The organism is Pseudomonas sp. PDM30 (genome assembly GCF_019218985.1).
Classification (GTDB): Bacteria; Pseudomonadota; Gammaproteobacteria; order Pseudomonadales; family Pseudomonadaceae; genus Aquipseudomonas; species Aquipseudomonas jessenii.
Genome location: NZ_JAHUWM010000012.1, coordinates 173,015 through 225,029 on the forward strand (window position 1 = coordinate 173,015; position 52,015 = coordinate 225,029).

At 61.1% G+C, this 52,015-nt stretch carries 54 protein-coding genes and 3 pseudogenes (1 of these 57 only partly in view); 34 read left to right on the forward strand and 23 right to left on the reverse strand.

Annotated features, from left to right (window positions below):
• Positions 1–100, reverse strand: partial view of a methyl-accepting chemotaxis protein gene (locus tag KW840_RS29080; protein ID WP_371318489.1) — the 5' end (the start) only. The gene continues 656 nt to the left of window position 1, outside the view; only the first 100 of its 756 coding nucleotides appear in the window; it begins with the start codon at positions 98–100; its stop codon lies beyond the left edge, outside the window.
• Positions 101–202: 102 nt separating this feature from the next.
• Positions 203–1,669 (reverse strand): annotated as a pseudogene (locus KW840_RS29085) (HAMP domain-containing protein); the annotation flags it as partial.
• Between the two features lie 184 nt (positions 1,670–1,853).
• On the opposite strand from KW840_RS29085, the gene KW840_RS24830 reads away from it, so the two are divergent.
• The 5 genes and pseudogenes from KW840_RS24830 (at position 1,854) to KW840_RS24845 (ending at position 6,237) form a co-directional block, all read left to right on the forward strand.
• Positions 1,854–3,170, forward strand: coding sequence for a Na+/H+ antiporter family protein (locus KW840_RS24830; protein WP_056722503.1), 1,317 nt, complete (start codon positions 1,854–1,856; stop codon positions 3,168–3,170).
• Positions 3,171–3,393: 223 nt separating this feature from the next.
• Positions 3,394–4,164 (forward strand): annotated as a pseudogene (locus KW840_RS29090) (cache domain-containing protein); the annotation flags it as partial.
• 315 nt (positions 4,165–4,479) lie between these two features.
• Positions 4,480–5,070, forward strand: a pseudogene (locus KW840_RS29095) (methyl-accepting chemotaxis protein); the annotation flags it as partial.
• Between the two features lie 154 nt (positions 5,071–5,224).
• The gene (locus KW840_RS24840) at positions 5,225–5,977 is read left to right on the forward strand and encodes a C1 family peptidase (protein ID WP_218498111.1); all 753 of its coding nucleotides are present in this window, start codon (positions 5,225–5,227) and stop codon (positions 5,975–5,977) included.
• A 104-nt stretch (positions 5,978–6,081) separates the two neighbouring features.
• Positions 6,082–6,237 carry a metallothionein gene (locus KW840_RS24845; RefSeq protein ID WP_079246731.1) on the forward strand — a complete coding sequence of 52 codons (156 nt, stop codon included), beginning with the start codon at positions 6,082–6,084 and terminating at the stop codon, positions 6,235–6,237.
• 27 nt (positions 6,238–6,264) lie between these two features.
• Here KW840_RS24845 and KW840_RS24850 read toward each other — a convergent pair whose 3' ends face one another.
• Positions 6,265–6,543 carry a hypothetical protein gene (locus KW840_RS24850; RefSeq protein ID WP_218498112.1) on the reverse strand — a complete coding sequence of 93 codons (279 nt, stop codon included), beginning with the start codon at positions 6,541–6,543 and terminating at the stop codon, positions 6,265–6,267.
• Positions 6,544–6,576: 33 nt separating this feature from the next.
• Positions 6,577–6,804 (reverse strand): DUF6555 family protein, encoded by a 228-nt coding sequence (locus tag KW840_RS24855; RefSeq protein WP_057714008.1) that lies wholly within the window; start codon positions 6,802–6,804, stop codon positions 6,577–6,579.
• A gap of 145 nt (positions 6,805–6,949) precedes the next feature.
• Here KW840_RS24855 and KW840_RS24860 point away from each other — a divergent pair, with 145 nt between their 5' ends.
• The 5 genes from KW840_RS24860 (at position 6,950) to mnmH (ending at position 11,306) form a co-directional block, all read left to right on the forward strand.
• Positions 6,950–7,729, forward strand: a complete 780-nt coding sequence (locus tag KW840_RS24860) for a helix-turn-helix domain-containing protein (RefSeq protein ID WP_057714009.1) — start codon at positions 6,950–6,952, stop codon at positions 7,727–7,729.
• 105 nt (positions 7,730–7,834) lie between these two features.
• Complete coding sequence (locus KW840_RS24865; RefSeq protein ID WP_079246732.1) at positions 7,835–8,008, forward strand: DUF1427 family protein; 174 nt, start codon at positions 7,835–7,837, stop codon at positions 8,006–8,008.
• Positions 8,009–8,035: 27 nt separating this feature from the next.
• The gene (locus tag KW840_RS24870) at positions 8,036–8,992 is read left to right on the forward strand and encodes a zinc-binding alcohol dehydrogenase family protein (RefSeq protein ID WP_218498113.1); all 957 of its coding nucleotides are present in this window, start codon (positions 8,036–8,038) and stop codon (positions 8,990–8,992) included.
• A 176-nt stretch (positions 8,993–9,168) separates the two neighbouring features.
• On the forward strand, positions 9,169–10,203 hold the full coding sequence (gene selD, locus KW840_RS24875; RefSeq protein WP_057714011.1) for a selenide, water dikinase SelD: 1,035 nt from the start codon (positions 9,169–9,171) through the stop codon (positions 10,201–10,203).
• Positions 10,203–11,306 (forward strand): tRNA 2-selenouridine(34) synthase MnmH, encoded by a 1,104-nt coding sequence (gene mnmH / locus KW840_RS24880; RefSeq protein WP_057714012.1) that lies wholly within the window; start codon positions 10,203–10,205, stop codon positions 11,304–11,306. Before selD ends, mnmH begins: the two co-directional genes overlap by 1 nt.
• Positions 11,307–11,443: 137 nt before the next feature.
• Here mnmH and KW840_RS24885 read toward each other — a convergent pair whose 3' ends face one another.
• Positions 11,444–12,115, reverse strand: coding sequence for a histidine phosphatase family protein (locus KW840_RS24885; protein WP_218498114.1), 672 nt, complete (start codon positions 12,113–12,115; stop codon positions 11,444–11,446).
• A gap of 367 nt (positions 12,116–12,482) precedes the next feature.
• Between KW840_RS24885 and KW840_RS24890 the strand changes: the two genes are divergently transcribed.
• Together KW840_RS24890 and hemB are read left to right on the forward strand one after the other, a co-directional pair.
• A complete protein-coding gene (locus tag KW840_RS24890) occupies positions 12,483–13,193 on the forward strand; it encodes a glutathione S-transferase family protein (protein WP_218498115.1) in 711 nt (236 codons plus the stop codon).
• Between the two features lie 156 nt (positions 13,194–13,349).
• Positions 13,350–14,324, forward strand: coding sequence for a porphobilinogen synthase (gene hemB / locus KW840_RS24895; RefSeq protein WP_090456805.1), 975 nt, complete (start codon positions 13,350–13,352; stop codon positions 14,322–14,324).
• 136 nt (positions 14,325–14,460) lie between these two features.
• Here hemB and KW840_RS24900 read toward each other — a convergent pair whose 3' ends face one another.
• On the reverse strand, positions 14,461–15,996 hold the full coding sequence (locus tag KW840_RS24900; RefSeq protein ID WP_218498116.1) for an FAD-dependent oxidoreductase: 1,536 nt from the start codon (positions 15,994–15,996) through the stop codon (positions 14,461–14,463).
• Between the two features lie 137 nt (positions 15,997–16,133).
• Here KW840_RS24900 and KW840_RS24905 point away from each other — a divergent pair, with 137 nt between their 5' ends.
• On the forward strand, positions 16,134–17,225 hold the full coding sequence (locus KW840_RS24905) for a DUF1615 domain-containing protein (RefSeq protein WP_218498117.1): 1,092 nt from the start codon (positions 16,134–16,136) through the stop codon (positions 17,223–17,225).
• Positions 17,226–17,302: 77 nt separating this feature from the next.
• Here the strand turns inward: KW840_RS24905 and KW840_RS24910 are convergent, their stop codons facing one another.
• On the reverse strand, positions 17,303–17,782 hold the full coding sequence (locus KW840_RS24910; RefSeq protein ID WP_057714018.1) for a hypothetical protein: 480 nt from the start codon (positions 17,780–17,782) through the stop codon (positions 17,303–17,305).
• Positions 17,783–18,043: 261 nt separating this feature from the next.
• Here KW840_RS24910 and KW840_RS24915 point away from each other — a divergent pair, with 261 nt between their 5' ends.
• Entirely contained in the window at positions 18,044–18,667 is a 624-nt protein-coding gene (locus tag KW840_RS24915; protein ID WP_057714019.1) for a glutathione S-transferase family protein, read from the forward strand.
• A gap of 135 nt (positions 18,668–18,802) precedes the next feature.
• Here KW840_RS24915 and KW840_RS24920 read toward each other — a convergent pair whose 3' ends face one another.
• The gene (locus KW840_RS24920) at positions 18,803–19,243 is read right to left on the reverse strand and encodes a CBS domain-containing protein (RefSeq protein WP_007976812.1); all 441 of its coding nucleotides are present in this window, start codon (positions 19,241–19,243) and stop codon (positions 18,803–18,805) included.
• Positions 19,244–19,573: 330 nt separating this feature from the next.
• On the opposite strand from KW840_RS24920, the gene KW840_RS24925 reads away from it, so the two are divergent.
• Positions 19,574–21,934 (forward strand): DNA polymerase II, encoded by a 2,361-nt coding sequence (locus tag KW840_RS24925; protein ID WP_218498118.1) that lies wholly within the window; start codon positions 19,574–19,576, stop codon positions 21,932–21,934.
• Here KW840_RS24925 and KW840_RS24930 read toward each other — a convergent pair.
• Together KW840_RS24930 and KW840_RS24935 are read right to left on the reverse strand one after the other, a co-directional pair.
• On the reverse strand, positions 21,899–22,369 hold the full coding sequence (locus KW840_RS24930) for a DUF1810 domain-containing protein (protein ID WP_057714021.1): 471 nt from the start codon (positions 22,367–22,369) through the stop codon (positions 21,899–21,901). The two genes, KW840_RS24925 and KW840_RS24930, sit on opposite strands and share 36 nt — an antisense overlap.
• A 29-nt stretch (positions 22,370–22,398) precedes the next feature.
• A complete protein-coding gene (locus KW840_RS24935) occupies positions 22,399–23,220 on the reverse strand; it encodes an aldo/keto reductase (RefSeq protein WP_057714022.1) in 822 nt (273 codons plus the stop codon).
• A 207-nt stretch (positions 23,221–23,427) separates the two neighbouring features.
• Between KW840_RS24935 and KW840_RS24940 the strand changes: the two genes are divergently transcribed.
• On the forward strand, positions 23,428–24,177 hold the full coding sequence (locus KW840_RS24940) for a hypothetical protein (protein WP_218498119.1): 750 nt from the start codon (positions 23,428–23,430) through the stop codon (positions 24,175–24,177).
• Positions 24,178–24,393: 216 nt separating this feature from the next.
• Positions 24,394–25,179, forward strand: coding sequence for a sulfite exporter TauE/SafE family protein (locus tag KW840_RS24945; protein WP_090456794.1), 786 nt, complete (start codon positions 24,394–24,396; stop codon positions 25,177–25,179).
• A gap of 20 nt (positions 25,180–25,199) precedes the next feature.
• On the opposite strand, the gene KW840_RS24950 is transcribed toward KW840_RS24945, so the two are convergent.
• Positions 25,200–25,568 (reverse strand): VOC family protein, encoded by a 369-nt coding sequence (locus KW840_RS24950; protein ID WP_057714024.1) that lies wholly within the window; start codon positions 25,566–25,568, stop codon positions 25,200–25,202.
• A gap of 180 nt (positions 25,569–25,748) precedes the next feature.
• Between KW840_RS24950 and KW840_RS24955 the strand changes: the two genes are divergently transcribed.
• Positions 25,749–26,300, forward strand: coding sequence for a DUF4174 domain-containing protein (locus KW840_RS24955; RefSeq protein WP_057714025.1), 552 nt, complete (start codon positions 25,749–25,751; stop codon positions 26,298–26,300).
• 148 nt (positions 26,301–26,448) lie between these two features.
• Here KW840_RS24955 and ampC read toward each other — a convergent pair whose 3' ends face one another.
• The 3 genes from ampC to KW840_RS24970 form a co-directional block, all read right to left on the reverse strand.
• Complete coding sequence (gene ampC / locus KW840_RS24960) at positions 26,449–27,558, reverse strand: class C beta-lactamase (protein WP_371318490.1); 1,110 nt, start codon at positions 27,556–27,558, stop codon at positions 26,449–26,451.
• Between the two features lie 160 nt (positions 27,559–27,718).
• On the reverse strand, positions 27,719–29,062 hold the full coding sequence (gene gudD / locus KW840_RS24965) for a glucarate dehydratase (RefSeq protein WP_057714027.1): 1,344 nt from the start codon (positions 29,060–29,062) through the stop codon (positions 27,719–27,721).
• Positions 29,063–29,086: 24 nt separating this feature from the next.
• Entirely contained in the window at positions 29,087–30,433 is a 1,347-nt protein-coding gene (locus tag KW840_RS24970) for an MFS transporter (RefSeq protein WP_218498121.1), read from the reverse strand.
• A 278-nt stretch (positions 30,434–30,711) separates the two neighbouring features.
• Here KW840_RS24970 and KW840_RS24975 point away from each other — a divergent pair, with 278 nt between their 5' ends.
• On the forward strand, positions 30,712–31,422 hold the full coding sequence (locus KW840_RS24975; RefSeq protein WP_090456787.1) for a FadR/GntR family transcriptional regulator: 711 nt from the start codon (positions 30,712–30,714) through the stop codon (positions 31,420–31,422).
• Between the two features lie 132 nt (positions 31,423–31,554).
• On the opposite strand, the gene KW840_RS24980 is transcribed toward KW840_RS24975, so the two are convergent.
• Positions 31,555–32,466: a DMT family transporter gene (locus KW840_RS24980; protein WP_057714030.1), complete on the reverse strand. Its 912-nt coding sequence runs from the start codon at positions 32,464–32,466 to the stop codon at positions 31,555–31,557.
• Positions 32,467–32,562: 96 nt separating this feature from the next.
• Here KW840_RS24980 and KW840_RS24985 point away from each other — a divergent pair, with 96 nt between their 5' ends.
• Positions 32,563–33,426 (forward strand): LysR family transcriptional regulator, encoded by an 864-nt coding sequence (locus KW840_RS24985; protein ID WP_150814226.1) that lies wholly within the window; start codon positions 32,563–32,565, stop codon positions 33,424–33,426.
• Positions 33,427–33,529: 103 nt separating this feature from the next.
• Here the strand turns inward: KW840_RS24985 and yegQ are convergent, their stop codons facing one another.
• Complete coding sequence (yegQ, locus tag KW840_RS24990; RefSeq protein ID WP_218498122.1) at positions 33,530–34,855, reverse strand: tRNA 5-hydroxyuridine modification protein YegQ; 1,326 nt, start codon at positions 34,853–34,855, stop codon at positions 33,530–33,532.
• A 164-nt stretch (positions 34,856–35,019) separates the two neighbouring features.
• Here yegQ and KW840_RS24995 point away from each other — a divergent pair, with 164 nt between their 5' ends.
• Positions 35,020–36,081 (forward strand): AI-2E family transporter, encoded by a 1,062-nt coding sequence (locus tag KW840_RS24995; protein WP_218498123.1) that lies wholly within the window; start codon positions 35,020–35,022, stop codon positions 36,079–36,081.
• Here the strand turns inward: KW840_RS24995 and KW840_RS25000 are convergent.
• The 3 genes from KW840_RS25000 to KW840_RS25010 all read right to left on the reverse strand — a co-directional run bounded on the left by KW840_RS25000 (position 36,078) and on the right by KW840_RS25010 (position 37,168).
• On the reverse strand, positions 36,078–36,269 hold the full coding sequence (locus tag KW840_RS25000; RefSeq protein WP_057714034.1) for a hypothetical protein: 192 nt from the start codon (positions 36,267–36,269) through the stop codon (positions 36,078–36,080). The genes KW840_RS24995 and KW840_RS25000 overlap by 4 nt on opposite strands.
• 115 nt (positions 36,270–36,384) lie before the next feature.
• Complete coding sequence (locus tag KW840_RS25005) at positions 36,385–36,579, reverse strand: hypothetical protein (RefSeq protein WP_008052996.1); 195 nt, start codon at positions 36,577–36,579, stop codon at positions 36,385–36,387.
• A gap of 235 nt (positions 36,580–36,814) precedes the next feature.
• On the reverse strand, positions 36,815–37,168 hold the full coding sequence (locus tag KW840_RS25010) for a hypothetical protein (protein WP_150814223.1): 354 nt from the start codon (positions 37,166–37,168) through the stop codon (positions 36,815–36,817).
• A 246-nt stretch (positions 37,169–37,414) separates the two neighbouring features.
• On the opposite strand from KW840_RS25010, the gene KW840_RS25015 reads away from it, so the two are divergent.
• Together KW840_RS25015 and KW840_RS25020 are read left to right on the forward strand one after the other, a co-directional pair.
• Positions 37,415–38,233 carry a shikimate 5-dehydrogenase gene (locus KW840_RS25015; RefSeq protein WP_218498124.1) on the forward strand — a complete coding sequence of 273 codons (819 nt, stop codon included), beginning with the start codon at positions 37,415–37,417 and terminating at the stop codon, positions 38,231–38,233.
• A 9-nt stretch (positions 38,234–38,242) separates the two neighbouring features.
• The gene (locus KW840_RS25020) at positions 38,243–38,761 is read left to right on the forward strand and encodes a cupin domain-containing protein (RefSeq protein WP_218498125.1); all 519 of its coding nucleotides are present in this window, start codon (positions 38,243–38,245) and stop codon (positions 38,759–38,761) included.
• Between the two features lie 195 nt (positions 38,762–38,956).
• Here the strand turns inward: KW840_RS25020 and KW840_RS25025 are convergent, their stop codons facing one another.
• A complete protein-coding gene (locus tag KW840_RS25025) occupies positions 38,957–39,601 on the reverse strand; it encodes a YceH family protein (RefSeq protein WP_218498126.1) in 645 nt (214 codons plus the stop codon).
• 172 nt (positions 39,602–39,773) lie between these two features.
• Here KW840_RS25025 and KW840_RS25030 point away from each other — a divergent pair, with 172 nt between their 5' ends.
• Genes KW840_RS25030 through KW840_RS25060 form a run of 7 tightly spaced genes read left to right on the forward strand, consistent with a single transcriptional unit; the run spans position 39,774 to position 45,446 of the window.
• Complete coding sequence (locus KW840_RS25030) at positions 39,774–40,946, forward strand: acyl-CoA dehydrogenase family protein (RefSeq protein WP_218498127.1); 1,173 nt, start codon at positions 39,774–39,776, stop codon at positions 40,944–40,946.
• On the forward strand, positions 40,943–42,136 hold the full coding sequence (locus KW840_RS25035; protein ID WP_218498128.1) for an acyl-CoA dehydrogenase family protein: 1,194 nt from the start codon (positions 40,943–40,945) through the stop codon (positions 42,134–42,136). The genes KW840_RS25030 and KW840_RS25035 overlap by 4 nt, the downstream gene beginning before the upstream one ends.
• Positions 42,137–42,149: 13 nt before the next feature.
• A complete protein-coding gene (locus tag KW840_RS25040) occupies positions 42,150–42,932 on the forward strand; it encodes an SDR family oxidoreductase (protein ID WP_218498129.1) in 783 nt (260 codons plus the stop codon).
• A 2-nt stretch (positions 42,933–42,934) separates the two neighbouring features.
• Complete coding sequence (locus tag KW840_RS25045) at positions 42,935–43,393, forward strand: MaoC family dehydratase (protein ID WP_057714042.1); 459 nt, start codon at positions 42,935–42,937, stop codon at positions 43,391–43,393.
• A gap of 29 nt (positions 43,394–43,422) precedes the next feature.
• Positions 43,423–44,625, forward strand: coding sequence for an acetyl-CoA C-acyltransferase (locus tag KW840_RS25050; RefSeq protein ID WP_218498130.1), 1,203 nt, complete (start codon positions 43,423–43,425; stop codon positions 44,623–44,625).
• Positions 44,626–45,015, forward strand: coding sequence for a steroid Delta-isomerase (locus KW840_RS25055; RefSeq protein WP_218498131.1), 390 nt, complete (start codon positions 44,626–44,628; stop codon positions 45,013–45,015). It begins immediately after the preceding gene.
• Positions 45,012–45,446, forward strand: coding sequence for a nuclear transport factor 2 family protein (locus KW840_RS25060; RefSeq protein ID WP_218498132.1), 435 nt, complete (start codon positions 45,012–45,014; stop codon positions 45,444–45,446). The genes KW840_RS25055 and KW840_RS25060 overlap by 4 nt, the downstream gene beginning before the upstream one ends.
• A gap of 722 nt (positions 45,447–46,168) precedes the next feature.
• On the opposite strand, the gene KW840_RS25065 is transcribed toward KW840_RS25060, so the two are convergent.
• Positions 46,169–46,663 (reverse strand): SRPBCC family protein, encoded by a 495-nt coding sequence (locus tag KW840_RS25065; RefSeq protein ID WP_218498133.1) that lies wholly within the window; start codon positions 46,661–46,663, stop codon positions 46,169–46,171.
• Between the two features lie 13 nt (positions 46,664–46,676).
• Positions 46,677–47,453, reverse strand: coding sequence for an SDR family oxidoreductase (locus tag KW840_RS25070; RefSeq protein ID WP_218498134.1), 777 nt, complete (start codon positions 47,451–47,453; stop codon positions 46,677–46,679).
• Positions 47,454–47,730: 277 nt separating this feature from the next.
• Between KW840_RS25070 and KW840_RS25075 the strand changes: the two genes are divergently transcribed.
• From KW840_RS25075 to dmpG, 4 genes are read left to right on the forward strand one after another with little or no spacing between them, the layout of a single operon-like run.
• Positions 47,731–48,558, forward strand: coding sequence for an alpha/beta fold hydrolase (locus tag KW840_RS25075; RefSeq protein WP_102671864.1), 828 nt, complete (start codon positions 47,731–47,733; stop codon positions 48,556–48,558).
• Positions 48,555–49,346, forward strand: coding sequence for a fumarylacetoacetate hydrolase family protein (locus KW840_RS25080; RefSeq protein WP_057714049.1), 792 nt, complete (start codon positions 48,555–48,557; stop codon positions 49,344–49,346). Before KW840_RS25075 ends, KW840_RS25080 begins: the two co-directional genes overlap by 4 nt.
• A gap of 18 nt (positions 49,347–49,364) precedes the next feature.
• Positions 49,365–50,273: an acetaldehyde dehydrogenase (acetylating) gene (locus tag KW840_RS25085; RefSeq protein ID WP_090456759.1), complete on the forward strand. Its 909-nt coding sequence runs from the start codon at positions 49,365–49,367 to the stop codon at positions 50,271–50,273.
• Positions 50,274–50,286: 13 nt separating this feature from the next.
• Positions 50,287–51,321, forward strand: a complete 1,035-nt coding sequence (gene dmpG, locus KW840_RS25090) for a 4-hydroxy-2-oxovalerate aldolase (protein WP_057714051.1) — start codon at positions 50,287–50,289, stop codon at positions 51,319–51,321.
• 62 nt (positions 51,322–51,383) lie between these two features.
• On the opposite strand, the gene KW840_RS25095 is transcribed toward dmpG, so the two are convergent.
• Positions 51,384–51,551: a hypothetical protein gene (locus KW840_RS25095; protein ID WP_167362873.1), complete on the reverse strand. Its 168-nt coding sequence runs from the start codon at positions 51,549–51,551 to the stop codon at positions 51,384–51,386.
• Between the last annotated feature and the right edge of the window lie 464 nt (positions 51,552–52,015).

Here is a 52,015-nt window from a genome sequence, read left to right on the forward strand (position 1 = left end):
GGGCCGCTTGCGCGGCGCTGCGGGCGACGTCCTGGGCGGTGGCGCTCATTTCGTGGGAGGCGGTCGCCACCTGGTCCACCTGGCGGTACTGCTGCTCCATGCCGGCGCTGGTCTGTGCGGCGATGGCGGACGACTGATCCGCTGTGCTGCGGGCGTCCTGCACCGAGCGCTTCACTTCGGCAATGATCGGTTGCAGCTTGTCGAGGAAACGGTTGAACCAGCCGGCCAATTGGCCCAGTTCATCCTGCTTGTCGTAGGCCAGGCGGCGGGTGAGGTCACCTTCGCCGCTGGCGATGTCTTCGAGCATGTGCGCCACGCCGAGGATCGGTCGGGTGACGCTGCGGGCCATCAGCCACACCAGCAGCAGGCCGAGCAGCGCGGCGAGCACCCCCAGGCCGAGTTCGACCAGGGTACCGGCGGTGTTGCTGTCATCGAGTTGCTTTTTCAGGGCTTCGGCGGGGCCGACCAGGACTTTCTCCGGCACGTCGAGCAGCACGCCCCAGGATTTACCGTCGGGAATCGGCTGGAAGGGTGCCAGCACTTTCAGTTGCTGATGGCTGTGCAGGCTGGCGGTTTTGCTGCTGGCGGCGAGCATGCGCAGCAGTTCGGCGCCATTGGCCTTATCCACGGCGTCCAGGCGCTGGCTGAGTTTGCCGGCGTCCGGGCTGTAGCCGGCGAGCAGGCCGGCCGGGCTGATGATGCTGACGCTGGTCTGGCCGTCATAGAGCTTCTTGCTCGCGCCCAGGCTGACCGCTTGCAGGCTGTTGAGGTTGATGTCCACGGACAGCGAGGCGATCACCTTGCCGTTGACCATCAGTGGGAAAACGATGCTGGTCATCAGCACGTTCTGACCGTCGATCTCATAGAAGTAAGGTTCGATCACGCACGGCTTGAGCGTGGTGCGCGGGCAGGTGAACCAGGCGTTGGCCGCTTCGCCGCTGGGGCCGGTGCTGGTGTCGGCCATGTCCTTTTCCGGCAGCGCCATGGACGTTACCTTGCCCGGCGTCGGCTGCGACCAGTAGAGGGCGAAACGACCCTTGTCGTTGCTGCCAAGCTCGGCCTGACCGGTGAACAGTTCGTCCTTGCCGTCCAGCCCATTGGGCTCGAACACCAGGGACAGGCCGAGCAGGTCCGGGTTGGCTTGCAGGGCTGACTTGACCTGGCGGGTCAGGTCTTCGCGCAGGTCGAAGGCATCGAGAAAGCGCTTCTCGGCCTGGTCACGCAGGAACAGCACCTGCCGGGAGAAGCCGTGGCCGTACTGATAGGCGTCCATGAACTGCTGGCGTATCCCCAGCGCCTGGTTTTCGCCCTGGGACTCGATCCGGGCCTGGGCCGCCTCTGTCAGCATCTCCATGCTCGAGGCTTTCACCAGCTCGGAGCTGTGCTCCATGCGGTACAGCGAAAGACCCACCAGCAGGGTCACGATGCCCGCCAGGCACAGCCCGGCCAGCAGGGTGATTTTCCATTGAATGGAAAGTTGTCTGAGCGACATGGAGACGTCCTTATTCGATAAATATCTGAGACTTTGCACTGTAACGGCCGCGATTTTGGTTTCTTTATCCCGTCTATCGGCTATCAAACACTTCCCCCTTGTAGGAGCGAGCATGCTCGCGATGGTCGTCAACGATGACGATGGAAACCTGATCCCCCCCGGTGCTCTCAGGTGCATCGCGAGCTCGCTCGCTCCTACAGGTCATGACATGTCGTTACATATCGACAGCGTCGAGGTGCTTTGACAAGGAGGTGACGCTGCGGCACAGTGCGCGCCCTCTAATAAAACCCATTCCTTAATCCGCTGGTGGCTCTTCGCAGACTGCCGGACGGAGTCTTTTCGTTTGTATCGAGGTAATGAAATGAATGCAGTAATTGCCGCGGTCGGCATCATGCTGATCCTCAGCCTGTCCCGCGTGCATGTGGTGATCGCCTTGATCGTCGGTGCGCTGGTCGGTGGCTTGACCGGTGGCCTGGGAATCGAGGCGACGCTCAAGGCTTTCAACAGCGGCCTCGGTGGCGGGGCGACGGTGGCGTTGTCCTACGCCTTGCTCGGCGCTTTCGCCGTGGCCATTGCCAAGTCCGGCATGGCCCATGCGCTGGCCGACAAGGCCCTGGCCATGGTCGATCGCCAGCACGCCAGCGGCGGTGGCCAGGTCAAGTGGCTGCTGATTGGCCTGCTCTGGGTCGTGGCCATCGCCTCGCAGAACATCTTGCCGATACATATCGCGTTTATTCCGTTGCTGGTGCCGCCGCTTCTTTATGTGCTGACCAAGCTGCAACTGGACCGTCGACTGATCGCCTGCGTCATGACCTTCGGCCTGATCACGCCCTACATGTTCCTGCCGGTGGGCTTCGGCAACATCTTCCTCAATGAGATCCTGCTGGCCAACGTCGCCCGCAGCGGCGTGGACATCAGCGGCATCAACGTGACCCACGCCATGGGCATTCCGGCCCTGGGCATGGTGGCGGGCCTGCTGATCGCGTTTGTCAGCTACCGCAAGAAGCGTGTCTACGACCTGGCGAAGATCGAACAGGTCGAGCAAGTGGCGGTGCAATACAACCCGCTGAGCCTGATGGTGGCCGGCGTGGCCATCGCGGCGGCGTTCATCATTCAGTTGTTGCTCGATTCGATGATCATCGGTGCGCTGGTCGGCTTCCTGATCTTCTCGGTGTCGGGCATTGTCAAATGGCGTGACACCGACGACCTGTTCACCGAAGGCATGAAAATGATGGCGATGATCGGCTTCATCATGATCGCCGCCTCGGGGTTTGCCGAAGTGATGAAGGCCACCGGTGAGGTGCAGACGCTGGTCGAGTCGTCGGCGTCGTACATCGATCACAGCAAAGGCATTGGCGCCTTGCTGATGTTGCTGGTGGGGTTGCTGGTGACCATGGGCATCGGCTCATCGTTCTCCACCGTGCCGATCCTGGCGGCGATCTTCGTGCCGCTGTGCGTGCAACTGGGCTTCAGCCCGTTGGCGATCGTGTGCATCGTCGGCACGGCCGGTGCCCTGGGCGACGCCGGTTCACCGGCTTCCGACTCGACCCTGGGCCCGACTTCCGGCCTGAACATCGATGGCCAGCACCATCACATCTGGGACACCGTGGTCCCGACCTTCCTGCATTACAACCTGCCGTTGCTGGCGTTCGGCTGGGTGGCTGCGATGGTCCTGTAACCAATTCCCTTCTGATTACCCTGGATCAAAATGTGGGAGCGAGCTTGCTTGCGATGGCGGTGAAACAGTCAACATCTATTTGGCTGACAGTCCGCTATCGCGAGCAAGCTCGCTCCCACAGGGGGCTCTACTGTTCCGATTGACTGCGTTCAACTTTTGCCCTGGCGTGCCGTTAAAGCTTTTAACCACGCCAACAAAAATCAAAAGAGTGAACGTCATGCGCATGAGCCTCAAGGCAAAAGTCCTGTCCCTTGCCGTCCTCCCGGTGTTGCTGTTTGCGCTGGTCATCAGCCTGACCACGCTGTTCATTCTTCAGGATCAGGCGCGCAAGGAAGTCGAGCAGACCCGCGAGCGCCTGCTCAGCGATGCCAAGGCAACCTTGCAAAGCTACGTGGCCGTGGCCATGACCACGATCAAACCGCTCTACGACGCCGCCGCCCCCGGCGATGAGGCGGCGCGGGCCCAAGTGATCAAGCTGCTGTCGAGCATCACCTACGGCAAGGACGGTTACTTCTTCGGTTACGACTCCAACACCGTGCGCCTGTTCAAGGCCAACAGCCCCGAGGGCGTGGGCCAGAGCTTCAAGGACAACCGCGACCCGAACGGTGTCTACGTCAACCGCGACCTGGTGAAAGTCGCCAAGGACGGTACGCACTACCTGCAATACAGCTCGCCATTGCCTGGCAACACCCAGGTGCTGGTGCCCAAGCTCGGCTACACCGAATACCTGCCGAAGTGGGACATGGCAGTCGGCACCGCGGTCAACCTCGACGGCATCGAAGCACAAGTGGCCGTGGTCGAAGCCAAGGTCCAGGAGCGGATGCAAGGCATGGTGCTGAGTATCGTTGGCGTAGCAGTCGTGGTGCTGTTGGTGATCGCTGCCGCGGGGATGCTGCTGGCCAACACCATTCTGCGTCCGCTGCATCTGATGAAAGCCAACCTCGACGACATCGCGGCGGGCGAGGGCGATCTGACCCGCCGCCTGACCATCACCAGTCAGGACGAACTCGGTGCACTGGCCGGCTCGTTCAACCGTTTCGTCGACAAGATCCACGGCCTGGTACGGCAGATCACCGAAATGACCTCGCAACTGACCGGGCTGGTGAACCAGGTGTCCGACCAGGCCAGCCGTTCGGACCAGGCCATGGAACGCCAGCGTCACGAAACCGATCAGGTGGCCACAGCGATCAACGAAATGTCGGCGGCGGCCCAGGAAGTGGCCAAGAGCGCGCAGAACGCCGCGGTAGCAGCCCAGCAGACCGACGAAGAAGGGCAGGCGGCCAAGCGTGTTGTGGCCGGCAGCATCGAGAAGATCCATGCCCTGGTGGACGACATCCGCAGCAGCGGCGTGTCCCTGGACAGCCTGCAAAAAGACGTGTCGTCGATTGTCAGCGTGCTCGGGGTGATCCGCTCGATTGCCGAGCAGACCAACCTGCTGGCGCTCAACGCGGCCATCGAAGCCGCCCGCGCCGGCGAGGCCGGGCGCGGCTTTGCGGTGGTGGCCGATGAAGTGCGGGCGCTGGCTAGCCGCACGCAAATCAGCACCCAGGAAATCCAGGGCATGATCGACCGTTTGCAGGCCGGCACCCAGTCGGCGGTGGAGGCGATGCGTCGCTCCAGCGAGGCCGGCGACGGCACCTCGGCCCAGGCCAACGAGGCGGGGGCTTCGCTGGACACCATGGCTCAGCTGATCGCGACCATCAACTCGATGAACGCACAGATTGCCAGTGCCGCCGAAGAACAGACCGCCGTGGCCGAAGAGATCAATCGCAGCGTGCACCAGATTGCCGTGGCGGTGGACAGCGTCGCCGACGAAACCCAACTCGGCGCGCAAACCTCTCGCAGCCTGGCCGACCTCGGTCAGCGCCTGGGTAGCCTGGTCGGGCAGTTCCGTATTTGACAGTTATGGTTAACAACGCGAAATGGTGTGGTTTTTATAACTAAACAGTATTGAACAACTGTCATATTTGACAGTTGTTGCCGTTGGCTTATTGGTCTTTCATTTCAATGACATAGCGAGGTAACTGCAAACCATATAGAAACAGGGGCTAAGTATGAGGTTTTGGCAACTCTCATGTTTCATCCTGGTTGGCGGCTGTGCCGTTACCGTGACGGCACAGGCTCTGGATATACCAAGCTCAGTGGACTGGCGTACCCAGGGAGCTGTTACCAGAGTCAAGCAATTGGGGACTTGTGGCTCCGGTTATGCTTTTTCAGCGGTGGGTGCCCTGGAGGGCGCATTGTTTTTGCAAACCGAAAGACTGGTCGAGCTTTCCGAGCAGCAGATTCTTGATTGCAGCAGTGAGCAAGGTAATCAAGGATGTGATGGCGGGCTGATGGATTACACCTATGACTACGTCAAACAAAACGGTATTCAGTCAGAAGAATATTACCCTTACACAGGCGGCGGGGGACGCTGTGATGCAGGCATGATCAAGGCTGTCGCCGCCAATACGGTGACCTATACGAATATTCCTCGTGGCGACGAGGAGGCACTGCGCCAGGCCGTAGCCAAAGGGCCGGTATCGGCGGCGATTGACGCTTCCGACAACTTTAAAAAATACTCCGGCGGGGTATTGAATGATGAAGATTGCGATGAAAATGATTTGAATTACGCCGTGCTTATTGTTGGTTATGGCACCGAAGATGGCGAGGATTATTGGCTGGTGAAAAATAGCAGGGGGCCGGAGTGGGGGGAGGCCGGGTATATAAGGATGTCCAGAAACAAAGATAATCAGTGTGGCATCGCCTCTTACGCGTCATTCCCTGTCCTCGCGAAACGGATAATTCATCAAGGACTCAAGTAGTGCGCGATACGCGCTGTTGCGGTGTTGCAGTCGACCCCTACACTGAAAAGCACGGGTTGTTTTCATCTCCCCCCCGACGACCACTACCCACAGGAGTCAAACCCATGACTGAGCGTATATGCGATTGTCCGAAGTGTTCCTGCAAACTCGGCGAGCACCCGATCGTGCGTCACGGCAAGCACTATTGCTGTGAAGCCTGTGCCAAGCATCACGAGCATGGCGAGGAGTGCGCCTCCCAAGGCTGCAAGTGTGCCCACTGAAAACCACGGCATACGCAAAAGTGGAGCCTAGTCCGGCTCCACTTCCAGCCTGAGGCTGCCATCTTCCAGGCGTTCGCTGTGGCGGACGGTGCCTTGCAAGCGCCGCCCTTCGACCCGCAGCACCAGGGTCTTGGCTTGCTCCAGATCTTCCGGCAGAGGCACCGGGACGCGTATGGCGAAGCAGAATGGGTCATTTTCGACCTGTTCCAGTCCGATTCGGCACTCGGTGCTCCTGGTGATGCGGCCGCTCGGCGTGTCCAGATCGTAGTCCAGTTGCACAGGGCTGTTGACGGGTGTTGCGCTCATATCCCTTCCCCCGAACCTGATGGTTACCGGATATTAGTTCGCCGGCCGCCACTTGACGTTTTCCACGCCGAATTTTTCAGCCATCGGCTTGCTGGTCTTTTGCACCTTCTCGCGTCCGAATCGGGGGATTCGCCCCACCCCCGCGTCACAACTCGCCCAATGCCAGGCTTCTGCGTTATCCATTTTTTCCAGTCGGATGATGAATGATTTCGGAGCACCATGGAGGGTGTACTCGATGACGAATAATTTTGCACTGTTCATAAAGCCCCGGTTCCTCCCTGTTGTACATAAAAGGATCGCGCGCCATCAGAAAAATTCACTCGGATTGTCAGATACCGGCGGTTGCTGGCGACACGTTCGGCGCCTCGTTACCATGAAGCCTTCCCGTACCCAATGAACATAGACCATGGCCCTCGCCGCACCACCTGACCTGAGTGACACCGATGTGCCTGTGCAACCGCTGGCCCGCACCTATCCGCGCGGGTTGTACATCGAGCCCCATGAGCACGTCTGGGGCCAGTTGCTGTATGCGATGAGCGGGGTGATGTGGGTCGAGACGCCGCATGAGGCGCTGGTGGTGCCTCCGCAACGGGCGGTGTGGTTGCCGCCCGGCGTGCCGCATGGCATCCGTGTGGTATCGGACCTGCAAATGCGCAATATCTACCTGCGGCCGTCCCTGGCGGCGACCCTGGATGACAGCGTTCAGGTGATCGAGGTCGGCGGTTTGCTGCGCGAGCTGATCGTCGGGCTGGTGGAGCAGGGTAACGACGGGGCGCCCGAGTATTACGACGCGCTGGTGGGCCTGGCGCTGCTGGAACTCAAGCGGGCCAGGCGTTCGCTGCTGAAAATTCCGCTGCCGGACGATTCCGACCGACGGCTGATGAACCTGTGTCAGGCGGTCATGGCCGCGCCATCACTGGACATTCCTTTCGAACAACATGCGGATAATGCCGGAGCCAGCGTGCGCACCCTCGCGCGGCTGTTCAAGGACGGTTTGGGCATGGGCTTCGCCGAGTGGCGGCGTCAGGTGCAATTGGCGACGGCGGTGGCCGAGCTGATCCAGGGCGTACCGGTCAGCGCGATTGCCCGGGAGCTGGGATATTCGCCGAGCAGCTTCAGCGACATGTTTCGTCGTGAGCTGGGCGTTGCCCCTTCGCAGTTTCCTGCGGCGCAACGCCAGGACTGATTTCGTCGAAGCCAGGCTTTGGCCGAAATTCAGAAGCACTTGACCGATGGTCAAAGGCGTCGCCCCCTAGACTTGGCGCATACCTCAATTGCCCCGGAGTCTGCCATGAACTACCTCGTGTCATTGGCCATCGGTCTGGGCGTCGGTCTGCTCTACGGCGCCCTGGATTTTCGTTCCCCCGCACCCCCGGCCATCGCCCTGGTGGGCCTGCTCGGCATGCTCGCCGGCGAAAAACTCTGGCCGATGGGGCGAGGGCTGGTGGCTGGCTGGATCTCCTGAACCCTTTTCGACTCGATGGATACGCCCATGAAAGCTCTGCAATTCGATAAAACCGGTGATCTCTCGGCCCTGCGCTACGTTGAGGTGCCTACCCCCGTTCCCGGCGCCGATGAAGTGCTGGTCGAGATCAAGGCCGCGGGCCTCAACCCCAGCGATGTGAAGAACGTGCTGGGCCGTTTTCCCTACACCACCTTGCCGCGGATTCCCGGTCGTGACTTTGCCGGTGTTGTCGTGGCCGGCCCGCAGGCGATGATCGGTCGGGAAGTCTGGGGCACGGGCAAGGAACTGGGCTTTTTCGCCGACGGTTCCCACGCGCAGTTCGTCAAGCTGCCGGCCAACGGCGTGGCGCTCAAACCTACGCATCTGAGCTTTGCCCAGGCCGCCAGCCTTGGCGTGCCGTACACCACGGCGTGGGATGCGCTGGAGCGCAGCCTGGTGACGGCCGAAACCCGATTGCTGGTCATCGGTGGCGGGGCAGTCGGCAGTGCCGCGCTGGCCTTGGCCAAGGTGCGCGGTGCCCAGGTGTTGGCGGCCGCGCGGCGTCCGGAGCAGGTCAAGGATTTGCAGGACCAGGGCTACCAGACCCTGCAACTGGATAAACCCGAAGACTTGGGCGCACAGGTCAACGCGGTGTATGCCGGCGGTGCCGACGTGATTTTCGACACCACCGGTTTCTGGCTGCCGGCCTCGGTAGCGGCCCTGGCCACGTTCGGCCGCATCGCGATCATCGCGGCACCCGTGGACGGTCACGTGCAGTTGCCGGCCCTGGCGTTGTATCGCAAGGGTGGCTCGGTTGTGGGGATCAACTCGTTGCTGTACGGGGTGCAGGCGTGTGCGGCGATGCTCGAACAGTTCGGCCGGTTCTTCGATCAAGACCTGTTGCCGTTGCCCCAGGGCTTGTTCGAGTCGCCATTGGCCGAAGGCCTGGAGCGTTATGCCGAGGTGAATCAGGGCAGTGGTGACAAAGTGATTTTGCTGCCGTAACCGCAATCAATGTGGGAGCGAACTTGCTCGCGATGGCGGAGTATCAGCCGGCATGGATGTCGGCTGTGAAGGCCTCTTCGCGAGCAAGCCCGCTCCCACAAAGTCCGAGGCTGTGCAACGCCTTGCGCATGCCTCGCTCTGCTAGAATCGGCCCATTGACCCAATGAGGTACCCCTATGAGCGAGCCGATTCGCCTGACTCAGTACAGCCACGGCGCTGGATGCGGTTGCAAGATTTCTCCCCAGGTGCTGGAAGTGATCCTGGCCGGCAGTGGGGCGCAGAACCTCGACCCGAAACTTTGGGTCGGCAATGCCTCGCGCGATGATGCGGCGGTGTATGCAATCGATGATGAACGCGGCGTGGTCTCGACCACCGACTTTTTCATGCCGATCGTCGACGATCCCTTCGATTTCGGTCGAATTGCCGCCACCAATGCCATCAGCGACATCTATGCGATGGGCGGCGATCCGTTGATGGCGATTGCGATTCTGGGCTGGCCGGTGAACGTGCTGGCCCCGGAAGTTGCCCGGGAAGTGATACGCGGCGGTCGTTCAGTGTGTGACGCGGCGGGCATCCCGTTGGCAGGTGGGCACTCCATCGACGCGCCAGAACCGATCTTTGGCCTGGCCGTCACCGGTCTGGTGGAAAAGCGCCACATGAAGCGCAACGACACCGCCACCGCCGGTTGCCTGCTCTACCTCACCAAGCCCTTGGGGATCGGCATCCTTACCACGGCCGAGAAAAAGGGCAAATTGCGCAACGCCGACATCGGCCTGGCCCGGGACTGGATGTGCACCCTGAACAAACCCGGCAGCCGTTTCGGCAAGCTCGACGGTGTGACCGCAATGACTGACGTCACCGGTTTCGGCCTGCTCGGGCACCTGGTGGAAATGGCCGACGGCAGCCAGCTCACGGCGCGCATTGAGTATGACCGCGTACCGCGCCTGCCGGGAGTGGAGTATTACCTGGAACAAGGCTGCGTACCAGGCGGGACTCTGCGCAATTTCGACAGCTACGCCAGCAAGCTCGGACGCCTTCAGGAGCTGCACAAACGTGTGCTTTGCGACCCGCAGACCAGCGGTGGCCTGCTGATTGCCGTGACGCCTCAAGGCAACGAGCAATTCCTCTCGGTGGCCGCCGAACTGGGCCTGAGCCTGGAACCGATCGGTGAACTGGTCGAGCGACAGAGCAACGCAGTCGAGGTGTTTTGATGTTCGTCGACTGCACTGATTACCGCGACATCTTCCTCAACGACCGTCCCATGATGGATGCCCGCGCGCCGGTCGAATTCAACAAGGGTGCGTTTCCCGGCGTGATCAACCTGCCGTTGATGAATGACCATGAACGCCAGCGGGTCGGCACCTGCTACAAGCAGCACGGCCAGCAAGCGGCTATCGTGCTGGGGCATCAACTGGTGTCGGGCGCGGTCAAGGCCGAACGCATCCAGGCTTGGGCCGATTTTGCCCGGGCGCATCCGGATGGCCTGCTGTATTGCTTTCGCGGCGGCCTGCGCTCGCAGATTGTCCAGCAATGGCTCAAGGACGAGGCGGGCATCGACTATCCACGGGTGGGCGGTGGCTACAAGGCCATGCGCACCTTCCTGCTGGACACCCTCGATCAAGCCGTGACCCAGTGCAATTTCGTCTTGCTGGGCGGGATGACCGGCACCGGCAAAACCGAGGTGCTCACGCAACTCGACAATGCCGTGGACCTTGAAGGTCATGCCAACCATCGCGGCTCCAGTTTCGGCAAGCGCGCCACGGGCCAACCCTCGAATATCGACTTCGAAAACCGCTTGGCCGTAGACGTACTGAAAAAACGCGCCCGTGGCATCGAGCAGTTCGTACTGGAAGACGAAAGCCGTGCGGTGGGCAGTTGTGCCTTGCCGTTGCCGCTTTACCAGGGCATGCAGCAGTTTCCGATGGTGTGGCTTGAAGACAGCCTGGAAGGGCGGGTCGAGCGGATCCTGCGCGATTACGTGGTGGATCTGTGCGCCGAATTCATCGACGTGCATGGCGAGGAGGGCTTTGCGCTGTTTTCCGAACGCTTGCTGGCAAGCCTGAACAATGTGCAGAAGCGCCTGGGTGGTGAACGTCATCGGCGCATGCTGGTTTTGATGGAGGATGCGTTGGCCGAGCAGGCCCGCAGTGGCGCGGTGGATCTGCACCGGGGCTGGATCGAAGGCCTGCTGTGCGAGTATTACGATCCGATGTATGCGTTTCAGCGGGAGAAGAAAGACGCGCGGATCGAGTTTGTCGGGGAGCGGGGGGCGGTTCTCGAGTATCTGCGTGAGCGAGTGAATCAACGAAAGTGATGTAGGTTTAACTGGCCCTATCGCGAGCAAGCTCGCTCCCACAGGGTTCAGTAGTGCTCATGCCTTCGTGATCACACTGCAAATCCAATGTGGGAGCGAGCTTGCTCGCGATGAGGCCGGATCAGGCATTACAGGTTTCAGGTCGGACAGGTTTCGGCACCATTATCCAGGCCTTGCTTGTACACATGGCTCTGCAAGCTGGCCTTGCCGTTGTGCCAGGTCAAGGTGAGTACATACAGCGAGTCGTAGTCGCTGGACTCCCAGTCATCCGTGATGGTCATTTTCTTGCCGGTGGCGTCGCCGGCTACCTTGTTGATCAGCTCCGGCAGATAGCCGTGGGACCAGGCCGTGTAGATGACCGCATTGTGGTACTTGTCGTGGAGCAGTTCATCGGCCAGGTCACTGGTGTCATTGGCGGAAAAGTTGATGTTCACCGGCAGGCCAAGCTTGATGGCGCTGGGGCTGATGGTCATCAGTGGGCGGATGTAACTGTAGGAATTGTCGAACTCGCCTTCCTCGACGTTACGCGTCGGGTTCGCCGCAAACACATAGTTGGCCTTGCCGAACTTTTCCGGCAGCAGCGTGGCCAGGTCGATGGCGCGGTTCAGTCCCTGGCAATTGAGCTGGCCCAGGCCTCCGGCGGGTTTTTCCCCGTGGCGCAGGAAGACCAGCGTCTGGGTGCCATCCATCGGTTGGGCGCGACTCAGGCCGGACTCCAGCGTCAGGCACACCGCGCTAACCACCAATAAGGCGGGCAACAAAAGGTAAGCGCGATGTTTGAAGCGTTTGGCAAAATTAAACAGATTCATGTGTAAAGGGTCTTCAGCGTAATTCGGTTAAGGCTGACAAACCTCTACACCACGATTGTCCTGCGTCGGGTGTTTTCCATGTCATTGAAGCCGGTCCGTCATCAAAGGGGTGGTTCTCAGAGTCCCCTGAGCCCGTTTGGTTCGATTCCGGCCGAGTGGGCGGCAATGTACCGGTAACCTTCACGGGTTTGCAGCGAAGGTTATCGACAGGATGTTGCACAATTGTGGACACGCTACACCGGATGGCGTTGAAACCGTCGTGATTTCTTTTGATCTCGCCTATCAGCGAGATCGATGGCTTCAAGGGCTCGCTGAGCCGATATCTACATTATGATCGTCACTCTCAATGTCTTCGTGGATCGTGCCCATGACCGATTTGTCCGCATTCCCCATCACCCGCAAATGGCCTGCCCAGTATCCGGAGTGGATTCAGCTGTACTCCTTGCCGACCCCCAACGGCGTCAAGGTCTCGATCATGCTCGAAGAGATCGGCCTGCCGTATGAACCTCACCGGGTAGGCTTCGACACCAACGACCAGATGTCCCCGGAATTTCTTTCCCTGAATCCCAACAACAAGATTCCGGCGATCCTCGACCCCCACGGTCCGGACGACCGGCCGCTGGCGCTGTTCGAGTCGGGCGCGATTCTGATCTACCTGGCCGACAAGAGCGGGCAACTGCTGGCACAGGAATCGGCACCGCGCTACGAGACGATTCAGTGGCTGATGTTCCAGATGGGCGGTATTGGTCCGATGTTCGGCCAGCTCGGGTTTTTCAACAAATTCGCCGGCAAGGACTACGAAGACAAGCGTCCCCGTGACCGCTACGTCGAGGAAAACAGGCGCCTGCTCAAGGTGCTGGACGATCGTCTGCAGGGGCGCGACTGGATCATGGGCGAGCGCTACACCATCGCGGACATCGCCATTTTCCCGTGGGTGCGCAACCTGATCGGCTTCTATGAAGCCGGCGATCTGGTGGGCATCCAGAACTTCCCTAACGTCACGCGGGTGCTGGAACGCTTCCTGGCGCGACCGGCGGTGGTGCGCGGGTTGCAGATTCCAAGCCCCGTCTCCAGCTGATCCACCGCATTACCTGTGGGAGCGAGCTTGCTCGCGAAAAACGTAAGGGCAACGCGAGCATTCAGACAATGCGCGTTATCGTTTACGACCATCGTCGGAACGCCGCCCGGAGCAGGCTCGCTCCTACATCTTGTCCTCTGAAATTCAGGAAAACCCATGTCCAGTCAGTTCCCCGAAGCACGCCCACGCCGTCTGCGCCGCAATGCGAGCCTGCGCAGCCTGTTCCAGGAGACCGAGTTCAGCCTCAACGACCTGGTACTACCGATTTTCGTCGAAGAAGAAATCGACGACTTCGTGCCGATCAACAGCATGCCCGGCGTGATGCGCATTCCCGAGTCGAAGCTGGCCGGCGAGATCGAGCGCTACGCCCGTGCCGGGATCAAGTCAGTGATGACCTTCGGCGTCTCCCACCACCTGGACAGCAGCGGCAGCGACACCTGGCGCGAGGACGGCCTGGTTTCGCGCATGTCGCGCATCGCCAAGGACGCGGTGCCGGAAATGATCGTAATGTCAGACACCTGCTTTTGCGAGTACACCGACCACGGTCATTGCGGCGTGCTGCACAACCATGAAGTCGACAACGACCAGACCCTGATCAACCTCGGCAGGCAAGCCGTCGCGGCGGCCCGGGCCGGTGCCGACGTGATCGCACCCTCGGCGGCCATGGACGGGCAAGTCCAGGCGATTCGCCGGGCGCTCGATGATGCCGGGTTTACCCAGACGGCGATCATGGCCTATTCGACCAAATTTGCTTCGGCGCTCTATGGCCCGTTCCGCGAGGCCGGCGGCAGTGCGCTCAAGGGCGACCGTAAAAGCTACCAGATGAACCCGATGAACCGCCGCGAAGCGATACGCGAATCGTTGCTCGACGAACAGGAAGGCGCCGATGCGCTGATGGTCAAACCGGCCGGTGCATATCTGGACATCATCCGCGACATCCGCGAAGCCTCGCGCCTGCCGCTGTCGGCCTATCAGGTGAGTGGTGAGTACGCGATGATCAAGTTTGCCGCCCAGGCCGGGGCCATCGATGAAGACCGTGTGGTGCGCGAGAGCCTGGGGGCGATCAAACGCGCCGGGGCAGACCTGATCTTTACGTACTTTGCGATGGACCTGGCGCTGGCGGGGATCTAGGCACCAGCGCATATCCCCTTGTAGGAGCGAGCTTGCTCGCGATGGTCGTTTACGATGACGCGTGTTTACTGACTAAACGCGGCGCCCTTGAGTCCATCGCGAGCAGGCTCGCTCCTACAGGGGGGATGTGGTGTTCTCAGGGCGCGCCAAAAAACGGCCGGATCCCGTGATCACGGAAATACCGTTCGATCACTTTCGGGTCCGCACAAGTTTCGGCAATCGCCACATAGGTATCGGGCCGCAACAGATAAAAGCCGTTGCGCCCCAGGCCCGCGGTTTCGAACGCCGGTCGCCAGTCGAACACATGCAGTGGCAAATGGTGCTCGTGGCACCAGGCGATCATCTCGTCGCTGGTGTCGCCATAGACATGTACCTGCCAGGTCAGGCACTTGAGCGACTCAAAATTATCCCCCTCGCCGTCATGGGCCCAGGGCAGGCGATCGCCACCATGCACGTGCCCGGCAACGCCCGTGCTCAGCGGCATTCCACGATAATTCAGAGTGATCTGCGACACCGTGCGAAACATGAATTCGCGAGAGGTTTCGAACGAGGTTATTTTCGGTATCAAGAACGGGGCCAGGCGTGTACGCAGCAAGTCGGCAATTCGCCCATCGGCGGTGACGAAGTTAAATACCCGGTCGGTGGTGGCCACCAGTTTGCGGGCAAACGCGATGCGCTCGGTTTCATAGGTGTCGAGCAGTCTGGCCTCTGCGCCGCCGCTCAACACGGCCGCCAGTTTCCAGGCCAGGTTGATGGCATCGCCAATCCCGGTGTTCATGCCTTGGCCGCCGGCCGGGCTGTGCACGTGGGCGGCATCCCCCAGTAAAAACGCCCGGTCTTTGCGGAAGTGATCCGCCACCCGATGATGTACGCGATAGGTCGAAAACCAGTTCAGTTGCTCGATCTTCACCTTCATGTGCTCGATGGCCCTGCTGCTGACATCCTCGAAGCGCAGGGTCTCGGCGTGTTCGGCGCGTTCGTCGCGTACCGTGCCGATCAAGCGCGCGCGACCACTGCCGGCCAGCGGGAACACGGCGAGGAAGTCTGCCTCGTCGAGGTCCACATGCAGTTCGCCGTTGAATGTCGGGCCGCTGCCCTGTACGTCGGCGACGTAGAAAATCTGCTGGTAAGTCCCGCCGGGAAACCCGGTCTCCAGGGTTTTGCGCACAATCGACCGGGCACCATCGCATCCGGCCAGGTAACAGGCCTGGCAGATTTCCTGCTGACCGTCGGGTAAGTGCAGCGTGGCCGTGATGCCGTCTGCGGTTTGCTCGAAGTCCGCCAGTTCGGTGTTGCGTTCCACTGTGATACCGAAAGCGTTCAGGCGCTCGATCAGCAGCCGTTCGTGTTCGTCCTGGGGGAAAATCTCGAGAAACGAGTAGGGCGTCAGGCCTTCACCGATCTGAGACAGGGGCAGGCGCGCCACGGGCTCACCCTTTACCCAGAAATTGCCGGCCGTTACTTGATGTCCGTTTTGCACCACGGCGTCGTCCAGTCCGAGCTGGCGATACAACTCCAGCGTCCGTGCCTGGACGGCCAGCGCCCGGGACGTGGTGCCGGGGGCGGAGGTTTTGTCGACGATCCGCACGCGCACGCCGAGTTTGCTCAGCCACAACGCCAGGACCAGCCCGGTGGGGCCGGCACCGATGATCAACACGTCGCTGCGGTGCATGAACCTGTCCTCCTCGCTGTGTGAATCAAGTATGGTTCAGTCGGGGAGGGCGGCAACCGTCGGACTGCCACGGACGTAGCCGCAGACCTGCCATTGGTCGTATGGTTGGCCCGGACCAACGGATTAGATGGAACGACATGCAAATCAGATTGATCACAAGCGTCGCCGTGTTGCTGGTATTGGCCGGTTGCGGCAGCCAACGGACCCAGGAGCCGGTGGCGCGCAGCCCGGCCGAAGTGAAAGCCGAGATTGTGCGTTTGCTGCCGGCCAAGGCTGCCGATCGCCAGGGTTGGGCCACCGACATCCAGGTGGCGTTTACCGCGCAAGACATCTCACCGACCACGCAAAACCTGTGCTCGGTGCTGGCGGTGACTGAACAGGAATCGACCTTTCAGGTCGATCCGAGCGTACCGGGCCTGGGCAAGATCGCCCGCGACGAGATCGACCGCCGTGCCGCCAAGGCACATATTCCCGGCCTGTTGGTGAGCGGTGCGTTAATGCTCGACTCGCCCAACGGCAAAAGCTACAGCAGCCGCCTGAATGCCGCGCGCAGTGAAAAGGAACTGAGCGCTGTTTTCGATGACTTCATCGGCATGGTGCCGATGGGCAAGACCCTGTTCGGCGGCTTCAACCCGGTGCATACCGGCGGGCCGATGCAGGTCAGCATTGATTTTGCCGAACAGCAGGCCAAGGGCTATCCATACCCGGTGAAGGGCTCGATTCGTCGTGAAGTGTTCACCCGGCGCGGCGGCATGTATTTCGGCATTGCGCATCTGCTCGGGTATCCAGTGAGCTACCCACAGCCGTTGTACCGCTTTGCGGACTTCAACGCGGGTTGGTACGCCAGCCGTAACGCCGCGTTCCAGAACGCGGTGAGCCGGGCTTCCGGTATCTCGTTGGCGCTGGATGGCGACCTGGTGCGCTACGGTTCGATCATGCCCGGCACCACGGAACTGGCCGTGCGTACCCTCGGCAAGCAACTGGACATGCGCAATCCGACGATCCGGGCACAACTGGAAGAGGGGAACACCCTGGCGTTCGAAGACAGCAAACTCTATCGGCGGGTTTTCGAACTGGCCGAACGGGCCGAGGGCCGGCCGTTACCCCGTCAAGTGTTGCCCGGGATCGTGCTGCAAAGCCCGAAAATCACCCGCAAACTCACCACCGCGTGGTTCGCCAAGCGAGTCGATGAACGCTACCAGCGCTGCATGGCGCGGGCAGGGCAGTAATCGCGGCGCAAAAAAAGCATAAAAAACCCGGCGGGTGAGGCCGGGTTTTCATTGAGTCCTGCGGTCAGGCACTGCATTCAGACAGCGCGGCTTTCGATCAAACGATCCGAACCACCTTCGGCGACACGGTTTTGCAAGAGCTTGTCGGAGCCACCTTCGGCGACACGGTTTTGCAAGAGCTTGTCGGAGCCACCTTCGGCGACACGGTTTTGCAAGAGCTTGTCGGAGCCACCTTCGGCGACGCGGTTTTGCAGGAGCTTGTCGGAACCACCTTCAGCGACGCGGTTTTGCAGGAGCTTGTCGGAACCGCCTTCAGCGACGCGGTTTTGCAGGAGCTTGTCGGAACCGCCTTCAGCGACGCGGTTTTGCAGGAGCTTGTCGGAGCCGCCTTCGGCGACGCGGTTTTCGATCAGGCGATCCGAACCACCCTCGGCCACACGGCTTTCAATCAGACGATCCGAGCCGCCTTCAGCGACTACAGGTTGAGCAGAGTTTGCGGCGAAAGCGTTAACTGCGAAAACCGAGAAAGCGATGCTGAGGAGGGTTTGGCGTTTCATGATGGTGTGCTCCGGGGTGCTTATGGGTTGGTATGGAGCAGATGTTACGCCGGGGAATTTTTAAGAGAACTTCATTGAGGTGATGGTGAACATCGACGGCAATGATAGGAGCGATGCCACACCCCAAGTGAACGTGATGGTGCGATCGTCGGATGGTCGTGGTGTGGCGGGTGGTGGCTTCTACACTGGTTAGCTGGCGCGTTCCTCTGCCGCGACGCTTGATGCGGCACTGCAGAGGTTACGGTATGCAAGGAGACGTTTATGTACCAGCTCTATGGCCATCAGAACTCCGGGGCGGCGGCCATCGAAGCCGCCCTTGAGCTCTGTGATGTTCCTTATCGCTTCATCGATGTCGAGACGTCCGCGGAGGCGGCCCAGGCGCTGGAGAAGCTCAACCCGCTCAAACAGATTCCGACCTTGCAGCTACCCGATGGCGCTGTCCTGACCGAGAGCGCGGCGATCCTGATCCACCTCGGGCTCACCTTTCCCGCATCGGGATTGTTGCCGCAGGATCCGGCCGAGCGGGACCAGGCCATTCGCGGCATGGCGTACATCGTCAGCAATTGCTATGCGGCCATCGGCATCATCGATTACCCCGAACGCTGGCTGGCCGAGGCGGATGAGTTGTCCAGGCAGAACCTCATGGAGGGCGCCCGCCGGCGCCTGCACTGGAGTTGGGAGGTGTTTGCCGATCAGTTTTCGGGTGAGTTGTATCTGGGCAGCGAAAAACCAGGAGGCCTGGATGTGCTGGCGGCGGTGATCTCGCGATGGGCGGGCAGCCGGGAACATTTGCGCAACGCCCGGCCGGGGTTTTTCGCCTGGCTGGAACGCATCGACCGCCACCCGGCACTGGCACCGGTGTTCGCCCGGCATTGGCCGGCTTGAAAACACCACTTACCCTGTGGGAGCGAGCTTGCTCGCGATGACGGCCTGACATTCAACATAGATGTCGACCGATATGGCCCCATCGCGAGCAAGCTCGCTCCCACAGGTTTTTGGGGTGAATGTTTTGTCTGGGTCTCACTCCCCGCGAATGTACTGTTCCAGCTGGCGAATCAGTTCAGCCTGTTCGGCAATGGCTTCCTTGACCAGGTCACCGATCGACAGCAGGCCGATCAATTTGCCGCCTTCGACCACCGGCAAGTGACGCAGGCGTCTATCGGACATGATGCCCAGGCAGGTATCCACGGTTTGATGGGTGTCGACGGTAATCACCGGTGACACCATGATGTCGCGCACCGGCGTGCCCACCGAAGAGCGGCCGTGCAACACCAGTTTGCGCGCGTAATCCCGTTCGCTGATGATGCCCAGCACTTCATCATTTTCCACCACCAGCAAGGCGCCGACGTTTTTCTCGGCCATCTTCATCAGCGCCTCGAGCACCATGTGGTCGGGTTTGATCTGGTGCACTTCCTGATTCTTCTGATCTTTGAGCTTGAGCAGTTGGGCGACGGTTTTCATGGTGGTTACTCGGGTGTTGTCGTTGTTCTTGAAGAATCGTAGACGCAAGCGTTCAGGGCAAGGGCGAAAGCGGCAGATAACACGCAAAAAACGTCATTTGGCGGTTTTTCTTTGGTAAACCCCACATTCCGGCTAACGAACCACCTGTGGGAGCGAACTTGCTCGCGATAGCGGTGGGCCAGTCAACACCAACGCTGAATGTAATGCCGCCATCGCGAGCAAGCTCGCTCCCACAGGATCGGTGTCTGCCTGACAGGTCTGCGGCAAACGCGCTATCGCAACTGATGACGGGTAGAATCACCCTCTGAATCAGTTTCGAGGTTTGCAGTGGTGGATCTACAGCAGGGCTTCGTCCTGACCCGGCATTGGCGCGACACCCCGACCGGTACGGAAGTCGAATTCTGGCTGGCGACCGACAGCGGTCCCCGGCGTATCCGCCTGCCTCATCAACCGTCGGTGGCGTTCATCCCGGCTGCGCACCGTCAGCCCGCCGAAAGTGTTTTGCATGACGAGAAAAACGTCGAGCTCAAGCCCCTGGCCCTGCAGGATTTCGAACATCGCCCGGTCCTCGGTCTCTATTGCCAGCAACATGGCCAGTTGATGCGCCTGGAAACCGCGCTGCGCCGGGCCGGTGTCGAGGTGTTCGAAGCCGACGTGCGCCCGCCGGAACGCTACATGATGGAACGCTTCATCACCGCGCCGGTGCGTTTCAGTGGTACGCCGAATGCCGAGGGCCTGCTGCTCGACGCGCAGATGAAACCCGACCCCGATTACCGGCCGAGCCTGAAACTGGTGTCCCTGGACATCGAGACCACGGCCCAGGGCGAGTTGTACTCCATCGCCCTGGAAGGCTGCGGCGAGCGCCAGGTGTACATGCTCGGTCCGCCTAATGGCGATGCCAGCCAGGTGGATTTCCAGCTCGAATACTGCGATTCGCGCACCCTGTTGCTGAAAAAGCTCAACGACTGGTTTGCCCGGTTCGACCCCGACGCGATCATCGGCTGGAACGTCGTGCAGTTCGACTTGCGGGTGCTCCACGAACACGCCCGGCGCCTGGCGGTGCCGTTGAAACTGGGGCGTGGCGGCGAGGAAATGCAGTGGCGCGAACACGGCAGCGGTAATCACTACTTCGCATCTGCGGCTGGCCGCCTGATCATCGACGGTATCGAGGCCCTGCGTTCGGCGACCTGGAGTTTCCCCTCGTTCAGCCTGGAAAACGTCGCGCAAACCTTGCTCGGCGAGGGCAAGTCCATCGACAACCCGTACCAGCGCATGGACGAAATCAATCGCATGTTCGCCGAGGACAAACCGGCGCTGGCCAAATACAACCTCAAGGACTGCGAACTGGTCACGCGGATTTTTGCCAGGACCGAGTTGCTCACCTTCCTGCTGGAGCGAGCCAGCGTCACCGGTTTGCCGGCCGATCGCATGGGCGGTTCGGTGGCGGCGTTCACGCACCTGTACATGCCGCTGATGCACCGTCAGGGTTTCGTGGCGCCGAACCTCGGTGGCAAGCCACCCGAAGCCAGCCCCGGCGGTTTTGTCATGGATTCGCAGCCGGGACTGTACGAATCGGTGCTGGTGCTCGACTACAAAAGCCTCTACCCGTCGATCATCCGTACCTTCCTGATTGACCCCGTGGGACTGATTGAAGGGCTCAAGCACCCGGACGACAGCGAGTCGGTGCCGGGTTTTCGTGGCGCGCGCTTTTCCCGCACCCGGCATTGCCTGCCGTCCATCGTCGCCCGGGTGGCCGAAGGCCGGGAAACCGCCAAGCGCGAACACAACGCGCCGCTGTCCCAGGCGCTGAAAATCATCATGAACGCGTTCTACGGAGTGCTCGGCTCCAGCGGTTGTCGTTTCTTCGACACGCGCCTGGCGTCGTCCATCACCTTGCGTGGGCACGAGATCATGCTGCGCACCCGCCAGTTGATCGAAGCCCAGGGGCATGCGGTGATTTACGGCGACACCGACTCGACGTTCGTCTGGCTGCGTCGCGCCCATGGCCAGCAGGAGGCGGCGCAGATCGGCCACGCGCTGGTGGCGCACGTCAATCAGTGGTGGCGCGAGCACGTGCAGCAGGAATACGGCCTGCAGAGCGTTCTCGAACTGCAGTTCGAAACCCACTACAAGCGCTTTTTGATGCCGACCATTCGCGGTGCCGAGGAAGGCAGTAAAAAGCGCTATGCCGGGCTGGTCACCCGGGACGACGGCAGCGACGAAATGGTCTACAAAGGCCTGGAAACCGTGCGCACCGACTGGTCGCTGCTGGCCCGGCAGTTCCAGCAGGAGCTGTATTCGCGGATCTTCCTGCGCAAGCCCTACCAGGATTATGTGCGTGACTACGTGCGCAAGACCCTGGCCGGTGAATTCGATGACCGGCTGATCTACCGCAAACGCCTGCGCCGCACCCTCGATGACTATCAGCGCAACGTACCGCCCCATGTGCGCGCGGCGCGCCTGGCCGACGAGTACAACGACCGACAGGGGCGCCCGCGGCAGTATCAGAACGGCGGCTGGATCAGCTACGTGATCACCGTCGCTGGCCCCGAACCGCTGGAGGTGCGCAGCGCGCCCATCGATTACGACCACTACATCACCCGGCAGCTGCAACCGGTGGCGGACGCGATACTGCCGTTTGTCGACGACGACTTCTCAACCCTGATTGGGGGGCAACTGGGCCTGTTTTGAGTCCATCAGCGACAGGGTCCAGTCATCCAGGATGCCGTGGAAGTACTGGTTCAAGGCTTGCTGGAAAAGGTTGTCGGCATCGGCGACCTGGGCAAACAGGGTCATCGAGGAATGAAACTTCAGGTCATCGGGATGACCGAAAATCCCCGCTACCGAGCGCTCCCGGACGTTCAGCACTTCCTGGGTGCAGGTACGCAGCCGGGCGCCCAGCAACGGATGCTCAAGGTAGGCCAGGGCTTCCTCCCGCGAGCGGATGGCAAAGCGGCGCGACATCTCGCTATCGCCGAGCCCGGCAAACTGCGGAAAAATGAACCACATCCAGTGACTGCGCTTGTGTCCGTTGTTCAGCTCGTTTTGAACCCGGTCGAATACCGGGTCCTGAGCCTGGAGAAAACGTTGCAGATTGAACGGGTCCAGGTGGTCGGTGCTTCTCATGGCGAAGCTCTCTGACAGGCTGCGGTGGTTCAGACCATGGCCAGCCGCTGTTTGCGTTGTGGCGCGTGAAACGCTTGGTCCAGCGCCTCCAGATCCCCGGGCTCAAGCTGCAACGTGGCGGCTTGGGCGTTGAGGCGTACATGTTCGAGTCGGACCGCCTTGGGGATGGCGATCACTCCTTCCTGACGCAGTATCCAGGCCAGTGCCACCTGAGCCGGTGCGACGCCGTGACGGGCAGCTACCTGCTTGAGCGCGACGTCCAAGAGCATTTTACCGCCTTGGCCAATCGGGCAGTAAGCCATGACCGGCAACCGCCGTTGTTGGCTCCAGGGCAGCAAATCAAATTCTATGCCCCGTTGCTCCAGGTTGTAGAGCACCTGATTGGTGGCACAGGCCGGGGCGTCCAGTTCCAGCAGGTCGTCGAGGTCGAAGTTGGACACGCCCCAACGGCCAATCTTGCCGGCTTCGCGCAAGCGCTCGAAGGCGTCGACGGTTTCTTCCAGAGGATACTGACCGCGCCAATGCAGCAGATACAGGTCGATGTAATCGGTGCCAAGCCTGCGCAAGCTTCGCTCGCAAGCCTGGGGAATGCCCTGGCGACTGGCGTTGTGCGGGTACACCTTGCTGACCAGAAAGACGTTGTCGCGCTGGCCGGCAATGGCATCGCGCACCACTTCCTCGGCACCGCCTTCGGCGTACATTTCCGCAGTGTCGATCAGGGTCATGCCCAGCTCGATACCCAGGCGCAGTGCCGCGACTTCTTCCGTGTGCCGTGAACGGTCTTCGCCCATCTGCCAGGTCCCCTGGCCGATGACCGGGACCCTGGTGCCAGCCAGTTCAAGCGTGCGCATGCAAACCTCCTTTATGAATGACGATGGTTATTTCAGTGGGCACCAGAATAGTCCATCGGTTCCGCCGCAGGCTGCGAACTCTTGAGCTGCACCTTGCCGGTGATCGATTGCTCTGTGCCGATACTGCACTTTTTCGAAATGTCCGGCTCTATCCATGGCAGCCTGCGGCGATCCCCTCCGCCGGCCCATGCCCAAGTCCAAGAACCCATGGCTCGAGTTTCACCCACGATCATCACTAAAATCCGCCGTCATTGCCTGCTGCTTGCAGGTTTGTCGATGCTCTACGTCACCGGTTGCAGCCAGCAGCAGGGCGGCGACATCATCAACCAGATGCGCGAAGGCAAACCCCAGGAGTTCCTGCAGACCAGCGTCGACCGCATGGCCACCCTGACCATGCGCGACAACCTCAACAGCCTTTACCTGCTGATGAGCAAGCTCTATCTGCGTAACCCCGACGAGCTGAAAAAATCCGGTTTCCTCGATGCCCGCACCGCCGGCAAGCAAGTGCGCATGGCCATTGAGCTGCAGCAACCATTGCCGACCCTGGGCGGCAAAAAGGACCTCGCGGCCCTGCGTTTTGCCATGAGTCCGGAGTTTCTGGGCGACCGGGTCGGGGCGTTCATCTATGCCATCGGCAGCATGCTGGTGACCGCCCATGGCAATCGCCTCGAGTTCTACATGACCGATACGATCAACCCGGTATTTGTCAGCAATGCCGCACGCAATATCGAAATCGCCACCTGGATCCTCAGCCAGCGACAGAACAAAGAGGGCCAGCCCTTGCTGTTCTCCAACGAAATCTCGGAGGAGGGCAGCAACCTGAGCTTTGCCGTCGAGTTCGGCAAGATCGTCGCCCGGCTGGACCTGCTGACCCGGATGCTCGACGAACGCTACCGGCGCATCGGCGTGAACTATGCCCAGAGCCTGCTGTTCCTGAATTTCCTGCCGGTGCAGTGAATCTGGCACGCAACCCTGTGGGAGCGAGCTTGCTCGCGATGACTGAGTGTCAGTCGCCATAATGTCAACTGATACACCGCCATCGCGAGCAAGCTCGCTCCCACGGGGTGACATGGTGCTTCCGGCATAAAGATAGATCGCATCGATATAACTGGTTATAAGAAATATCGCTATGCTGCGGGCCAGATTTCCCCTGCGATCTTTGTGGAAGTATTCATGGATTTAGTGAACATCGGGTTGGTCGTTGCCGGGCTGGTTGTCGGCTTCATCGTCGGCATGACTGGCGTAGGTGGCGGGTCGCTCATGACTCCGATCCTGCTTGGGTTCGGCATCAACCCGGCGACGGCGGTCGGTACCGACCTGCTGTACGCCGCCATCACCAAGTCCAGCGGCGTACTGGTCCACCGCAAGAACAACAACATCGACTGGGCGATCACCGGCTGGCTGACCTTGGGCAGCGTGCCCGCGGTGGCGATGACGCTGTGGTTCCTCAGTACCCTGCACAGCGCCCCCGAGTCGATGAACGCGATCATCAAGCAGGCCCTCGGGTTCGTGTTGTTCGCCACGGCTCTGGCGATCCTGTTCAAGAAGCGCCTGCTCGACTTCGCCCACAAACGTGCAGGTGGCAACTACAACCCCAGCGGATTGCGCTTGAACGTGATGACAGTCATCACCGGGCTGGTCCTTGGCGCCATGGTCGCGCTGACGTCCATCGGTGCCGGCGCACTGGGCACCGTGGCACTGTTCATTCTCTATCCGATGCTGCCGACCCGCCGCCTGGTGGGGACTGAAATCGCCCACGCCGTGCCGCTGACCCTGGTCGCGGGCCTTGGCCACGCCAGCATGGGCAACATGGATTGGCACGTCCTGGGTTATTTGCTGGTGGGCTCGTTGCCGGGGATTTACCTGGGCAGCCACCTGACCGGGCGCATCTCCGACGAATTGCTGCGTCCTTGCCTGGCGACCATGCTGTTGCTGATCGGCTACAAACTGGCGTTCTGAATCAAGCCGCCGCGCCAGCTTCATTCGCGGGTGAATATTTCCAGCAGATGCCCGTCCGGGTCATCGAAATACACCCGCCGTCCTCCCGCGTAATCATTGATCTCCCTCAGTCGCTGCTTGCCCGGGTCGGCCCACCATGGCTGACCGTTGGCTTGCAGGCGTGCGAAGGCTGCATCGAAATCCTCATCGCCAATCAGGAATGCGTAGTGCTGAGACGCAATCGGCGGCTCGTTGTCGTAGAAATCCAGTGATACGCCGTTATCCAGTTTGACGATCAGCATGGGGCCGAAGGGCTCGGGGGCAGGCAGGCCAAGGAGGCCAGTCAGGAAATTCGCCGAAACCTGCTTGTCCCGGCACCAGACGATGGTGTGATTCAACTGAGTACTCATGGGCAAGTTCTCACAAGGGATCAGGCTGGTTGCCATGAGTCTTCAGATTAGCCCAGTCTGTTGCGCAATGACCGCCCTGACCTAAGCTTGGGGCAAGGCGAACAATATTTGCGGTATGTCACCCGGAACGATCGCCGCGATGCGCAATCATTAGAGCGTGAATATCAAAAGGAGATGCGCATGCTCATCAGGTCACTGACTCTGGCTACTTTGCTGGCGATTGCCGGCACCTCGTTCGCCGCCGATGGCGACTCACCGCTGGACATGGACAAGGGCAGGGCCCGGCCACTGATCGTCATCGCTCCGAGCACGGTTGATCCGACCTGGGTCAGCCTGAAAAAGTCGCTGGATGAGCCGGCCAACCGCAAGGGTTTCACCGACCGCAACATGGTGCTCTACACCGTACTCAACCTGATGGGCCAGCGCGACGGCAAGGACCTCGGGCCACAGGACACGGCGGCGCTGATCCGCTCGCTCAAGCTGGGGGCCGGCGCCAAGACCAAGGTGATTCTGGTCGGCAAGGACGGCGAAAAGAAACTTGAACAATCGGACGCCATCAAGCTGGAAGATGTTTTCAGCGCTGTCGATCAGCTGCCGGCGGCCGAGAAAGAATTTACCGCGACCGTGGCCGCTCCCGTCACTGAAGCCGAGCCGGCGGCAAAAGGCGCCAAAGGTACAAAACCTGGCAAACCGGCCAAGCCCGCCAAGCCGCCTGAAATGCCGGATGATTGAACCTCTATCTGGCGACAATGGCAGGCTTTTCTGTGGGAGCGAGCTTGCTCGCGATAGCGTCGTAACAGTCGATATAAATGTTGAATGTCAGACCTCCATCCTCGGAACACCGCCCGAAGCAAGCTCGCTCCCACAGATGGATCAGCAACTATCGGGCAAGGGCACTCAGTATCTGATGAGCGATCCTGACCCGTTGCGCATTGGGATAATTCTTGTTGGCCAGCATCACGATGCCGATGTCCTTAGAAGGCACGTACGCCACATAAGCACCAAAGCCACCGGTTGAACCTGTCTTGTTGATCAGCACGTTTTCCGGCTGCGCTTGCGGCGGGTTCCGCCACTGGACTTCATGGGCCTGCATGGCCATTGGCGTGGAGTTGCCGTCCAGCAAGCGATCCAGTGTGATCGGGTATCGATACATCTCCCAGCCCAGGCCCTGGGTCATATCGCCTACGGTGTAGTAACCGCTGTGAGTCAAGGCGATGGCTTGCTGCAACGGCTTTTCCAGGGACGCCGGTTTCATGTTCGCGCCGACATAGCTCAGCAAGTCTGCGGCGCTGGTCTTCACCCCATACGCCTCGGAATCCAGCGCGCCCGGACCCACCCGTACCGGTTTGCCGTCCTTGTTGTAGCCCTGGGCGTAGAGCGCCATCTGATCCTGCGGCACATGCACATAGGTGTGCCGCAAGCCGAGTTTTGGCAGCAGGGTCTTCTCCATCAGGTCATCAAACGGCTGGCCCATGCTGTGGGCGGCGAGATAGCCGAACAGGCCCAGGCTGGGGTTCGAATACAGTCGGTGGCTGCCGGGGACGTAGAGCGGTTTCCATTGTTTGTAGTAGCCGAGCATTTTGTCGGCCGAATCAGATTCAGCAGGAAATTGCAGGGGTAAACCGCCAGCGCTGTAGGTGCCCAGTTGCAGCACACTGATGTGGTCGAAAGCACTGCCGCGCAAGGCCGGCAGGACCTGGCTGGCCTTGTCGGTCAGGGACAGCTTGCCGGTGGCTTGGGCGTAGGCGGCGAGGGTGGCGGTGAAGGTTTTGCTGACGGAGCCGATTTCGAACAGGGTGTCTTGTGTGACGGGGTTGCCGGTTTCTATCGAGGTGACGCCATAGTTGAAGTAATGCGCCTGGCCGTTGACGGTGATCGCCACGGCCATGCCGTGGATACCCTCGGCTTGCATTACCGGTTGTACAGCGGCGTTCACCACTGTCTCGACTTGATCCTGTGCAACGCACTGGCCTGCGGCGAATATCGCCATGCCAGCGGCGATGGTTTTCAGCCTGTCCATGTTGGTTTCATCCGTCGTTGATTCAGTTGCGCGTCATTTTAGGGGTTCAAGCGCCATGCTCCGAGCGCTTTTTAAAATCGGCCGCCACCAGGCGGCCACGCGCAACCCTTGATTCAACGCACCTGGCGATTCAACGCACCAGGCAAGGCCGCTTGTTGTCGAACTTCCAGTCGGGAATCAGGAACTGCATCGCCACGCTGTCATCCCGCGCCCCCAGGCCCATGCCTTTGTACAGCTCGTGAGCCTTGGCGACCTGATCCATATCCAGCTCGACCCCCAGCCCCGGTTTCTGCGGCACCTGCACGCAGCCGTCGACGATTTGCAGCGGGGCCTTGGTCAGGCGCTGGCCATCCTGCCAGATCCAGTGGGTGTCGATGGCGGTGATCTCGCCCGGTGCGGCAGCCGCGACATGGGTGAACATCGCTAGGGAAATGTCGAAGTGGTTGTTAGAGTGCGAACCCCAGGTCAGGCCCCATTCGTGGCACATCTGCGCCACGCGCACCGAACCCTGCATCGTCCAGAAGTGCGGGTCGGCCAGGGGGATATCGACCGACTGCAACTGGATCGCATGGCCCATCTCCCGCCAATCGGTGGCGATCATGTTGGTCGCGGTTTTCAAACCCGTGGCGCGACGGAATTCGGCCATGACTTCTCGCCCCGAGTAACCGTTTTCTGCCCCGCACGGGTCTTCGGCGTAGGCCAGCACGCGGTGCTGATCGCGGCATAGTCGGATGGCTTCTTTCAGTGACCAGGCGCCATTCGGGTCGAGGGTGATGCGCGCATCGGGGAAGCGTTCGGCGAGGGCCGTGACCGCTTCGATTTCGGCGTCGCCGCTGAGCACGCCGCCCTTGAGCTTGAAGTCCTTGAAGCCATAACGCGCGTGAGCCGCCTCGGCCAGGCGGACCACCGCATCGGCGGTCATGGCTTTCTCATGCCGCACGCGGAACCAGTCATTGTCGGCGTCCGGTTCGCTGCGGTAGGCGAGGTCGGTTTCGTTGCGATCACCGACGTAAAACAGATAGCCGAGCATTTTCACTTCATCGCGCTGCTGGCCTTCGCCGAGCAGGGCGGCCACCGGTACGTCCAGGTGCTGACCGAGCAAATCGAGCAATGCGGCTTCCAGGCCGGTGACGGCGTGAATGGTGATGCGCAGATCGAAGGTCTGCAAACCGCGGCCACCGGCATCGCGGTCGGCGAAGGTCTGGCGTACCTGATTAAGGATTTTCTGATAAGTGCCAATCGGGCTGCCGACCACCAGGCTGCGCGCGTCTTCGAGGGTCTGGCGAATGCGCTCGCCCCCCGGCACTTCGCCAACGCCGGTGTGGCCGGCGTTGTCCTTGAGGATCACGATGTTGCGGGTGAAAAACGGGCCGTGGGCGCCGCTCAGGTTGAGCAGCATGCCATCGTGGCCGGCGACGGGAACCACTTGCATGCTGGTGATGACCGGGGCTTTTGCGGTGTCTTGTGGGTTCATTTTCCAATCCTTAAAAAGCAGAATTCAGGCGTGGTCGGGAGCGGGTTCGCCCAGCGCCACGGCAGGTGCGGGTTTTGGTGTGTTGCGGGCAGCAAACACGATGATGGCGGCGATGATCGAAGTCGCGGCCAGGCCGTACAGCCCGCCCTGAATGGAACCGGTGCGTTCTTCCAGCAGGCCGAAAGTGGTCGGCGCAACGAAGCCGCCGAGGTTGCCCACCGAGTTGATCAACGCGATGACGCCAGCGGCAATGCGCGCATCCAGATAGGCCTGGGGAATCGGCCAGAACAGCGACGAGGCCGATTTGAAGCCCAGTGCTGCAAAGCAGATGGCGACAAAGGCGAAGACCGGCCCGCCGGTGGTGGACATGAACATCCCGGCCGCGGCGATCAGCAGGGCAGTGGCGACCCAGGCTTGCTGGTGTTTCCATTTGGCCGACAAGGAAGCGAAGGCGTACATGCCGACAATCGACAGCAACCACGGAATCGAGTTGAACAGCCCGACCTGGACATCGCTCAGATCGCCCATCTTCTTGATGATGCTCGGCAGCCAGAAGGTCGCGGCGTAGATGGTCAGCTGGATAAAGAAGTAAATCAGGCAGAACAGGATGATCTGGCGATCCTTGAGCAGTTTGCCCAGCGACGGCTTGATGGGCGTGGCGGCTTCCCGGGCCAGTTGTTCGTCGTCGATGGCCTTGACCAGTGCGTCCTGCTCTTCGCGGCTCAGCCATTTGGCGTCGTGGGGCCTGGAGTCCAGCCAGAACCAGACGAACACGCACAACCCCACCGAAAACATGCCCTCGATGAAGTACATCCACTGCCAGCCGTGCAGGCCCAGTCCTTCGATTTGCAGGAGCAAACCGGACAGGGGGCCTGAGATCAGTGACGCGAGCGCCGAGCCACTGAGGAAGATGGCAATCGCCTTGCCTCGCTCCACGCCGGGCAACCAGCGGGTGAAGTAGTAGATCACCCCGGGAAAGAACCCGGCTTCGGCCACGCCCAGCAGAAAACGCAGGATGTAGAAGTGGGTTTCGTTCTGGATGAACGCCATGCCTGCGGCGACCAGGCCCCAGGTCAGCATGATCCGGGTCAGCCAGATGCGTGCGCCGACTTTCTGCAGAAGGATGTTGGAGGGCACCTCGAACAGTGCATAACCGATGAAGAACAGACCGGCACCCAGGCCGTAGGCGGCCGCGCCAATGCCCAGGTCGTGCTCCATGTGGGTGCGGACGAAACCGATGTTCACGCGATCAATGTAATTGACGATGAACATGATGACGAACAGCGGCAAGACGTGTCTTTTGACTTTGGCGATGGCGGACTTCAGCGCTGAATTGGCGTCGTCGTGCATCCCGGAGATGGATGTATTCACTGCGTTTTCTCCCACTCGTTATTTTTATGCGGGGTGAAGCTGGGTGTTGCGTTGTTGCTAGACATCATACAACTAGGTTTTTTGAACTTGCAACCATGTTTGCCCAATGAAATGGCGGCAATTCAGAGGTTTTTAATTCTGTTGGTGGTGCTAAGTGGCCTTTTAAGGGACTCAATATGGGCTTTTGTTGAGTGTTGTCATACAAGTTAAGCGAGATTTTTCGGAATTCTCGCCCGGCGCGGTGCTACGATTCGATAGCCCTGATTTCGGACACGCCCATGCAAGAAGACCTCGAAGCACCTGCCCGCAAGCGCAGCCACAACCTGGCCCATGATCTGGTGGAGAAACTGACCCAGCGCATTCTGCTCGGCCAGATGTTGCCCGGCGACAAGCTGCCGTCGGAAAACACCATCGTTCAGGAGCACGGGGTCAGTCGCACGGTGGTGCGCGAGGCGATCTCGAAGTTGCAGGCCTCGGGGCTGGTGGAAACCCGGCATGGGATTGGCACGTTTGTGATCGAGCGCGCTCCGGAGCAGGGGCTGCGGCTGAATGTCGATACGGCGTTGGGGGTGCGCAGTATTCTGGAGTTGCGCATGGGGCTGGAAACCCAGGCGGCGGCGCTGGCGGCAACTCGCCGCACCGATCTGCAACTGGCGCAGATGCGTGAAGCGCTGGACGACTATCAAAACCTGCTGGCCAACAACGACAGCTGTGTCGAGGCGGACCGGCGTTTTCATCTGCTGATCGCCGAAGCCACCGGCAACGTCTGCTTCACCGAAATCATGCAGCACCTGGGCAGTGCGATGATCCCGCGCACCCGGGTCAATGCCGCCGAGCGTGGTGCGGTGGACTTGAGCAAGCTCGGTCAGTTGGCCAACCTGGAGCACGAGGCGATTCTCAACGCCATCAAACGCCAGGACCCGGATGCGGCGCGGGCGGCGATGTGGCTGCACCTGACCAACAGTCGCGACCGGTTTTCGCCCAGCTGATGGTCAGTGATACCGCGTCATCGTTCATCGCGGGCAAGCCACGCTCCCACACCGATTGTGTGAGCACCGCATTTCCCCTGTGGGAGCGAGCTTGCTCGCGATAGCGCCGGACCTGACAGCGAAAAACCTGAGTCAGACCCTGACAGTTTGAACAACCACAGCCCGCCGCTCCAGATTCAACGCCAGCACACTTGCCAACACCACCAGCCCGCCGACCACGATCATCAATGTCGGCCGCTCACCCAGCGCATAGGACGCAATGACCATCGCCGTCGGCGGCGTCAAATACAGCGTCATCGTCGCCCGGCTCAAATCGACATGCGCCAGCACATAAGCCCAGGCCAGGTACGCCAGGGCACTGGGGAATATCCCCAGGGCAATCACCGCAAACTGCACGCGCAGCGGCGCCTGGGCGACTTGATCCGCCAGACCGGGCAAGTAGACCAGCAACAGCACCGTCCCGGACCACACCGTGTAACACACCAGCGTCAGCCCGTCGTATCGCCCGGTGTGATGCTTTTGCAGGGCAAAGTAGAGACTCCAGGAAACCGCCGCCAGCAGGATCAGCAAGCCGTGGGCATCAATGCTGCCCAAGCCATGATCGCCCGCCACCACAATCATCACGCCAAACAACCCGAGCAGCACACAACCCCAGCGCCACAGGCTCACCTGGTCCTTGAACACGAAGCGCGCGATCAGCGTGCTGAACAGCGGCGTGGTCTGGGCCAGGACGCTCGAAGCGCCAGCGCTGACACCCTGCTGTCCGAAGTTGATCGCCACGTGGTGCAGGCTCACGGCAAAGAAGCCCAGGCCGAACATCAGGGGCAGATCCCGCAGGCTCGGCAGGCGAATGCCCTTGAACATCGCGACCACGGCCATGAACACAGAGGCGAGCAGGAAGCGCAGGAGCGCCAGGTGCACCGGGTCATAGGCCTGCAAGCCGATATGGATGCCGGTCGGGGAGTAGCCCCAGCACGCCACGACAAACGCCATGGCCAGAATGATTTTCCAGGGTGAAACGGGGGAGGGGGTGAGCGGCGTCATGGTCGTGCACCTGTGGGTGGATGCACCGAGTATCAGAAAGCAGATCGTTCGCCACAACTGACTTATAATGCACTAATCGTTCACTGTGGGTGATGTATGGAGCTGGCTCAGATTCGCATGTTCAAGACCGTGGCCGATGTCGGCAGCATCGCCCGAGCGGCCGAGCTGTTGCATTGCGTGCCGTCGAACATCACGGCACGGATCAAGGCCCTGGAGGCCGAACTGGGTGTCGCGCTGTTTTTGCGTGAGGGTCGAGGGCTGCGCATCAGCCCGTCGGGGCAAACCTTCCTGGCCTACGCCTCGAAAATTCTTGCCCTCACCGCCGAGGCCAAGCGCGCGGTCGATCCTTCGGCCGAACCCTCGGGGCCGTTGCGCATCGGAGCCATCGAGTCGTCGGCCACCGGGCGATTGCCGCGCCTGCTGGCGAAATTCCACAAGCGTTTCCCGCAGGTGGCGCTGGAGCTGACCACCGGCTCCTGGGGGCAGTTGCTCGACGACACACTCAACCACAAGCTCGACGGCGCCATCGTGGCGGTGGATGTCGAGCGTTCGCACCTCAAGCGCACGCCGATGTACCGCGAAGAGCTGCTGCTGATCGCCTCGACCTCCCTGGGGCCACTGCGGGACATCAGTGATTTGCAGGACCAGACCGTGTTCATGTGGCCCCAGGGCTGTCCGTACCGGGCGGCGCTGGAGCATTGGTTGTTGCGAAAGGGGCAGGCGCTGCCGATTGTTAGCCTGGCCAGTTATGGCGCGATTGTCGGTTGCGTCAGCGCCGGGGCCGGCGTGGCGCTGGTGCCTAAGGGGATCTTTGACCAATACGCCAAAGGTGCAGGGTGCGCAGGGTTTGAGTTCCCCGAGCTGACCGCCGTCGACAACCTGTTTTACTGGCACGAAAACGCCGGGGTGCACCCGGCGCGTGAGGCGTTTGTGGCGATGCTCCGCGAGGAATTTGCCTGACGCAGTACCTGTGGGAGCGGGCTTGCTCGCGAAAACGGTGTGTCAGGCAACATTGACTTTGAATGTGCCGCCCCCTTCGCGAGCAAGCCCGCTCCCACAGGGGTTACGGCATGTTGATGTCCCGCATAAGCAGGCCAAAACCCAGCTCCACCGCATCCGGTATCGGCAAATACACCGTATGCCCATCCCCCGGCGCAACGTCGATCGCTTCACCCTTGGCGTTCTGCAACTGATGCAGATCGAAGTGGAAGTTGCCCTTGGGCGTCATCAGCTCCATGTGATCACCCAGGCCGAAGCGGTTTTTCACCTTGACCTCGGCCAGGCGATCCCGCCGCTGTCCGGTCAGTTCACCGACAAACTGCTGGCGCTCCGACACCGAGCTGCCGTTCTGGTAGTTCTGGTATTCGTCATGCACATGCCGGCGCAGAAAACCTTCGGTGTAGCCACGCTGGGCGAGGGACTCCAGGTCGGTCATCAGACCGCGGTCGAAGGCCCGGCCCGCCACCGCATCGTCGATGGCTCGGCGATAAACCTGGGTGGTGCGCGCGCAATAAAAGTGGGATTTGGTCCGGCCTTCGATTTTCAGGGAGTGCACGCCCATGTGGGTCAGGCGTTCGACATGCTGCACGGCGCGCAGGTCCTTGGCGTTCATGATGTATGTGCCGTGTTCGTCTTCGAAGGCGGGCATCTGTTCGCCGGGACGATTGGCTTCCTGCAACAGGAACACCTGCCCGGTGGGCGCGCCGATGCCCAGGGTGGGTTCCGGCTGATACTGCTGCACGATCTCGCCGAGCGGGTTTTCCGTGGCCGGTTGCGCCGAGTATTTCCAGCGGCAGGCGTTGGTGCAGCTGCCCTGATTGGCGTCGCGCCTGTTCATGTAGCCCGACAGCAGGCAACGACCGGAATAGGCCATGCACAACGCGCCGTGCACGAACACCTCCAGTTCCATGGCCGGGACTTGCTCGCGGATCTCGGCGATTTCTTCCAGGGACAGCTCTCGGGACAGGATGATCCGGCTCAAGCCTTGCTGCTGCCAGAACTCGACACTGGCCCAGTTCACCGTATTGGCCTGCACCGAAAGGTGGATCGGCATCTGGGGGTAGTGTCGGCGCACCAGCATGATCAGGCCGGGGTCGGACATGATCAGCGCATCCGGGGCCATGGCGATCACCGGTTCAAGGTCCTTGAGGAAGGTCTTGAGCTTGGCGTTGTGCGGCGCGATGTTCACCACCACGTAGAAGCGCTTGCCCCGGGCCTGGGCCTCGCGAATGCCGAGGGCCAGGTTGGCGTGGTCGAATTCGTTGTTGCGCACCCGCAGGCTATAGCGCGGCTGGCCGGCGTACACGGCATCGGCGCCGTAGGCGAAGGCGTAACGCATGTTTTTCAAGGTGCCTGCGGGGGCGAGCAGTTCTGGCGCGGTGAGGTTCATGGCGGTGTCGGTCGCAAAAGCCGCACAGGGTAAATGCCCTGTGCCAAGGGTTTATTGACCTGGATCTATGCCTGATCAACAAACCGATGGCACTCGCGCGAGCCGTGGCGGACTAAACATCAAGGCGAAAGTTTTTCGTCCTGACTGGCTGGCACGGATCGGACATGAACGAAACGAACCCACAAGACAAATCGCTGACGGTGTTGCTGGTGCTGGTGAGCGCTGCCTTCATCTGGATCCTGCTGCCGTTTTACGGCGCGGCGTTCTGGGCGGTGATCCTGGGCATCCTCTTTGCGCCACTGCAGGGCCGGCTGCAAGTGAAGTTCGGCTGGCAACGCAACCTCACGTCGCTGTGCACATTGAGCATTTGCCTGGTGATTGCGATTCTGCCGGTGATCATCATCAGCGCCTTGCTGGTTCAGGAGGGCGCGTCACTCTACAAAAGCGTCGAGAGCGGCGAACTCGACATTGCCGGGTATGTGTCGCAGTTCAAGCACAGCCTGCCGCCGTATTTCCAGCATCAGCTGGATCGCTTCGGCATGGGCGAGTTGAACGGGCTGCGCGAGAAAATCGTCAAGAGCGCGATGACCGGCGGGCAGGAGCTGGCCTCTAAGGCGTTCAGTTTCGGCCAGGGCACGTTCGAGTTCATCGTCAGCTTTTTCATCATGCTGTACCTGCTGTTTTTCTTCCTGCGTGACGGTGCGGAACTGGCGCGCAAGGTGCGTGCGGCGGTGCCGTTGCAGGAACAGCAGAAACGCCGTTTGCAGCTCAAGTTCAATCGTGTGGTGCGGGCCACGGTGAAAGGCAACCTGCTGGTGGCCATCACCCAAGGCGCGCTGGGCGGTCTGATTTTCTGGTTTCTGGACGTTCCCAGCGTGTTGCTCTGGGCGGTGTTGATGGCGTTTCTGTCGTTGCTGCCGGCGGTGGGGGCGGGAATAGTCTGGGTGCCGGTGGCGGCGTTTTTCCTGCTCACCGGGGCGATCTGGCAGGGCGTGGTGCTGGTATTGTTCGGGGTCTTGGTGATCGGTCTGGTGGACAACCTGCTCCGTCCATTGCTGGTGGGCAAGGACACCAGGATGCCGGACTACATGATCCTGGTCTCGACCCTGGGCGGCCTGGCGATTTTCGGGCTGAACGGTTTTGTCATCGGCCCGTTGATCGCGGCCCTGTTCATGTCGAGCTGGGACATTTTCATCGAAACCAAACCGCGGGTGCAGCTGCCTTAGGCGCTGAACCTGCCGGACTGGCCGCTGCCGATGCGTTGCGACAGCTCACGGGCGGCGGGCAGCGAAGTGAGCGGGCCGCTGATCTGTACGCCGTCCTGCACCAGGTACCAGCAGGCGAGCATGCCCAGCTCTCTGAGCTGTGCGGGGACGGCGCTGCCGATAACGGACATGATCTGAACCTTGGACATGAAAAGTACCTCCATCAATCTGTGGAGTTACTTTAAGGTCCGGGTACCTTGAGGGGTAATCAACGTTTTCGATAGTGGTCATTGATGCCAGAGGGGGTAAACGACCGTTGGTCGGTCAGCTGACCACCTGATCGAGCATATGAACCACTTCCTGCTCGTTGAGCAGGCCCTTGCGCACCAGGCTTTGCGTCAGCAGCGAGAGAAACTTGGCGCTGCGATGACCTTCCAGGTGCTTGAGTTCGGTCAGTGCGTTGTAGACCTTGCTGGAGGTGCACAGACCGACGATGCGGTGCGGGTTTTGCGTTGGCATGTGGTCGTCCTTGTTGTTATGAACCTGTTTTCGACGGACAGCACCGAGCTTGCGGAACTGACATGACAAAAATATGACCGTTTTGTGCCGCAGGGCAGAAATCGGGTCGAGTCCATCTTGCCTGTTTCTGCCACGGACACTGTCCCGATAGCGACCTTGGCGAGATTTATCCAGACCTGGACCGACAAATGGATATAAAAAAGCCCCGCTGTTTCAGCGGGGCCGGTTGAGTCTGTTACCAGCGACCGTAATGTCGGCCGTAGTAGCCGCGTGGCGGGCCGTAGTAACCACGGGGTGGTCCGTAGTAAACCGGGGCTGGGCGGTAGTAGATCGGTTGTTGCACGTAGACCGGGGCCGGTTGGTAGTAAACCGGAGGCGGTGGTGCGTAATAAACCGGCGCGGGCTGGTAGTAGACCGGTTGCGGCGCGACATAGACCGGGCGGTTGGCGTTGATCAGAGCCGAGCCGACGATGGCAGTACCGACGATCGCTCCAAATACCGCCGCGTCATTACCGTGCCCGGCTTGCGCCTGACCTGCGATAGCGAGGGCGCCGATCAGCAAGGCTACTGTGGGGACTTTACGGATCATGATAGTACCTCGGTTCTTCAACCCGGCGCTTGTGTCTGCAATAGACCCAAGGATTGTCGCGGGGATACTTCTAAGACAGCGTTTTTCTGAAAAACAGCACGGCCGCGAGGTAAATTTTGTGTAAGGTCTGTACCGACTTTCTTACCGACCCGTGTAGGCCCGTGCGAACACACTTACATGATCGATCAGAACCCGATGGAGGGCTAATCCCGTCCATCCGAAAAGTGCATTTGAAGGAGCTTGCCCATGCAGATGAACCCCAACAAAGACACCCAGTTGTGCATGTCCCTTTCAGGACGCCCCGGGAACTTTGGCCTGCGTTTTCACAATCATCTGTATGAACAACTGGACTTGAATTTTTACTACAAGGCCTTTGCCAGCCAGGACCTGACGGGTGCTGTTGCCGGCATTCGCGCCCTGCGGATTCGTGGTTGTGGCGTGTCGATGCCGTTCAAGGAAGCCTGCATTGCCCTGGTGGATGAACTCGACGCATCTGCCGCCGCCATTCAATCGATCAACACCATCGTCAACACCGACGGGCATCTCAAGGCCTACAACACCGACTACATCGCCGTTGCCCAGTTGCTGGAAAAACACCAGGTGCCCAAGGACTCGACCTTTGCCTTGCGCGGCAGCGGCGGCATGGCCAAGGCCGTGGCGAGTGCCTTGCGCGATGGCGGCTATGAAAACGGCCTGATCGTGGCCCGCAACGAGCGCGCCGGGCAGGCGCTGGCGCAGTCTTTGGGGTATGAGTGGCAGGCCGAACTGGGGAGTCGTCGCCCGCGGATGCTGGTCAACGTCACCCCGATCGGCATGACGGGAGGACCGGAGGCCGATCAACTGGCCTTTGAGGCTGATGTGATCGAAAAAGCGGAAACTGTCTTCGATGTGGTGGCGATACCCTCGGAAACACCGCTGATCGTGCGTGCCCGTGCCGAAGGCAAGCGGGTCATCACCGGGCTGGAAGTGATCGCGATCCAGGCACTGGAGCAATTTGTGCTCTATACCGGTGTACGGCCGACGGACGAGCAATTCCAGAAGGCCGTAGCGTTTGCCCGCAGCTAGGAGGTGTCCATGCATCCCCCCATTCTCAATCTGGATTCGATCGAACTTGAGCCGCTACCCGAAGCGTTTGCGCCGACCGGTGAAACCGCCGGTCGCTATCAACAGCGCCTGGCCCTTGTCGGTCAGCAACTGGGGGCGCAAAAACTGGGTTATCGCCTGTATGTGCTGGAGCCAGGCATGCGCGGCAGTCCGTTTCACAGTCATCGGGTCAATGAGGAAATGTTCTACGTCGTGGCCGGGGAAGGGCAGGTTCGCCTGGGATCCGAACGCTTTCCAATCCGTGCCGGTGATGTGATCGCCTGTCCACCGGGTGGGCCTGAAAAGGCGCACCAGATCATCAATACCAGTAACGGCGAGTTGCGGTACCTGGCCGTCAGCACCCAGCAATCACCGGAAATCTGTGAATACCCGGATTCCGGTAAATACGCCGTGATGGATGACTTCAAGGTGGATGCCGAGGGTAATGCGTCAGGCTTTGTTGCGGTGGCCCGGCAGGCGGACGGGGTGGATTACTGGGACGGCGAGTAACCACGAGCACCGTCAAACCACTGTAGGAGCGAGCCTGCTCGCGATGGACGTCAACGATAACGCGTGCTGTCTGAATGAGCGCGTCGTCTGGACGTTTTTCGCGAGCAGGCTCGCTCCTACAGGGGTTGTGTCAATCACACATGCCCGTCGGTCCACGATCCATTGTGGGAGTTTTGTGTCAGGTAAACATCCAGGTTATTCGAGCCGCGCCAAACGCTCTTCCAGCGCCGCAATTCGCGCTTCCAATTCTTCGATCCGTTCAACCGAAACCCCGCTGCCGCCACGCTCGGCCGGGTTTTGCCGTGCCGCCATGATCGCTTCGATATCCGCCGGGTCGCCCAGGGCGTGGGTGTAACGGTCTTCGCGCTGGCCGGCCTGACGCGGAATCAGCACGGCCAGACTCCGGGCAATCAGGCGTTCGAGTTGATGCACCACCTGTTCGGTGTCTTCGAATTCATGCATGCGGCCGCTGCGGGTTAGCAGTTCATTGACGGTCTGCGGGCCGCGCAGAAACATCAGCCCGGTCAGGATGACCTGCGCCGGTACCAGTTCCAGGGCCTTGTCGACCTTGTGTTCCCAGCGGTCGGCGCGGCTGCCCATTACCAGTCTGGCGAAGCCGCGTCCTTCGAGGGCGCGCAGGCTCTGACCGACCTGGCCCGGCGTCAGGTTCATCACTGGCTCGCGGCTGGTTTTCTGGTTGCAGGCAATCACCAGGGCATTGAGGGTCAGGGGATAGGTTTCCGGGCTGGTGGCCTGTTTCTCGATCAACGAACCCAGAATGCGGATTTCCGTGCTGCTGAGCCGTGGCTCGTCGAAAGTCGTCTCTTGCTCAGTGCTCATGGTTCTGCATCCTTAGCCGATTCATGTTTTTCACTTGCGTAGGCGCACTTTGACATCGCCCGTTCGGACTAGGCAAGGCTAACGATTCTGCCGCGTCCGGGCGGCGCCAAACTTCATGCTCAAAGGGGTGTTGCGCCACGCGCGCCCCGCCAAACGAGCAGAAGGCGCCGCGATGGAGTTTGCATTCAGCGACGAACAGGAAATGATCCGCGCATCGGCCGAGGGTTTCCTCGCCGATGTCTCGGATTCTGCCGCCGTGCGCGCGGCAATGGTCAGCGAACGGGGTTTCGACGAAGCCCTCTGGCAGCGTCTGTGCCAGGAAATGTACTGGCCGGCCATTCATATCCCCGAAACCTATGGGGGCCTGGGCCTCGGCTTTGTCGAGCTGACGATCCTGCTGGAACAGATGGGCCGGCGTTTGCTGTGCTCGCCATTTTTCGCCACCGCCTGCATGGCCACCCCTGCGCTGTTGCTGGCGGCCAATGATCAACAGAAGCAGCGCTGGTTGCCGTCGATTGCCGATGGCAGCGTGACCGCGACCCTGGCGTTCAGCAGTGCCAACGGCTGGTCCGCCGACGATGTCCAGGCAACGGTGGTGGCTGAGGGCGACGGGTTCGTCCTCGACGGCACCCTCAAGCATGTGCTCGATGGCCATGGCGCTGATCTGTTGATCATTGCCGCACGGCAACCCGGAACCACTGGCGAAAAGGGCATCAGCCTGTTTGCCGTGAACGCCGTATCCGCAGGTATAGAACGGCAAATGCTGCCGACCATGGACCAGACCCGGCGCCAGGCGCGGATCCAGCTCAAGGGCCTGTACCTTGAAGCCGACTGCCTGCTGGGTGAGTTCGGGAATGGCTGGTCGCACCTTGAGCGAGTCCTGCAACTGGCCTGCATCGGCCTGGCTGCCGAGCAGACCGGCGGCGCGCAGCAGGTACTCGACCTCAGCGTGGCCTACATGCAGGAGCGCCAGCAGTTCGGTCGCCCGATTGCCAGTTTCCAGGCCCTCAAACACCGTGCCGCCGACATGATGCTGCAAGTCGAATGCGCCCGTTCGGCCAGTTATTACGCCGCGTGCGTGGCCCAGGAAGTGCTCGATCCCCAGGGTGATCCGCAGGTCGCGGCCGAACTGCCGCTGGCGGCGGCGCTGGCCAAGGCGCAGTGCTCCGAGACCTACTTCTCCTGTGCGTCCGAATCGATCCAGCTACACGGCGGCGTCGGTTTCACCTGGGAGTACGACCCGCACCTCTACTTCAAGCGCGCCCGCGCCAGCGAGAGTTTCCTCGGGCTACCGGCCTGGCATCGCGAGCGCATTGCTTCGGTGATTCTGGGAGAGCAGCCATGAAAATCAGTTTCAGCGAGCAGGACGAACGCTTCCGTCGGGAAGTCGCCGACTGGATGAGCGCCAACCTTTGCGGTGAGTTCGAGGCCCTGCGCTTTCGCGGTGGTCCGGGCGACGAGCACATGTTTCCCGAGGAGCGCAAAGCCTGGGAACGCAAACTCGCCGAGGGTGGCTGGACCTGCGTCGGCTGGGCGCCGGAGCATGGCGGGCGCGGCCTGTCGATCACCCAGCAGGTGATCTTCAACGAAGAGTACGCCCGCGCCGGCGGCCCCGGCCGCATGGGGCATATCGGCGAAGGCCTGGCCGGGCCGACCATCGCCGCATTCGGCACGGTCGAACAGCAACAGCGTTTTTTGCCGGGGATCGTCAACGGTACGTCATTCTGGTGCCAGGGCTATTCAGAGCCGGGCGCCGGTTCCGACCTGGCCAACGTCAAGACCCGCGCAACGCTGGATGAAGCCACCGGCAGTTGGATCATCAATGGCCAGAAAGTCTGGACCTCCCTGGCCCACGAATCGGACTGGTGCTTTGTCATCGCACGCACCGAACCGGGTAGCGTCGGCCATCGCGGCCTGTCGTTCCTGCTGGTGCCCATGGCCCAGACAGAAATAACCGTGCGACCCATCGAGCAACTCACCGGCACCTCGGAATTCAACGAAGTGTTCTTCGACGATGCCCGCACCGATGCCACCAACATCATTGGCGCGCCGGGCGAAGGCTGGAAGATCGCCATGGCACTGCTGGGCTTCGAGCGGGGTGTGTCGACCCTCGGCCAGCAGATGCAGTTCCAGAACGAACTCAACGAAATCATCGCCATCGCCAAGTCCAATGGCGCCGACCGCGATCCGATCCTGCGTCAGCGCCTGGCCGAGGCCTGGAGCGGGTTGCGGATCATGCGCTACAACTCGCTGCGCATGCTCTCGGGTAGCCAGGACGGTTCGCTGCGCAAAGAGGCGACCATCTACAAGCTGTTCTGGTCGACCTGGCACGCCAGCCTCGGCAAGTTGGCGATGGACGTCCTCGGCGCCGAGGCGGAATTGCTCGAAGCCGCGCCTTACCGGTTGACCCGTTTGCAGTCGCTTTACCTGTTCAGCCGCGCCGACACCCTCTACGGCGGCAGCAACGAAATCCAGCGCAACATCATCGCCGAGCGTGCCTTGGGCATGCCCAAAGAGCCGCGTCCGCGCGCCTGAAAGGAGAGAGTTCATGTCTGTACCTCAATATGTTGAAGGTCGCGGCCTGCTGCGCGGCAAGTCGGTGCTGATCACCGCCGCCGCAGGCGCCGGGATCGGTTTTTCCGCCGCCGTGCGTGCCGCCGAAGAAGGCTGCCGTGCGCTGATGATCAGCGATATCCATGAAGGCCGGTTGGCCGAAGCGGTGCTGAAAATCCGCGAAACCACCGGGCTGCAACACGTGTTCGGCCAGGTCTGCAACGTTGCCGACGAAGCCCAGGTACAGCAGCTGATCGCCTGCGCCGAGCGTGACCTGCAAGGCGTCGACGTGTTGATCAACAACGCCGGGCTTGGCGGCTCGCGCTTGCTGGTGGACATGGCCGATGAAGAGTGGAATCGGGTCATCGACGTGACGCTCACCGGCACCATGCGCATGACCCGCGCCATGCTGCCGAAAATGATGGAGCGGCGTACCGGAGTGATCGTCAACAACGCCTCGGTGCTGGGCTGGCGCGCGCAGAAAGAACAGGCGCACTACGCCGCCGCCAAGGCTGGCGTGATGGCGCTGACCCGCTGCGCAGCGGTCGAAGCGGCTGACTACGGCATCCGCATCAACGCGGTCAGCCCGAGCATTGCCCTGCACGATTTCCTGCGCAAATCCGCGCCCCAGGCAGTGCTCGATCAACTGGCCGCCAACGAAGCGTTCGGCCGCGCCGCCGAAGTCTGGGAGGTGGCCAACGTGATGATGTTCCTGGCCAGCGACTACAGCTCCTACATGACCGGCGAAGTGTTGTCGGTGTCCAGCCAGAGGGCGTGACCATGCCACGTATTTTCGACACGCCGATGGCCTTGTTCGACGCCGTGGGCCAGGAGCTCGGTGTCAGCGAATGGCTGCTGCTGGGTCAGGACCGAATCAATCTGTTTGCCGACGCCACCGGTGATCACCAGTGGATTCACGTCGATCCGCTCAAGGCCGCCAACGGCCCGTTTGGCGCCTGCATTGCCCATGGCTACCTGAGCCTGTCGCTGGTCAATCTGTTCTTGCCGCAGATCGTCGAGGTCCGTGGCCTGGCCATGGGCGTCAATTACGGCTGTGAGCGGGTGCGCTTCCCCTCGGTGGTGCGCGTCGGCTCGCGGGTGCGCGGCAGTGCGCAACTGATCGCGGTCGAGGAAGTGAAGGGCGGCGTGCAGGCGACCATCCGCGTCAGCGTCGAAATCGACGGCGAGGAACGCCCCGGCTGCGTGGTCGACACCATCAGTCGCTATTACCCGGCCTGACCTTCAACAGCATTTTCGAGGAATCCAGCATGAAAGAAGCCGTCATCGTTTCCACCGCCCGCACCCCGATCGGTAAAGCCTTTCGCGGTGCGTTCAATGACACCGAAGCGCCGCAACTGGGTGGACATGTGGTGCGCGAAGCCGTGCGCCGTGCCGGTATCGAACCGGATGAAGTGGACGACGTGATCATCGGCGCCGCCGCGCAGCAGGGTACGCAGTCCTATAACCTGGGGCGTCTGTGCGCGATTGCCGGAGGCTTGCCGGCATCGGTTGCCGGGATGGCCGTCGAGCGCCAGTGCTCGTCGGGACTGATGAGTATCGCCATGGCCGCCAAGGGCATCATGTGCGACGAAATCGACATCGCCGTGGCCGGTGGCCTGGAGTCGATTTCCCTGGTGCAGAACAAGCACAAGAACCTGTATCGCAATCAGTCGGGTTCGGTGATCGAGCTGGACCCGCACGCCTACATCCCGATGATCGAAACCGCCGAGATCGTCTCCGCGCGCTACGGCATCTCCCGCGACGAGCAGGACGAATACAGCTACCAGAGCCAGCTGCGTACCGCACAGGCCCAGAGCGCCGGACGCTTCGACCGGGAGCTCGCGCCGCTGGCAAGCCACAAGGCACTGTTCGACAAGGCCACCGGCGAAACCAGTTATGAAACCGTCACCTTGCTGCGCGACGAGTGCAACCGCATCGACACCACTCTCCAGAGCCTGAAGGCGCTGGAGCCAGTGTGGCCGGGCGGTCAGTGGAGCGACAAGGGTCGTTTCATCACCGCCGGCAACGCCTCCCAGCTCTCCGACGGCGCATCGGCTTCGGTACTGATGAGCGCAAAAATGGCCGAGAAACGTGGCCTGGAACCGCTGGGGATCTATCGCGGCATGGCCGTCGCCGGCTGCAATTCCGACGAGATGGGCATCGGCCCGATCTACGCGATTCCGAAACTGCTCAAGCGTCATGGCCTGACCATGGACCACATCGGCCTCTGGGAGTTGAACGAAGCGTTCGCCTGCCAGGTGCTGTATTGCCGTGACACCCTGGGCATTCCGGCCGAGCGCCTCAACGTCAACGGCGGGGCGATCGCCATCGGCCATCCGTTCGGCATGTCCGGGGCGCGGATGGTCGGCCACGCATTGGTCGAAGGCCAGCGTCGCGGCTTGCGTTACGTGGTGGTGAGCATGTGCATCGGTGGCGGCATGGGCGCTGCTGCTTTGTTCGAGGTGGTCTGAATGATCAGCGCACAACATATCCAGACGACAATGGCGCGTTACGTGGAGTTGGTGGATGCCGGCGACATCGACGGCATCCTCGCGCTCTATGCCAAAGACGCCACCGTTGAAGACCCGGTCGGCCAGGCGCCGTTGCAGGGCATCGACGCCATCGCACGCTTTTACCGTGAAGGACTGGGGGCGATGAAAGTCTCCGCAACCCAGACCGGCCCGGTGCGCGCGACCCTCAACGGTTGCGGCGCGATGCCGTTCCGGGTCGACATGGAGTGGGGCGGGCAACCGTGCTCGCTGCATGTGATCGACGTGATGGAATTCGATACCGACGGCAAGATCCGCTCGATGAAAGCCTACTGGAGTGAAGTTAACGTAATCGCGCGAGGTGCCGCATGAACCTGGAGCAGCGGATCGCCCGCCTGGAAGCGCTGGAGGATATTCGCCAGCTCAAGCATCGCTACCTCAACGCCTGCGACCTCAAGCAGGTCGAGGTGATTGCCGACTGCTTTGCCGAAGGTGAAGTGCTGATCGATTACGGCCCGTTGGGGACCTTTCGTGAGCGCAACAGTTTTGTCGCGCTGTTCCGCGAACTGGCCTGCCATGAGCGGGTGATCGACCTGCATCACGGCGCCAACCCGGAAATCGATGTGCTAAGCGAAGATGAAGCCCAGGGCCGTTGGGCCCTGTGGTATTTCAACCTGGATGGCGAGAGCGGGGCGACGCGGCAGTTGGGCGGTTTTTATCAGGACCGTTATCAGCGTATCGCCGGCCAATGGAAGATTGTCGCCACCCGTTTTACCGCTCACTCGGAAGTGGCACGTTCCTGAAGGTTGCTCACTCCAGAGGTGGCTCCTGTAGGCGCGAACCTGCTCGCGATGGCGGAATGTCAGACAGCATTGATGTTGGATGTGCCGACCTCATCGCGAGCAAGCTCGCTCCCACAGTTTTTGTGGTGACGCCGGCATTGCGAGTACACCCTAATCCCCTGTGGGAGCGGGCTTGCTCGCGAAGGCGGCATGTCAGGCAACATCAATGTTGAATGTGCCGACCTCATCGCGAGCAAGCTCGCTCCCACAATTTTTTTGTGGTGACGCCGGCATTGCGAGCCCCCAATCCCCTGTGGGAGCGAGCCTGCTCGCGATCGCGGCATGTCAGGCAGCATCAATGTTGAATGTGCCGACCTCATCGCGAGCAAGCTAGCTCCCACAGTTTTTGTGGTGACGCCGGCACTGCGAGCACACCCCAATCCCCTGTGGGAGCGAGCTTGCTCGCGATGGCGGCATGTCAGGCAACATCAATGTTGAATGTGCCGACCTCATCGCGAGCAAGCTCGCTCCCACAGTTTTTGTGGTGACGCCGGCATTGCGAGCACACCCCAATCCCCTGTGGGAGCGAGCTTGCTCGCGATGGCGGCATGTCAGGCAACATCAATGTTGAATGTGCCGACCTCATCGCGAGCAAGCTAGCTCCCACAGTTTTTGTGGTGACGCCGGCATTGCGAGCGCCCTCAATCCCCTGTGGGAGCGAGCTTGCTCGCGATGGCGGTGTATCAGGCAGCATTGATATTGGATGTGCTGACAGCCATATCCGGATTCTGCGTTCGGCCGGTTTCGTAGTAGGCCTTGAGGTTCTCGGCAATCTGCCGAACGACCTTGTTGAAGGCCTTGGCCAGCAACCCTTCAAACAGCTTGCCACCGCGCAGGCTGTAACTCATTTGCAGAGTGATGCGGGTCGCGTTGCCTTCGGCTTGCAAGGCATAACTGAAACTCGCCTCGCGAAATGGAAAGGGCGAGTCATTGCCGCCCTTGTGCAACCGCAGCACGAACCCCGTGCCTTCCTGCCACTGCACCACGCTTTCATCCAGATACTGACCGCCCTTGCGCAACACCCGGCGACTGGCGCCGATACCTTCCGTTGCGCCAGGATGAAACTGGCATCCGGTCAGGCCTGGTACATAGTGCGGGGCAAGGCTCAGGTCGCGCAGTTTGGTCCAGGCGGCTTGTCGCGTGAGGTTCAGCACAACGCTGTGGCTGGCTACGGGCATGTCGAAAGTCCTCTTATGGATGGGATTGAGCCGCATCGAGAAATGCCGGGCGTTCTCCCGCGCCATGCACCGCGATGTCCGCGCCGCTGACGTATCGGGCCAATGTCGATGCCAAGTACAGGCAGGTGTCGCCAATGTCCTCCGGGGTCGCCAGGCGTTGCAACGGAATGGTCGCCGCCACCCTGGCAATGCCCGCGTCGTCACCATAATGCATGGCCGCCTGCTCGGTGAGAATCAGCCCGGCGGTCACGGCGTTGACCCGCACCTTGGGCGCCCATTCCACCGCCAGCGAGGTCGTCAGGTTGAGCAAGCCGGCCTTGGCCGCGCCATAAGCGGCGGTGCCGGGGGAAGGGCGGGTGGCGCTGACGCTGCAGATGTTGATGATCGCGCCACCGTCGGCCTGGGCCTGCATCACCTGGTTGGCCTGCTGGCACAGGTTCAGTGGCGCAATCAGGTTCAGGCGGATGATTGCCTCGCTGAAGCGCGGCGAAGCCGTGGCGGCGTCGGCATTCGGCGAACCGCCGGCGTTGTTGACCAGCACATCGAGGCGGCCGAAGCGCTCGACGATCTGCGTAATCAAGCGCCCGGACTGCTCGACATCCCGCAGGTCGCAGGTGACGAACAGCGCCTCGCGCCCGGCGCTGGCCGGCAAGGTTTGTGGTGCTTCGCGACCGCAAATCACCACCTCGGCGCCACAGTCCAGAAAGCGCTGGCTGATGCCGCGACCCACACATTTGCCACCTCCGGTGACCAGTACCACTTTGCCGCGAAAGTCCATTGGATCAAGCATGGGGGTGTCTCATTCAGTCGCTCGGGAATGTAACCGATGCTAGGTCTGCAACCCCGGCAGGCCAACGTCCAAAGGGACTAGAGATTGTCTGTAGGAGCGAGCCTGCTCGCGATGGACCTGAGAACACCGCGGGGTGTCAGGTATCCAGCGTCATCGTTGACGACCATCGCGAGCGAGCTCGCTCCTACAAGTACAGGCGCGTAGTCCTGTCGGACGATGTTGATGGCCCGACCCGTCGGAATAATCCGGCGACAACAACAGGCCGGGAGGACACCTTATGGGCGCTTCAGCGCAAGGGCACTTCGTTACGCTGCCGGATGGTTTGCAGCTGCACTACAAAGACACCGGCAACGGCGAGCCGGTGATTTTCATCCATGGCAGCGGGCCGGGCGCCAGCGGTCACAGCAACTTCAAGCAGAACTACCCGCTGTTCGCCGAAGCCGGTTACCGGGTGATCGTCCCGGATTTGCCCGGCTACGGCGCTTCGGACAAGCCCGACACCCTCTACACCCTGGACTTCTTTGTCGCCGCCCTCAGCGGTTTGCTCGATGCCCTCGACATCCAGCGTTGCGTGCTGGTCGGCAACTCCCTGGGCGGCGCGATCGCGATCAAACTGGCCCTCGACCAACCGCAGCGTATCAGCCGTCTGGTGCTGATGGCGCCCGGTGGCCTGATGGAAAAAGAACAGTATTACCTGCAGATGGAAGGCATCCAGAAAATGGGCGCGGCTTTCGCCAAGGGTGAGCTGAACGATGCGGCGGGCATGCGTCGCCTGCTGGCCCTGCAACTGTTCGACGAAACCCTGATCAGCGACGAAACGGTGAACGAGCGCGTCGCCGTGGTTCAGCAGCAACCGGTGTGCGTGCTGTCGACCATGCAGGTGCCGAACATGACGTCGCGCCTGGCTGAATTGCAGTGCCCGATCCTCGGTTTCTGGGGCATGAACGACAAGTTCTGCCCGTCCTCCGGTGCCCAGACCATGCTTGAACACTGCACCCAAATACGTTTCGTGATGCTCAGCGAGTGCGGGCATTGGGTCCAGGTCGAGCACCGTGACTTTTTCAACCGCCAGTGCCTGGCGTTTTTTCAGGAGGCCCGTGGATGAGCGTGCAATTGCGCCGTGAGTTCGGCGAAGAGCTTTATCAGGCGCTGCTCAGCGGCTCCACCCTGGCGCCGCTGACCGAGCGCTGGCCGTCGATCAGCATCGAAGACGCCTATCACATTTCCCTGTACGCCATTGAACGTCGGGTGGCGGCCGGTGACCAGATCGTCGGCAAGAAAATCGGCGTGACCTCGGCGGCGGTCCAGCAGATGCTTAATGTGCATCAGCCGGATTTCGGCTTCATCACGCGGCAGATGTCGTTCGATGACGATGCGCAAATTTCCCTGTCCGCCAACAAACTGATCCAGCCCCGTGCCGAGGGCGAGATCGCCTTCAAGCTCAAGCATGACCTGGTCGGCCCCGGCATCACCGAAGCCGACGTGCTGGCCGCCACCGAATACGTGATGCCGTGTTTCGAGATCGTCGACTCACGGATTCACGACTGGCGCATCCGCATCCAGGACACAGTCGCAGACAACGCTTCTTGCGGAGTGTTTGTGTTGGGCGACAGCAAGGTGGATCCGCGCGAACTGGACCTGCCGAATTTGCGCATGCGTGTGTTCAAAAACGCAGAGCCCCTGAGTGAAGGCCTGGGTTCGGCGGTGCAGGGCAACCCGTTGACGGCGGTGGCCTGGCTGGCCAATACCCTGGGCGCCTTCGGCATTCCGTTCAAGGCCGGGGAAATCATCCTGTCCGGCTCGCTGGTACCGCTGGAACCGGCCCGTGCCGGCGACCGTTTTGAACTGACCATTGATGGCCTGGGCAGTGCCCGGGTGTCTTTCTGCGCCTGACTTTTGGAGTTTGACCCCATGAGCAAAAAACTCAGAGCGGCCATTATCGGCCCGGGCAACATCGGCACCGATCTGCTGATGAAAATGTGCCGATCGCAATGGATCGAGCCGGTGTGGATGGTTGGCGTCGACCCTGAATCCGAAGGCCTGAAACGTGCTCGGGAAATGGGCATCAAAACCACCGCCGGCGGTGTCGATGGCTTGCTGCCTCACGTCCTCGACGATGACATTCGCATTGCCTTCGATGCCACCTCTGCCTACGTGCATGCGGAAAACAGCCGCAAGCTCAACGAACTCGGGGTGATCATGATCGACCTCACGCCGGCGGCCATCGGTCCGTACTGCGTGCCGCCGGTCAACCTCAAAGAGCACGCGTCGAGCCTGGCGATGAACGTCAACATGGTCACCTGCGGTGGCCAGGCGACCATCCCGATGGTGGCGGCGGTGTCGCGGGTGCAGCCGGTGAGCTACGGCGAAATCGTCGCGACGGTGTCCTCCGGTTCGGTGGGCCCGGGCACGCGGCAGAACATCGACGAGTTCACCCGCACCACCGCCGGTGCGGTGGAAAAGATCGGCGGCGCCCGACGCGGCAAGGCGATCATCGTGATCAACCCGGCCGAGCCGCCGCTGATGATGCGCGACACCATCCATTGCCTGACCGATGACGAGCCGAACCAGGATGCAATCCGCACCTCGGTGCTGGAGATGGTCCGTGAAGTGCAGCGCTATGTGCCCGGCTACAAGCTGATCAACGGGCCGGTGTTCGACGGGCGCAAGGTGTCGATTTTCATCGAGGTCGAAGGCCTCGGCGATTTCCTGCCCAAGTCCGCCGGCAACCTCGACATCATGACCGCCGCCGGTTTGCGCACGGCCGAGATGTTCGCCGAAGAAGCCCACAAGGGCACCCTGCAATTGCCTGCCCGTTGAGTGGAGAATCGCTATGAATTTGCAAGGTAAGAGCGTCCGTCTGCATGACATGAGCCTGCGCGACGGCATGCACGCCAAACAGCACCAGATCAGTATCGAACAAATGGTCTCGGTGGCCACCGGTCTCGATGCGGCCGGTGTGCCGCTGATCGAAATCACCCACGGCGATGGTCTGGGCGGTGCTTCGCTGAACTACGGTTTCCCGGCCCACAGCGACGAGGAATACTTCTCTGCGGTGATTCCGAAGATGAAACAGGCCAAGGTTTCGGCCCTGTTGTTGCCGGGGATCGGTACCCTCGACCACCTGAAGATGGCCCACGAACACGGCGTGTCGACCATTCGTGTGGCGACCCACTGCACCGAGGCGGACGTGTCCGGCCAGCACATCGGCATGTCGGCGAAGATGGGCCTGGACACCGTTGGCTTCCTGATGATGGCGCACATGGTCAGCCCGGAAAAACTGCTGGAGCAGGCGCGGTTGATGGAAAGCTACGGCGCCAATTGCATCTATTGCACTGACTCGGCCGGCTACATGCTGCCCGATGAAGTGACGCAAAAGATCGGGGCCCTGCGTGCGGGACTGAACGCCGGGACCGAAGTCGGTTTCCACGGCCACCACAACATGGGCATGGCCATCGCCAACTCCCTGGCTGCCATCGAGGCCGGTGCTGCACGGATCGACGGTTCGGTCGCGGGTCTTGGCGCGGGAGCGGGCAATACGCCGCTGGAAGTGTTCGTCGCGGTGCTGGAGCGCATGGGCGTCAACAGCGGCGTCGACCTGTACAAGATCATGGACGTGGCCGAAGACCTGGTGGTGCCGATGATGGACCAGCCGATCCGCCTCGACCGGGACGCACTGACACTCGGTTACGCCGGGGTCTACAGCTCGTTCCTGTTGTTCGCCAAGCGTGCCGAGCAGAAGTACGGCATCGCTGCTCGCGAACTGCTGGTGGAGCTGGGCCGACGCGGAACCGTGGGAGGTCAGGAAGACATGATCGAAGACCTGGCGCTGACCCTGTCGCGGGCCAGGGGTGTACTGCCGACCTGATTAATGCGGCAACGAAAAAACCACCGATCCGGTGGTTTTTTTATGGCCGGTGGAAACCGTGCTCAAGGCAGCAGATTGCGCACCACGGGCGGGTAGCAGTTGATGGCCGAGCTCGAACAGCTGAAGTAAGCCGTGGTCGGTCGGTAGGCTTCGTTCTTGAACAGCTGGCACAGACTGGTGGAAGCGCCCGCACAGAGGATGATGAACAGAGCACAAGTCGTTTTGCGCATGATGAGTCTCGACACGGTTTTATTGTTGTAGAGACAGGTTATGGCTGCAGCGCGCGAGTCGCCTCGTCCGAATGGACTAGCCGACCAATTTGAAGCTGCCCCTTCCCTTGTGGGTGTTTGATCCCCTGTGGGAGCGAGCTTGCTCGCGATGGTGGTGTGTCAGGTGACACGGGTGTTGGATGTGCGGGCCTCATCGCGAGCAAGCTCGCTCCCACAGGTTTATCGGGCGTTCCCGGGATCTGTGCCTGGCCGTGATCCCCTGTGGGAGCGAGCTTGCTCGCGATGGTGGTGTGTCAGGCGACACGGGTGTTGGATGTGCGGGCCTCATCGCGAGCAAGCTGAACTGGCCTAATAATTCCGGACACCTCTTAAGGGCGATATGATTTCGCCAACTTGGAGGTTCCATGAACGAAAGAAAGGTCTATACACGCGAGTTCAAGCTGCATGCTGCCAGCATGGTGCTT

Excerpts from the sequence above, each read along its gene's own strand:
- KW840_RS24840 (WP_218498111.1), top strand. The coding sequence starts at position 5,225 with ATGAGGTTTTGGCAACTCTCATGTTTCATCCTGGTTGGCGGCTGTGCC.
- yegQ (WP_218498122.1), bottom strand. The coding sequence starts at position 34,855 with ATGAACCTCACCGCGCCAGAACTGCTCGCCCCCGCAGGCACCTTGAAA.
- KW840_RS24905 (WP_218498117.1), top strand. The coding sequence starts at position 16,134 with ATGCAAATCAGATTGATCACAAGCGTCGCCGTGTTGCTGGTATTGGCC.
- KW840_RS25065 (WP_218498133.1), bottom strand. The coding sequence starts at position 46,663 with ATGCCCGTAGCCAGCCACAGCGTTGTGCTGAACCTCACGCGACAAGCC.
- KW840_RS25015 (WP_218498124.1), top strand. The coding sequence starts at position 37,415 with ATGCAGATGAACCCCAACAAAGACACCCAGTTGTGCATGTCCCTTTCA.
- KW840_RS24930 (WP_057714021.1), bottom strand. The coding sequence starts at position 22,369 with ATGAGAAGCACCGACCACCTGGACCCGTTCAATCTGCAACGTTTTCTC.
- KW840_RS24950 (WP_057714024.1), bottom strand. The coding sequence starts at position 25,568 with ATGAGTACTCAGTTGAATCACACCATCGTCTGGTGCCGGGACAAGCAG.
- KW840_RS24860 (WP_057714009.1), top strand. The coding sequence starts at position 6,950 with ATGGCCCTCGCCGCACCACCTGACCTGAGTGACACCGATGTGCCTGTG.
- KW840_RS25075 (WP_102671864.1), top strand. The coding sequence starts at position 47,731 with ATGGGCGCTTCAGCGCAAGGGCACTTCGTTACGCTGCCGGATGGTTTG.
- KW840_RS24900 (WP_218498116.1), bottom strand. The coding sequence starts at position 15,996 with ATGCACCGCAGCGACGTGTTGATCATCGGTGCCGGCCCCACCGGGCTG.
- KW840_RS24955 (WP_057714025.1), top strand. The coding sequence starts at position 25,749 with ATGCTCATCAGGTCACTGACTCTGGCTACTTTGCTGGCGATTGCCGGC.
- KW840_RS24830 (WP_056722503.1), top strand. The coding sequence starts at position 1,854 with ATGAATGCAGTAATTGCCGCGGTCGGCATCATGCTGATCCTCAGCCTG.
- dmpG (WP_057714051.1), top strand. The coding sequence starts at position 50,287 with ATGAATTTGCAAGGTAAGAGCGTCCGTCTGCATGACATGAGCCTGCGC.
- KW840_RS25050 (WP_218498130.1), top strand. The coding sequence starts at position 43,423 with ATGAAAGAAGCCGTCATCGTTTCCACCGCCCGCACCCCGATCGGTAAA.
- ampC (WP_371318490.1), bottom strand. The coding sequence starts at position 27,558 with ATGGCGATATTCGCCGCAGGCCAGTGCGTTGCACAGGATCAAGTCGAG.
- KW840_RS24855 (WP_057714008.1), bottom strand. The coding sequence starts at position 6,804 with ATGAACAGTGCAAAATTATTCGTCATCGAGTACACCCTCCATGGTGCT.
- KW840_RS24845 (WP_079246731.1), top strand. The coding sequence starts at position 6,082 with ATGACTGAGCGTATATGCGATTGTCCGAAGTGTTCCTGCAAACTCGGC.
- KW840_RS25005 (WP_008052996.1), bottom strand. The coding sequence starts at position 36,579 with ATGCCAACGCAAAACCCGCACCGCATCGTCGGTCTGTGCACCTCCAGC.
- KW840_RS24935 (WP_057714022.1), bottom strand. The coding sequence starts at position 23,220 with ATGCGCACGCTTGAACTGGCTGGCACCAGGGTCCCGGTCATCGGCCAG.
- KW840_RS25085 (WP_090456759.1), top strand. The coding sequence starts at position 49,365 with ATGAGCAAAAAACTCAGAGCGGCCATTATCGGCCCGGGCAACATCGGC.
- KW840_RS25080 (WP_057714049.1), top strand. The coding sequence starts at position 48,555 with ATGAGCGTGCAATTGCGCCGTGAGTTCGGCGAAGAGCTTTATCAGGCG.
- KW840_RS25040 (WP_218498129.1), top strand. The coding sequence starts at position 42,150 with ATGTCTGTACCTCAATATGTTGAAGGTCGCGGCCTGCTGCGCGGCAAG.
- KW840_RS25070 (WP_218498134.1), bottom strand. The coding sequence starts at position 47,453 with ATGCTTGATCCAATGGACTTTCGCGGCAAAGTGGTACTGGTCACCGGA.
- KW840_RS25055 (WP_218498131.1), top strand. The coding sequence starts at position 44,626 with ATGATCAGCGCACAACATATCCAGACGACAATGGCGCGTTACGTGGAG.
- KW840_RS24985 (WP_150814226.1), top strand. The coding sequence starts at position 32,563 with ATGGAGCTGGCTCAGATTCGCATGTTCAAGACCGTGGCCGATGTCGGC.
- KW840_RS24995 (WP_218498123.1), top strand. The coding sequence starts at position 35,020 with ATGAACGAAACGAACCCACAAGACAAATCGCTGACGGTGTTGCTGGTG.
- KW840_RS25020 (WP_218498125.1), top strand. The coding sequence starts at position 38,243 with ATGCATCCCCCCATTCTCAATCTGGATTCGATCGAACTTGAGCCGCTA.
- KW840_RS24945 (WP_090456794.1), top strand. The coding sequence starts at position 24,394 with ATGGATTTAGTGAACATCGGGTTGGTCGTTGCCGGGCTGGTTGTCGGC.
- KW840_RS25010 (WP_150814223.1), bottom strand. The coding sequence starts at position 37,168 with ATGATCCGTAAAGTCCCCACAGTAGCCTTGCTGATCGGCGCCCTCGCT.
- KW840_RS25060 (WP_218498132.1), top strand. The coding sequence starts at position 45,012 with ATGAACCTGGAGCAGCGGATCGCCCGCCTGGAAGCGCTGGAGGATATT.
- KW840_RS24940 (WP_218498119.1), top strand. The coding sequence starts at position 23,428 with ATGGCTCGAGTTTCACCCACGATCATCACTAAAATCCGCCGTCATTGC.
- KW840_RS25030 (WP_218498127.1), top strand. The coding sequence starts at position 39,774 with ATGGAGTTTGCATTCAGCGACGAACAGGAAATGATCCGCGCATCGGCC.
- selD (WP_057714011.1), top strand. The coding sequence starts at position 9,169 with ATGAGCGAGCCGATTCGCCTGACTCAGTACAGCCACGGCGCTGGATGC.
- KW840_RS24980 (WP_057714030.1), bottom strand. The coding sequence starts at position 32,466 with ATGACGCCGCTCACCCCCTCCCCCGTTTCACCCTGGAAAATCATTCTG.
- mnmH (WP_057714012.1), top strand. The coding sequence starts at position 10,203 with ATGTTCGTCGACTGCACTGATTACCGCGACATCTTCCTCAACGACCGT.
- KW840_RS24920 (WP_007976812.1), bottom strand. The coding sequence starts at position 19,243 with ATGAAAACCGTCGCCCAACTGCTCAAGCTCAAAGATCAGAAGAATCAG.
- KW840_RS25025 (WP_218498126.1), bottom strand. The coding sequence starts at position 39,601 with ATGAGCACTGAGCAAGAGACGACTTTCGACGAGCCACGGCTCAGCAGC.
- KW840_RS24885 (WP_218498114.1), bottom strand. The coding sequence starts at position 12,115 with ATGAATCTGTTTAATTTTGCCAAACGCTTCAAACATCGCGCTTACCTT.
- hemB (WP_090456805.1), top strand. The coding sequence starts at position 13,350 with ATGTCCAGTCAGTTCCCCGAAGCACGCCCACGCCGTCTGCGCCGCAAT.
- gudD (WP_057714027.1), bottom strand. The coding sequence starts at position 29,062 with ATGAACCCACAAGACACCGCAAAAGCCCCGGTCATCACCAGCATGCAA.
- KW840_RS25095 (WP_167362873.1), bottom strand. The coding sequence starts at position 51,551 with ATGCGCAAAACGACTTGTGCTCTGTTCATCATCCTCTGTGCGGGCGCT.
- KW840_RS24910 (WP_057714018.1), bottom strand. The coding sequence starts at position 17,782 with ATGAAACGCCAAACCCTCCTCAGCATCGCTTTCTCGGTTTTCGCAGTT.
- KW840_RS25045 (WP_057714042.1), top strand. The coding sequence starts at position 42,935 with ATGCCACGTATTTTCGACACGCCGATGGCCTTGTTCGACGCCGTGGGC.
- KW840_RS24915 (WP_057714019.1), top strand. The coding sequence starts at position 18,044 with ATGTACCAGCTCTATGGCCATCAGAACTCCGGGGCGGCGGCCATCGAA.
- KW840_RS24865 (WP_079246732.1), top strand. The coding sequence starts at position 7,835 with ATGAACTACCTCGTGTCATTGGCCATCGGTCTGGGCGTCGGTCTGCTC.
- KW840_RS24870 (WP_218498113.1), top strand. The coding sequence starts at position 8,036 with ATGAAAGCTCTGCAATTCGATAAAACCGGTGATCTCTCGGCCCTGCGC.
- KW840_RS25035 (WP_218498128.1), top strand. The coding sequence starts at position 40,943 with ATGAAAATCAGTTTCAGCGAGCAGGACGAACGCTTCCGTCGGGAAGTC.
- KW840_RS24850 (WP_218498112.1), bottom strand. The coding sequence starts at position 6,543 with ATGAGCGCAACACCCGTCAACAGCCCTGTGCAACTGGACTACGATCTG.
- KW840_RS25000 (WP_057714034.1), bottom strand. The coding sequence starts at position 36,269 with ATGTCCAAGGTTCAGATCATGTCCGTTATCGGCAGCGCCGTCCCCGCA.
- KW840_RS24975 (WP_090456787.1), top strand. The coding sequence starts at position 30,712 with ATGCAAGAAGACCTCGAAGCACCTGCCCGCAAGCGCAGCCACAACCTG.
- KW840_RS24890 (WP_218498115.1), top strand. The coding sequence starts at position 12,483 with ATGACCGATTTGTCCGCATTCCCCATCACCCGCAAATGGCCTGCCCAG.